The sequence below is a fragment of the Nostoc sp. FACHB-133 genome (genome assembly GCF_014698055.1).
In the GTDB taxonomy this organism is placed as follows: Bacteria; Cyanobacteriota; Cyanobacteriia; order Cyanobacteriales; family Nostocaceae; genus Nostoc.
Window position 1 is genome coordinate 1 of sequence record NZ_JACJSH010000058.1, and the last position, 40,698, is coordinate 40,698.

At 40.2% G+C, this 40,698-nt stretch carries 31 protein-coding genes and 6 pseudogenes; 16 read left to right on the forward strand and 21 right to left on the reverse strand.

Features of this window, described 5'->3' with window-relative positions:
- Positions 1–1,310: pseudogene (locus H6G86_RS30355) on the reverse strand (methylase); the annotation flags it as partial.
- A gap of 145 nt (positions 1,311–1,455) precedes the next feature.
- The gene (locus H6G86_RS30360; protein ID WP_190937425.1) at positions 1,456–1,896 is read right to left on the reverse strand and encodes a hypothetical protein; all 441 of its coding nucleotides are present in this window, start codon (positions 1,894–1,896) and stop codon (positions 1,456–1,458) included.
- A 347-nt stretch (positions 1,897–2,243) separates the two neighbouring features.
- Between H6G86_RS30360 and H6G86_RS40045 the strand changes: the two genes are divergently transcribed.
- From H6G86_RS40045 to H6G86_RS30385, 5 genes and pseudogenes are all read left to right on the forward strand, one after another.
- On the forward strand, positions 2,244–2,324 hold the full coding sequence (locus tag H6G86_RS40045) for a sigma-70 factor domain-containing protein (RefSeq protein ID WP_190937450.1): 81 nt from the start codon (positions 2,244–2,246) through the stop codon (positions 2,322–2,324).
- 255 nt (positions 2,325–2,579) lie between these two features.
- Positions 2,580–2,774 (forward strand): annotated as a pseudogene (locus H6G86_RS30370) (sigma-70 family RNA polymerase sigma factor); the annotation flags it as partial.
- Between the two features lie 205 nt (positions 2,775–2,979).
- Positions 2,980–8,946, forward strand: a complete 5,967-nt coding sequence (locus H6G86_RS30375) for a hybrid sensor histidine kinase/response regulator (RefSeq protein WP_190937426.1) — start codon at positions 2,980–2,982, stop codon at positions 8,944–8,946.
- Positions 8,946–10,520 (forward strand): hybrid sensor histidine kinase/response regulator, encoded by a 1,575-nt coding sequence (locus H6G86_RS30380; RefSeq protein WP_242065042.1) that lies wholly within the window; start codon positions 8,946–8,948, stop codon positions 10,518–10,520. The genes H6G86_RS30375 and H6G86_RS30380 overlap by 1 nt, the downstream gene beginning before the upstream one ends.
- Before the next feature lie 273 nt (positions 10,521–10,793).
- Positions 10,794–11,042, forward strand: coding sequence for a hypothetical protein (locus tag H6G86_RS30385; RefSeq protein ID WP_190937427.1), 249 nt, complete (start codon positions 10,794–10,796; stop codon positions 11,040–11,042).
- 98 nt (positions 11,043–11,140) lie between these two features.
- Here H6G86_RS30385 and H6G86_RS30390 read toward each other — a convergent pair whose 3' ends face one another.
- From H6G86_RS30390 to H6G86_RS30400, 3 genes are all read right to left on the reverse strand, one after another.
- Complete coding sequence (locus tag H6G86_RS30390; protein ID WP_069071784.1) at positions 11,141–11,407, reverse strand: hypothetical protein; 267 nt, start codon at positions 11,405–11,407, stop codon at positions 11,141–11,143.
- A 223-nt stretch (positions 11,408–11,630) separates the two neighbouring features.
- Positions 11,631–12,959 carry a guanitoxin biosynthesis MATE family efflux transporter GntT gene (gntT, locus tag H6G86_RS30395; RefSeq protein ID WP_242065043.1) on the reverse strand — a complete coding sequence of 443 codons (1,329 nt, stop codon included), beginning with the start codon at positions 12,957–12,959 and terminating at the stop codon, positions 11,631–11,633.
- A 222-nt stretch (positions 12,960–13,181) separates the two neighbouring features.
- Complete coding sequence (locus tag H6G86_RS30400) at positions 13,182–14,549, reverse strand: CoA transferase (RefSeq protein ID WP_199338482.1); 1,368 nt, start codon at positions 14,547–14,549, stop codon at positions 13,182–13,184.
- 405 nt (positions 14,550–14,954) lie between these two features.
- On the opposite strand from H6G86_RS30400, the gene H6G86_RS30405 reads away from it, so the two are divergent.
- Positions 14,955–15,299, forward strand: coding sequence for a hypothetical protein (locus tag H6G86_RS30405; protein ID WP_190937429.1), 345 nt, complete (start codon positions 14,955–14,957; stop codon positions 15,297–15,299).
- An 86-nt stretch (positions 15,300–15,385) separates the two neighbouring features.
- Here H6G86_RS30405 and H6G86_RS39025 read toward each other — a convergent pair.
- Positions 15,386–15,732: pseudogene (locus H6G86_RS39025) on the reverse strand (GNAT family N-acetyltransferase); the annotation flags it as partial.
- On the opposite strand from H6G86_RS39025, the pseudogene H6G86_RS30410 reads away from it, so the two are divergent.
- Together H6G86_RS30410 and msrA (H6G86_RS30415) are read left to right on the forward strand one after the other, a co-directional pair.
- A pseudogene (locus tag H6G86_RS30410) lies at positions 15,701–15,915 on the forward strand (hypothetical protein); the annotation flags it as partial. The pseudogenes H6G86_RS39025 and H6G86_RS30410 sit on opposite strands and share 32 nt — an antisense overlap.
- A gap of 100 nt (positions 15,916–16,015) precedes the next feature.
- Positions 16,016–16,693 (forward strand): peptide-methionine (S)-S-oxide reductase MsrA, encoded by a 678-nt coding sequence (gene msrA / locus H6G86_RS30415; protein ID WP_190937430.1) that lies wholly within the window; start codon positions 16,016–16,018, stop codon positions 16,691–16,693.
- A 49-nt stretch (positions 16,694–16,742) separates the two neighbouring features.
- On the opposite strand, the gene msrA (H6G86_RS30420) is transcribed toward msrA (H6G86_RS30415), so the two are convergent.
- The 4 genes from msrA (H6G86_RS30420) to H6G86_RS30435 all read right to left on the reverse strand — a co-directional run bounded on the left by msrA (H6G86_RS30420) (position 16,743) and on the right by H6G86_RS30435 (position 18,718).
- A complete protein-coding gene (gene msrA / locus H6G86_RS30420; protein WP_190937431.1) occupies positions 16,743–17,234 on the reverse strand; it encodes a peptide-methionine (S)-S-oxide reductase MsrA in 492 nt (163 codons plus the stop codon).
- Between the two features lie 273 nt (positions 17,235–17,507).
- A complete protein-coding gene (locus H6G86_RS30425) occupies positions 17,508–18,104 on the reverse strand; it encodes a peroxiredoxin-like family protein (protein WP_190937432.1) in 597 nt (198 codons plus the stop codon).
- Between the two features lie 256 nt (positions 18,105–18,360).
- The gene (locus tag H6G86_RS30430; protein ID WP_190937433.1) at positions 18,361–18,522 is read right to left on the reverse strand and encodes a hypothetical protein; all 162 of its coding nucleotides are present in this window, start codon (positions 18,520–18,522) and stop codon (positions 18,361–18,363) included.
- Between the two features lie 4 nt (positions 18,523–18,526).
- Positions 18,527–18,718, reverse strand: coding sequence for a hypothetical protein (locus H6G86_RS30435; protein WP_190937434.1), 192 nt, complete (start codon positions 18,716–18,718; stop codon positions 18,527–18,529).
- Between the two features lie 301 nt (positions 18,719–19,019).
- Between H6G86_RS30435 and H6G86_RS30440 the strand changes: the two genes are divergently transcribed.
- Complete coding sequence (locus H6G86_RS30440; protein ID WP_190937435.1) at positions 19,020–19,487, forward strand: AAC(3)-I family aminoglycoside N-acetyltransferase; 468 nt, start codon at positions 19,020–19,022, stop codon at positions 19,485–19,487.
- 323 nt (positions 19,488–19,810) lie between these two features.
- Entirely contained in the window at positions 19,811–20,065 is a 255-nt protein-coding gene (locus H6G86_RS30445) for a hypothetical protein (protein WP_242065044.1), read from the forward strand.
- Positions 20,066–20,136: 71 nt separating this feature from the next.
- Here the strand turns inward: H6G86_RS30445 and H6G86_RS30450 are convergent, their stop codons facing one another.
- The 3 genes from H6G86_RS30450 to H6G86_RS30460 form a co-directional block, all read right to left on the reverse strand.
- Entirely contained in the window at positions 20,137–20,310 is a 174-nt protein-coding gene (locus H6G86_RS30450) for a hypothetical protein (protein ID WP_190937436.1), read from the reverse strand.
- Between the two features lie 116 nt (positions 20,311–20,426).
- On the reverse strand, positions 20,427–20,615 hold the full coding sequence (locus H6G86_RS30455) for a hypothetical protein (protein ID WP_190937437.1): 189 nt from the start codon (positions 20,613–20,615) through the stop codon (positions 20,427–20,429).
- A gap of 132 nt (positions 20,616–20,747) precedes the next feature.
- Entirely contained in the window at positions 20,748–21,173 is a 426-nt protein-coding gene (locus H6G86_RS30460) for a GFA family protein (protein WP_190937438.1), read from the reverse strand.
- A 304-nt stretch (positions 21,174–21,477) separates the two neighbouring features.
- Between H6G86_RS30460 and H6G86_RS30465 the strand changes: the two genes are divergently transcribed.
- On the forward strand, positions 21,478–22,731 hold the full coding sequence (locus H6G86_RS30465; RefSeq protein ID WP_190937439.1) for an AIPR family protein: 1,254 nt from the start codon (positions 21,478–21,480) through the stop codon (positions 22,729–22,731).
- 51 nt (positions 22,732–22,782) lie between these two features.
- On the opposite strand, the gene H6G86_RS30470 is transcribed toward H6G86_RS30465, so the two are convergent.
- A complete protein-coding gene (locus H6G86_RS30470) occupies positions 22,783–22,920 on the reverse strand; it encodes a hypothetical protein (protein WP_190937440.1) in 138 nt (45 codons plus the stop codon).
- 394 nt (positions 22,921–23,314) lie between these two features.
- Here H6G86_RS30470 and H6G86_RS30475 point away from each other — a divergent pair, with 394 nt between their 5' ends.
- A complete protein-coding gene (locus H6G86_RS30475) occupies positions 23,315–26,461 on the forward strand; it encodes a sensor domain-containing protein (protein ID WP_242065045.1) in 3,147 nt (1,048 codons plus the stop codon).
- Between the two features lie 305 nt (positions 26,462–26,766).
- On the opposite strand, the gene H6G86_RS30480 is transcribed toward H6G86_RS30475, so the two are convergent.
- Positions 26,767–28,074: a sensor histidine kinase gene (locus H6G86_RS30480; protein WP_190937441.1), complete on the reverse strand. Its 1,308-nt coding sequence runs from the start codon at positions 28,072–28,074 to the stop codon at positions 26,767–26,769.
- A 272-nt stretch (positions 28,075–28,346) separates the two neighbouring features.
- Positions 28,347–28,652: pseudogene (locus H6G86_RS39030) on the reverse strand (GGDEF domain-containing protein).
- Between the two features lie 27 nt (positions 28,653–28,679).
- On the opposite strand from H6G86_RS39030, the gene H6G86_RS30495 reads away from it, so the two are divergent.
- Positions 28,680–28,907 (forward strand): hypothetical protein, encoded by a 228-nt coding sequence (locus tag H6G86_RS30495; RefSeq protein WP_190937443.1) that lies wholly within the window; start codon positions 28,680–28,682, stop codon positions 28,905–28,907.
- Between the two features lie 595 nt (positions 28,908–29,502).
- Entirely contained in the window at positions 29,503–29,805 is a 303-nt protein-coding gene (locus H6G86_RS30500; protein WP_190937444.1) for a hypothetical protein, read from the forward strand.
- On the opposite strand, the pseudogene H6G86_RS30505 reads toward H6G86_RS30500, so the two are convergent.
- The 4 genes and pseudogenes from H6G86_RS30505 to H6G86_RS38425 form a co-directional block, all read right to left on the reverse strand.
- A pseudogene (locus H6G86_RS30505) lies at positions 29,763–30,803 on the reverse strand (IS4 family transposase); the annotation flags it as partial. The gene H6G86_RS30500 and the pseudogene H6G86_RS30505 sit on opposite strands and share 43 nt — an antisense overlap.
- A gap of 234 nt (positions 30,804–31,037) precedes the next feature.
- Positions 31,038–35,108, reverse strand: coding sequence for a PAS domain S-box protein (locus tag H6G86_RS30510; protein ID WP_190937445.1), 4,071 nt, complete (start codon positions 35,106–35,108; stop codon positions 31,038–31,040).
- 446 nt (positions 35,109–35,554) lie between these two features.
- Positions 35,555–36,220: a hypothetical protein gene (locus H6G86_RS40225; protein ID WP_199338483.1), complete on the reverse strand. Its 666-nt coding sequence runs from the start codon at positions 36,218–36,220 to the stop codon at positions 35,555–35,557.
- Positions 36,221–36,392: 172 nt separating this feature from the next.
- On the reverse strand, positions 36,393–36,587 hold the full coding sequence (locus H6G86_RS38425) for a hypothetical protein (protein WP_206758454.1): 195 nt from the start codon (positions 36,585–36,587) through the stop codon (positions 36,393–36,395).
- Positions 36,588–36,668: 81 nt separating this feature from the next.
- Between H6G86_RS38425 and H6G86_RS30525 the strand changes: the two genes are divergently transcribed.
- On the forward strand, positions 36,669–37,307 hold the full coding sequence (locus H6G86_RS30525) for a TenA family protein (RefSeq protein WP_190937447.1): 639 nt from the start codon (positions 36,669–36,671) through the stop codon (positions 37,305–37,307).
- A gap of 139 nt (positions 37,308–37,446) precedes the next feature.
- Here the strand turns inward: H6G86_RS30525 and H6G86_RS30530 are convergent, their stop codons facing one another.
- On the reverse strand, positions 37,447–39,453 hold the full coding sequence (locus H6G86_RS30530; protein ID WP_190937448.1) for a DEAD/DEAH box helicase: 2,007 nt from the start codon (positions 39,451–39,453) through the stop codon (positions 37,447–37,449).
- Between the two features lie 252 nt (positions 39,454–39,705).
- On the opposite strand from H6G86_RS30530, the gene H6G86_RS30535 reads away from it, so the two are divergent.
- Positions 39,706–40,662, forward strand: a complete 957-nt coding sequence (locus H6G86_RS30535) for a HEAT repeat domain-containing protein (protein WP_190937449.1) — start codon at positions 39,706–39,708, stop codon at positions 40,660–40,662.
- The last annotated feature ends 36 nt before the right edge of the window (positions 40,663–40,698 follow it).

Sequence of the window (40,698 nt, forward strand, 5' to 3'; positions counted from 1 at the left end):
GAGACAATGTTTCGCGGGAGATGCGGTTTGTAAGTGGGTGGTGGTGGCGAGACAAGCGCTAGGGCTGCACTCTCACAGAGTAGCGAGGGATGAGGTAAAGCGTCCTTGATCCGGATTCTTTGTGGGCGATAGGTTTCATATAAAGTATCTTTTAGTCCATCTGTAGCAAACCATTCGACGACTTCGTATTCCAACACTACTATGTCGTCTGGAAGAGAGGAAACAGTTTCTGGTTGTGCAACTGTAGTACGTTTTGGCAATTGAACAACAATTGCCTTCGCAGCAGCTTTGATTTTTTCTGAGCGTTCCCACGAAGACCTCTGTGGCAACTGCTCAATTAATGCCAGTATTTCAGGCAAATCCAAGGTTTCAGAAATATAGGGGATTTGCCTGTGATTATCAGCCGGAACCTTGTCAATTACTGTGATTCTGGTGTCAATTTGCGTACCATGTTTTGAGTACACCTTGCCGTTAATCCCAACAGATAGTAGAACTCGCGCAAAATCCTGCCACTTAACAAAAGTCTCTCGCCAGCTTGGGTTAGCCGGAGAAAACCAGTTGGCTGTGATTGTTACCAGCCGTCCACCGTCAGCCAGTCTTTGCAATGCCGAGTTGATGTGGCTCTTAGTTGCGTCCGGGTTGCGACTGTTGATTTTGGGAGATGCGGAGAAAGGCGGATTCATCAGCACAACTGAGGGCTGAGTCTTGCCAACCAGATAGTCGTTGATCTGTTCCGCGTTTACTGAGAATAATGGTGTACCAGGGAATAATCGCCGCAGAATCTTACTTCTATCGGGTGCTAGCTCGTTTAGCATCAGACTTGCACTGTGCAATTTAGCCATTTGTGCTAACAAACCAGTCCCGGCTGATGGCTCCAGCACCAAATCAGTAGCTTGTATAAATCCTGCTTTGGCTACCAGATAAGCAAGCGGCAGAGGGGTCGAGAATTGCTGAAGCTGTACTGACTCTTCACTGCGGCGAGTATGCGTCGGGCAGAGAGCTACTAACTTCTCCAATTCCAATAATACTGTTAGCGGCGACTCTAATAAAAGCTTGTAACCTTTTTGACGCAGATATAATATTTGCGCTACTTCCACAGCTTCGTAAGCGTCTTTCCACTGCCACGCACCAGACGCGGCAGTGCCTAGAAAGTAGCGATTCATCTGGGAAGAAACAGTTTTCGTAGAGAGAGGGCGATTATCTATTAAAACTTTTGCAAGCTCTTGGGCAACATTAATAACTGACTGCCCATAATCGATTACTGTTTGCAAATCGAATAAAGAACCTTGAGTGAAAAGTTGCTGTACCATTGCATCACTCACAATATTATTTTTTCACTTTTGCTATGGCGAAGCCTTCCTCTTACTAATAAATGAGGCAAGTAATTGCCTCATTTAAACCTTTGAACGTTCAGATATTTATTCTTCGGTGATCAGCCGAGGCTTAAAAAGCGAATTAGCCAGCTTTACGCGGTCTGCCTAGCTTGCGCTTGCCTGAAGAATTTACATCAACCTTTTTAGTTTTCGGTAACTTGTTGGCAGCATTGTTAGCTTTATTTGAACGAGTAGTACGTTTTGGTTGCGGTGAAATCTCTTTAACTGAAGGCAGTAATCTCAATGTAGGGAATGAGAGACTAACTGCTTCGTTACTGGTACGATGAACAACTTCATCATCTAACGCCCAAGGATCTGGCAATTTTTCAAAAGTCATCGCTTGTGGTGTGATTACTTGTGATACTGATGGGATTGTAGAAGCCGCTATATTTAGATTGCTAACCAAAACCACATTACTAGCATAAGCAGCCGATACAAATAGTCCATTAATGAACTGGAATATAAGGAGAGTAACAAATGCCCAAAAGATAGCTACGATTGCCAAAGTGAGTAGAGATTGCATATCAATGATTTTTCCTCAACTAAGGATTTGTAATTTTCAACTAGTCTACGCAAAGCGTTCTTAAGCCTTGTTCAAATGTGAAGCGAATTTGAAAAGATTCTCTCTTCAAGAGAGGAATTCACTCTAAATTTAGCGTAGCCTCTCTCTGATTTAACTCAGCGAAACTTTTCCGTTATTTTAAAGCTTAGTTATAAAATGAAACAGCTTTTAGTATTTACCTATTTGAAGATTTCAAGTTTTATAGTTATAAACTTGTTTGACCAATATAAGCATTGGGTTAAGTCTATGGTTAAGATTTAATTTGTTAGCTAATTGTTGAGATAAAAGATTTTGTTCAAACGAAAAATATGCCCAGCCTAACTACCGACTTAGTTCGCTCCTACCTTAAAGAAATCGGACACTACCTTCTGCTAACTCCTGAGCAATAAATTATAAATGCAAGGGCGTTGCAGCAGATAATGGCGATTGAAGAACAACGCTTAAGCCTCGCACTTGAACTAAACCGACAACCAATAACAATTCGCAATTCGCAATTAATAATAGCCCAAGCATTTATACGAGGGCTTGAATATTGATGCTATATGTTTTGTTTTTTTCATAATTGAAATTACAGGCTTTGATTCCAAGATGAATCAATTATCAATTACGTCCGCAATTGCGAATTGCGAGTTGCGAACTGGAGACGGCTAGTGGTATCTGTTGCGAAAAAGTACCAGAATCACAATTTAGATTTTCTCGATTTGCTTCAAGAAGGGGCATTAGGTTTACAAAAGGGGATCGAAAAGTTTGATCCCAACTGAGGCTATAAATTATCGACCTACGTTTACTGGTGGATTACGCAGTCAATTACACGGGCGATCGGAGAAAAATCTTGCACAAACCTTGTTTTGAGGAAATGTTGTGCAATTTTTCTCACTAAGTGCAAACTTATATTTCCAAATGTTGAGCTTTATTTAGTCTTATAAAACTTTTGGACTGGCTGGGAATGCTAAATACAACACTTGAATGTCCTTTTATTTGACAGTGGTGAATAACGTTCATTAGCCTCATACCCAGTTCATCCTAATACTTAGGCTTAGAAAAATGATACCTGTTCTTCCCAGTTACAACTTTATTGAAGCTCTGTATGAAGGTGTCAATACCGTTATTTATCGCGCTTCCAAGCAGTCAGATCAAACTCTTGCGATCGTTAAAGCCCTGAAAGCTGAGTATCCCAGCCTCGAAGAAGTAACCCGACTCAGACATGAATATAAAATCTCACAGACGCTAGTAGATATAGAAGGAATTGTCAAGTCTCTAGCTTTAGAAAATCATCATAACGGTCTAGCCCTAATTTTGGCAGACTTTGGTGCAGAATCTCTGAAAAAGTATATTAGCGATCGCCAATTATCATTAACCGAATTTCTCACAATAGCCATTCAGTTAGCATCCACTCTCACTCAACTGCATCAAGCCAAGATTATTCATAAAGATATTAAACCTGACAATATTGTTATTAACCCAAAAACCGGACAAGTTAAAATTATCGACTTCAGTATTGCATCGCGGTTAGAAAAAGAAAATCAAAGCATCAGCAATCCCAATTTACTAGAAGGCACTCTCGCCTATATGTCACCGGAGCAAACCGGACGAATGAATCGGTCAATTGATTACCGTACCGACTTTTATTCTTTAGGCGTTACCTTTTATGAAATGCTGACAGGTTCGCTGCCCTTTAATGCCGCTGACTCTCTGGAATTTGTTCATTGCCATATTGCTAAAACCCCAATAACGCCTCAAGAGTTCAATCCAAAAATTCCTTCAGCAGTTTCTGATATTGTAATGAAATTGTTAGCTAAAACTGCTGAAGATAGATATCAAAGCTCTCTAGGACTAAAAGCCGATTTAGAAACCTGTCTGACTCAGTTGCAGACGAATGGCGAAATTTCCCACTTAATTGTCGGTCAACTAGATTCATACAGCCAATTTTCCATTCCCCAAAAACTCTACGGACGGGAAATAGAAGTTGCTACTTTGTTAGAAGCATTCGATCGCGTCAGTTCTGGTACTACGGAAATGATGCTAGTTTCTGGTTACTCAGGCATCGGTAAATCGTGCTTAGTTTCCGAAGTTCACAAACCGATTGTGCGCCAGCGGGGTTATTTTATCTCCGGTAAATTTGACCAGTTCAAGCGGAATATTCCTTTTGCTTCTCTAATTCAAGCATTCCAAGATTTGATGCGGCAATTGCTAACAGAAACCGATGAGCAAATAGCCGTTTGGAAATCAAAACTAATAGATGCCCTCGGCTCTAACGCTCAAGTGATTATAGACGTTATTCCCGAATTAGAAGGGATTATTAGCCCGCAGCTAGTAGTTCCTCAATTAGGGTCATCAGAATCACAAAACCGATTTAATCGGGTGTTTCAACAATTCATTCATGTATTTAGTCAACCCGAACATCCGCTAGTTTTGTTTCTGGATGACTTGCAGTGGGCAGATTCAGCTTCCCTCAAGCTTATCCAGTTAATTATGACCGACCCAGATAGCCAATATCTATTGCTAATTGGTGCATATCGAGATAACGAAGTAAGTCCAACTCATCCCTTGATTCAGACCTTGGAGGAGATTCAACAGACTGGTGCGATCGTAAATAACATTATCCTCCAGCTTTTGGATATCGCTCACGTCAATCAGTTAGTAGCCGATACTCTTCGTAGTGAAATTTTAAAGGTAAAACCGCTAGCTGAGTTAGTTTTTACAAAAACCCAAGGCAATCCATTTTTCTTAACTCAATTACTCAAATCTCTTTATCAAGACAACTTATTATCATTTGACTTTGAGCGCAGTTTTTGGCAATGGAATATTGAGTTTATTCAGGGAGTTAATATAACTGATAACGTCGTTGAATTGATGGTCAGTCAAATTCAAAAACTATCTGAAAAAACACAGAATGTGTTAAAGTTGTCCGCCTGCATTGGAGACAAGTTTACTTTAGATATGTTGGCGATTATTAATAAAACATCTCAGTCAGAAACAGCAGCAGATTTGTGGGAAGCTCTGCAATCAGGTTTGGTTCTGCCCCTCAACAATTCCTACAAAACACCGCTTGTTTTTGACTCAGAACAAATGGAGGCTGAGAACAGGCGATCGCACATTAACCAGCCCCCATTACCCATCACCTATAAGTTCTTACACGACCGGGTGCAGCAAGCATCTTATTCTCTCATTCCAGATGACCAGAAAAAACAGACTCACCTAAAAATCGGTGAATTGCTACTCAAACATACCTCGGAAACGGACATTGAAGAAAACATTTTTGAAATTGTCAACCAACTAAATGTTGGTGCTGAATTCATTACCATACAGCCTCAAAAAGATAGACTGGCTCAACTCAATCTTATAGCTGGGCAGAAAGCAAAAGCAGCAACAGCGTATGAATCATCTGTTAAATATTTAAATGTAGGTTTGGAACTTCTTGCAGCAGATAGTTGGAAGTGTCAGTATGACATGACACTCAATCTCTATGTAGAAACAGCAGCAGTAGAATTTCTCAACACTAACTTCGAGCGAGCAGAAATGCTTTCTGATGTAGTTTTATCACAGGCAAAAACCTTGCTCGAACGAGTCCAGGTGTACGAGACAAAAATGCAGTTTTATATTGCTAAAAACCAAATGCAAGCTGCGTTAAATACCGGAATGCAAGTGCTGAAAATGCTAGGGTTGCCTTTAGCAGCGAAATCCCCAACAAGACTAACTAGATTGAATTTAGGAGGGAAAAGGATTGAGGATTTAATAGAATTGCCAGAAATGACTGATGTTTATAAATTAGCTGCACTGCGAGTCTTGATCAATCTGATTCCTCCGGTTTATATTGCAGCACCCGAACTTTATCCCCAGGTCGTTTTTAAAATGACCAATCTATGTCTCAAAGATGGAAACTCTCCTCTGTCAGCTTATGCGTATGTACTTTATGGAATGTTCCTATGTGGCGCTTTTGAAGACATGGATTCTGGCTATCAATTTGGTCAACTAGGCTTAAAGCTGTTAAATCAATTCAATGCTAAAGAAATGACGGCGAAAATCTATGAAACATTTAATTATTTTATCAGGCATTGGAAAGAGCCAGCTATTAATACTATAGAACCGTTAATTGAGGGTGTCCAAAGAGGTCTAGAAACAGGAGATTTAGAATATGCTTCTTATTCGGCTTGTTTTTATTGTACGCATTTGTTTTTTATCGGTGAAAATCTAGAAATAGCTCTCCAAAGACAGGCGGATTATATTGCTTTGATGCAAAGAAACAAACAAGAGTTTCAAATTATCTATGCTCAGATAGTTCGACAAACAGGTTTGAATTTAATTAAGAAAACATCAGAACCAGATCGATTAATTGGCGAAAGTTTTGATGAAAATAAAATGTTGCCAATTCTGATAAATAGCAATAATTATATGGCTATTTATCCTATCTATGTTTCTAAACTGATTCTAGGTTATTTATTTAGAAATTACGATCGCGCTGCTGAGGATGCCTTGCTGGCAGAAAAATACGAACAAGGTGGACGAGCGTTGATGTACAAAGCTGAACACAAGTTCTACTCTTCTCTGACTCTCTTAGCTTTGTATCCCAGTGCATCAAAAAGCGATCGCCAACAATATTTCAGCCAAGTGATAGCGCAGCAGAAAAAAATGAAGCAATGGGCGTTGCATTCTCCTGCTAACTACCAGCATAAGTACGATTTAGTGGAAGCAGAAAAAGCACGAGTATTGCAACAAGATGCCAAAGCGATCGCGTTTTATGACCGAGCCATAACTGGAGCCAGAGAACATGGATATATTCAAGAAGAAGCCCTAGCCTCAGAACTAGCAGCAGAGTTCTATTTTGCTTGTGGCAGAGAAAAAGTTGCTAATACCTATCTCAACGATGCCTACTATGGATATGGTTGCTGGGGAGCGAAGGCAAAAGTCAAAGACTTGGAAAAAAGATATCCTCAACTATTTCGGATATCAAAGCGAGAAACCGTCAGTACGAACGCGACTCGGATGATAAGCTATACAGGTGAAAATGCTTCAGACTCGCTAGATTTAGCCACAGTTATGAAAGCATCTCAAGCCCTTTCTGGTGAAATAGTTTTGGGCAAGTTGTTGGCTAAATTAATGACAATTGTGCTAGAAAATGCTGGCGCTCAAACAGGCTACTTAATTTTAGAAAAATCAGGAGAACTGCTAATAGAAGCATCAGGAGCAGTAGACAAAAATGATGTAACTGTGCTACAAGGAATTTCAGTCTCAACCAGTCAGCAGCTACCAATTTCATTGATTAACTATGTAGCCCGAACTAAAGAAAATGTTGTCCTCATTAATGCAACTTGTGAAGGAACATTTACCACAGATACATACATCGCCACCCATCAACCCAAATCGGTTTTATGTACACCGCTCATCCATCAAGGAAAACTTAGTGGCATCCTTTATTTAGAAAATAATCTCACCATTGGTGCATTCACATCAGATCGCTTAGAAGTATTACAACTGTTATCCTCTCAAGCGGCAATTTCCATTGAAAATGCTCGTCTTTATAAAGACTTAAAATTAGCCAACACTAACTTAGAAGCCAAAGTACAAGAGCGAACTTTAGAGTTACAAGAAAAAAATGTGCATCTGCAAAAAGCAGAAGAAATCGCCCAATCAGCCAACCGTGCTAAAAGCGATTTCCTTGCCAACATGAGCCATGAACTGAGAACACCACTTAATGGCATTTTGGGTTACGCCCAAATCCTTAAACGAGACAAAAGTTTAACTAACTCACAAAAAGATAGTATAGGTACTATTCATCAGTGTGGCGACCATCTCTTAAACCTGATCAATGACATTTTAGACCTCTCTAAAATTGAAGCGAGAAAAATGGAACTCCACCTAACGGATTTTCATTTCCTAGATTTTCTCGAAGGCATTGCCGAAATCTGCCGTATCCGCGCCGAACAAAAAGGTATTTGCTTAATTTTTGAACAAATTACTCAACTTCCTATAGGTGTCAAAGCTGATGAAAAACGGTTGCGGCAAGCTTTGATTAACTTACTGGGTAATGCCGTTAAGTTTACTGAAACTGGAGGCGTGGCTTTCAAAGTCGGCTATCAGGAAGGTAAAATTCGGTTTCAGGTGGAAGATACAGGAATTGGCATGGCACCAGAGCAATTAGAAGAGATATTTTTGCCGTTCCAGCAGGTAGGAGATCACAATCGCAAAGCAGAAGGAACGGGATTAGGACTGGCAATTACCCGCCAATTAGTTCAGATGATGGGTGGCCAAATCCAGGTAAAGAGTAACTTAGGAAAAGGGAGCGTTTTCTTCTTTGATTTAGATTTACCCGAAGTTTCTAAATACGCTGATGTTATCAAAAAAGAGCAACGAAATATCCAAAGTTTTAAAGGTGAGAAGCGGAAAGTTATCGTGGCAGATGACAGACTAGAAAATCGGGCAATTTTAGTCAAGATGCTATCGCCTTTAGGATTTGAAATGATAGAAGCAGTAGATGGTCAAGATTGTCTCAATAAGGCATTTGAATTAAATCCAGATTGTATCTTAATGGACTTGATGATGCCTCAAATGAATGGCTTTGAAACTACTCGTCGCATTCGGCGATCGCCTGAACTAAAGAATGTGATCGTGATTGGCACTTCTGCCAGTGTTTTTGATTTCGATCTCAACAAAAGTAGAGAGGCGGGTTGCAATGATTTTTTACCTAAGCCCATCCGCATAACAGAGCTTTTAGAAAAGTTACGGCATCACTTAGAACTGGAATGGATTTATGATGATGGGGAAACTCAAGTATATAAAGGTAACAAAGAAGAAAATTCTCAGCAATCATTGGTAGCTCCCTCCGCAGACGAAATTGCGATTCTGTTGAATTTAGCAATGAAAGGCGATCTCAAACGGATTGTGGAGCGAGTTACTCACTTGGAAGAAGTGGATGTTAAATATACACCTTTTTCTTTAGAGTTGCGTCAATTAGCTAAAGGTTTTCAAGTTAAAAAAATTCGTGAAATTCTAAAAAATATAGGGGTAAATTAATGAGTATTTCCAACATTGAAAATAGCATTATCTTAATCGTTGATGATAACCCGACAAATTTAGGAGTATTATTTGATTTCTTGGCTGACTCTGGCTTCCAAGTGTTGGTGGCGCAGGATGGCGAAGATGCAATTGAACAAGTCGAATATGCTCTCCCCGATCTAATTTTGTTAGATGTACTCATGCCTGGTATGGACGGGTTTGAAACTTGTGAACACTTGAAAGCTCAAGAATCAACTAAAGACATCCCCGTAATTTTTATGACGGCGCTTTCTGAGACGGTTGATAAGGTCAGAGGGTTGAATCTTGGGGCGGTGGATTACATCACTAAGCCGCTTCAGCATGAAGAGGTTTTAGCTCGTGTCAAAATCCATTTAAGCATCCGAAATCTGACGAAGAGACTGCAAGAACAAAATGTGCATCTAGAGCAGGAGATTCAAGAGCGAACTAAGGCAGAGAACGCCCTCTTAAAACTGACATCTGAGTTAGAAGAACGGGTGGAACAAAGAACGGCTGCGCTTGGACAATCTAATCAGCTGCTGCAACAGGAAATTCAAGAGCGCATTTGTACAGAGCAAGCATTGCAGGAATCAGAAGCACGTTATCGAGAACAAGCCAATCGGCTAGAACTTGCCTTTCGCCAACTTCAAGAAACTCAAAGCCAACTGGTTCATAGTGAAAAAATGTCCAGTCTGGGACAATTGGTGGCAGGTGTCGCCCATGAAATTAACAATCCTGTCAACTTTATCTATGGAAATCTGACTCACGCCTATCAATATACCCAAGATTTACTTAACCTTCTGAATCTCTATGCCAAGTACACTCCCTCACCGCTACCTGAAATTCAACAACTGGCTGAAGCGATAGATTTAGAATTTCTGAGTGACGACCTACCCAAATTGCTGAGTTCGATGAAGGTTGGGGCTGACCGTATCCGCGAAATCATTCAGTCGTTACGGATTTTTTCTCGCGTGGATGAAGCCCAAATGAAGCTGGTGGATATTCATGCTGGGCTAGATAGCACGTTGCTGATTTTGCACAATCGGTTTAAAGCCAGTTCTAACCAAATAGGTATTCAACTCGTTAAAGATTATGGCGATCTACCGCTTGTGGAGTGTTATGCAGGACAACTCAACCAAGTGTTTATGAATCTACTGGCGAACGCAATTGATGCTTTGGAGGAGTATGATAAACAGCGATCGCCCCAAGAAATTTACTTTTGCCGCAGCACGATTAGGATTCGCACCGAAGTAACTGACAATGAGTTTGTGACTATTTGGATTGGCGATACTGGCCCCGGCATGACAGAGGAAGTACGCGATCGCTTATTCGACCCCTTCTTTACCACAAAACCCGTAGGTAGAGGCACGGGTTTAGGCTTGTCGATTAGCCAGGAAATTATTGTTTCTAAACATGGTGGTCAAATAACGTGCATTTCAGCACCTGGTCAGGGAACAGAGTTTATGATTAAAATTCCGATGCGATCACACCCTTTAGAATCAGTAAACCAAAAAGTTTTTTCCCAAGAGCGATGCCTGCGCCTGGCTACGCCTACACTAATTAAGTTTACGTAATCTAAAGTCCTATCTTTTACTAATTACAGAATTACTACTTGGGGTAAATATAGCGTAGGTGACACTGTAACCAGACCCAAAATTTGTCAGGTCTGAAAGCATAACTGAGTAATTCAATGTCACTTATCCTTTAAGTGACATTGAATTATAAGCATAAGCACGTAAAAACGTCAATATAATGGTTCCACCAACACAATAAGCATTTGAAGCTATTTTACCCCTGGTGTTAACTACGCTATATCTGCCCCAAATAAAACACGGATTACAGAACCGATGCCCAGCAAAACTATTGAAGTCCGAGAGTACACCGTCAGAGCGCACAAGCGGGAAATTCATACTCGCGTTTTCAACTTTGTGTGTAAGCAGTGTGAACAACCCACACAACGAGAAACCTTTGGTGTGCGACCGCTCTACTGTGAAAGATGTCGTCCGCCACAAGCACCCAAGAAATCAGTAGTCCCTCTTAGAAAACGGAAGCCCAGAGCTATGACTTATAGGAGTGATGAGAGTAAGCTAGGATAATTTTTTGTCAAAGATTGGTAGTCAGTGGTGGTGACTCAAAATCAAGCAAGAAAGTTGATTTCAGTCCCCACCTTTAACTTCGTATTCAACTCAAAAGCTTACTTTTCCACCCCAGCATCAATCATTTTGGCTAAAGACTCAGCGTTAAATCTCGTCAGCGATTCTGCTAACTGCTGAAAATATCGGTATTGCTCATCTGCATACTCCCCTGGTTCTAATTCTAAAAGCTCACAAAATTTGAAGTAATCAACTTTCCAATTAAATTCAGCAATGCCATTGGCGAACTTTTCGGCCATTTGACGTGATTGAATGCTAGCTGTTGATGGTTGACCATTATGGTTGTAAATGCTGCCTTGTTCTGTCATCTTATTCGTTTGATAGTATATTTATACTATCAAGTATTTTAGTTCTCTCCGAAGCTTAATGAAAGTAAGGCAGAGGAAGCGTTTGGCAACATTTAAAACATAGCTGGTCTTTCTTTAGTCTTGCAGTAAAGGTACGTAGCCTTCTTGAACCGTAGGCATCACTCAAGCGCAAAATAGATAATTGAAAATATACATTTCCCCTGAAGATAGATTTATTCTGTATTCATCCCTGTCTTGTAGAAAATGATTTTGGTACACACAATGCCAAAGTTATTGTTCTTGCTGCCATAAATAAAGACATTGATAGCCATAGTAAATGACTATTATGGAAATACATTGCTGTAATTGCTGATGGAATAAAACCGATTACAGTGGCTTTCAGCATAGCTTGGCGAAGTGTATGACCTTGAGTCAACCCTAGAAAATAACCGTCTAGCGCATAAGCAACTGAGCCAAAACCCAAAACTGGTAACAACCAAGGAATATAAGAACGTAAATTATTGATAATATCAGTATGATTGGTCAGCAATCTTAACAGTGATTCTGGGGCAAAAATAAATGCAGTAGCAAACATTAATCCGATAACCAAGCTACTGACTACAGAAGTTTGCAACAGTTGTTTTAAAGAAGTAATATTTCCACTACCTTGAAAAATTCCAGCCAAGCTCTCAGTAGCGAATGCCAAGCCATCAATGAAATATGCTGCCAAGCTCACCAATTGCATCAGTAGGGTATTTGCCGCCAGAATTTCAGTTCCTAACATAGAACTGAGATTGCTAAACATCGCCATTGTCGAAATTAAAGCGAAAGTCCGAATAATAATTTCTCCATTCAGCATGAAAGCTGATTTTAAAGCAGATAGGTTAAATACTTCCCCAATTGAAGCTTGTATTTGTTTAAATGAAATTGTTTGACAATATAGCAAAGTACCTACTATTAGCATGAGATACTGACTAGTGGCTGTCGCTAATCCAGCTCCTCTACTTGACCATCCCCACTGAACAATAAATAGATAATCAAGTAGTACATTTGCACAATTACTAATAGCTGAAAGCAACAACACTTTACTACTTTGGGCTTGTCCAAGAAACCAACCAATCAAGACAAAGTTAATCAATGTTGCTGGGGCACCCCATATTAAAGCATTATAGAAATCAACACCAGAAGTTTTAACTTCTGGTGTAGCACTTAGAATTGCAAAGCCTAATATTTGTAAAGGTTTTTGAAATATCAGGATGGCAAGTCCTAATATCAGCGCTAAAATTCCATGCTGTAAACTAATCAGTACTGCCGATTGGTTATCTTTACGCCCTATAGCCTGTGCAACCATTCCAGTTGTACCCATGCGTAAGAAACCGAATGTCCAATAAATATAATTGAATAAAATTGTTGCTATTGCCACACCTGCTAAATGACGAATCTCCGTTAAATGCCCTAAAAACATTACATCTATTAGTCCTGCCAACGGAACCATTAGATTTGAAAGAACATTTACAGATGCCAGTTTTAGAAAACTGCGGATGAATACTGAACGTTGAGCAAAGATAGACAAAATTAGTAAATCCCTTGACCACAACAATGACCTACATTGGAGTTATTTTTTCGGCTTAACCGAACAGTATTGTAACAAGTCCAAGTATCTCATCAGTCGTGAGCTTGTCTCAAAGCCCAGTATATACCCGATGGTCAAACTGAACTGGTCCTAAAAGCCGGAGTTCATACTATTTCTTGGTGCTGGAATCTGTTTGTTCTTGTGGCCAAAATTGAGAGCAAATCAAAGCCATTCAGGCAATGAGGAACCTAACGGCGATGACGGTAAATCCCAATACATCGGACAACCTTCTATAACTAAAGGTGGTTTCAGACGCTGTGCCGCCCCCCACGCGGTAGCTTCGATGGCTGGATCGAGATCATTGCTATTCTCCGCCTCAATCTTTGCAGCAAGACCATTTTCAACCGGATAACAAGCAAGTATTGCTGCTGTTCTGGCAAGCGAAGCCCGTACTTCCATACCTTGGCCGCTCGTCACACGCCTAATTAAGCCTCGTATCGCTGCTGCTGCAAGCAAATACCCCGTTGCATGATCAAGAGCCTGCACGGGCAACGGAAATGGGCAGTTTTTATTTGCTTTGACCATCCCGGTATGTGCAATACCGCTTGACATCTGTACCAGGCTATCAAATCCCCTACGCAATTTCCATGGCCCGTTCCAGCCATAAGCATTGAGTGAAATATCAACCAGCCCAGGACGCAACTTTTGTCTTTCTTCACTGTCAAGACCAAGATGTGCCAGTGCGCCAGTTCGATATCCATGTATAATTACATCAGCATCACCCAACAGTTTTTTCAGTGTGGCCATACCGTTGGCATTCTTTAGATCAAGCCGGGCACAGCGCTTGCCTAATACAACTTCCGGCACAGCACCTGGTTCTTCCCATCCTATCGGATCAATACGCAATACTTGCGCCCCATAACTGGCAAGAAACCGTGTGGCAACGGGGCCAGCAAGAACTCTGGTCAGGTCAAGTACACGTATGCCTTTTAAAGGCCGCCCTGCCGGAATTAGCCAGTTTGGCATCTGAGCGGAATCCGTAGCAGAAATGTGCATAAGCGGCTCAGTGGCTACCGCTCGCCCCTGAGCGTGCATGCTCCAATCTTCTGCTGATCTCATAACGGCGGCACAACCGTTTGCAGAAACTATTGCATCTTCAAGCTCATTTGCTTGCCAACTCGCAACAGCCTTCGTTACGGCTTCTCTATCTTCTGAACAACCAAGCACTTGCAGTGCAGCACGGCGATGGTGCGGTGCATTGGTGTGTAATCTTATCCAGTGGTCACTTGCCTTATAATCACCGGCCACTGCATCCCATTGCGGAGGCAACTGCCACCCTATTGGACGTAAGGATCTAGAAAACCACATGGATGTAAGCCGTCGATCCACCTGAATTAGCGGCATCTTGCCACTGCGTATGGCAATAAATTCGGCAACCGCCATTCCAGCAGATGCAAGGGATGCTATCGCCAAATCGGTAACAGCATAGACCGATGCCAGATCACCAACACCAGATACATTGAGAATATCCATTGGGGCAAGCGACCCGCCAAATGCTTCCTGGATTTCTGCTATGATGGCTTTATGCATGGCCATAATATACCATCAAGCCGGCGCTTCCGGTATGGCGATGTACTGTGATTTGAATCATAAAATAAACTTTTAGCTCAAGATATGTTTCAAAAAGAGTTAACCATATTTTAGTCATTTTGAACCATTTTTTGGTCGGAAAGTTGATGAAAGAGCTAATTGTTTTGTGCAATTTTAAAGTTTTCAGGCTAAAAAACTTCAGGCTTTATTATGATTCATTTTTTCAACACGCGGTCATGAATTAATACAAAATTTTATTTGTCTGTTGCCTGCAAGCTCTGTAATTTCGTTAACTTTTGGTCAAGTTATGGTTCATAATTTGGCCATTTTTTGGGTAAAACCATAGTGAGTCTTACGTATAAAGTTATGTTAAAGTGTGTGCGAGTCTGAAGTGCTTTTTTCTAAATGCGAATGCTATTAATAGCCAATACTGTTTTTGAAATAGGAATTGGTTGCGTATTTCTCTTCTTTCCAACTTTGCTTAATCTGGATAGCCAACTGTCTATTTCTTTAGTGCGGGTAATTGGATGCGGTGCTTTGTCTTTGGGGACTTTGAGTTTTTTAATGCTGGATTTGACTGATAAAAAAGAACTAAAACCGGGATTAATCGCTTTGTCTATTTTTCATAGTCTGGTATCGAGCGCCCAAATTTACAGTTTTCTTGGCAGCATGATTAATACACTTATAATCATTGTACATTCAGTATTTGCAGTGTTATTTACCAGTGTTTTATGGCAACTAATTAGATAAATTTAAAAGTGCTTCAGTTAATAACACATCCGTGCCTGGGCGATCGCTTTGCGACAACAATGACAGCAGTCGCATTAAGCGGGCGCTTACTGCGACTGAGCGGACAGCGCCTTGCGGTAAACGATTTTGTCAGCGCCCGCTTGATAGAAGTCGCGTATGCTTGCTTCTTCTTCATAACCGCACTTGCAGTAGAACGCTCGCGTGCGCTCGAAGTCCAGCGTACCTGACGTTTCCACCAATAGTACACGCCTAGCGCGTGTCATCAATGTTTGCTCAACCTAGCGTAGCAGGGTCGCACCACATCCTTGTTTTGGCGGTCGGGTCGGATAGCAATCAACTGTAGATTCCACGTCTGATCAGTCATTCGTTCTATCTCGCAGTAAGCGACCCCCACCGCCCCGTTGTCATCGTCGGTAATCCAAAAGCGTTCAGTCCATTGGCGCAGATGGGGTAATATTTAAGCGATCACCAATGGGGAAGGGTGCGCGAAGACTACAGCCCTAACGGTACTGCATGGGACTATTTCACCCATGACCAAACCCGTTCTCGCGCCTACCGTTGGGATGAAGATGGGATTTTTGGTATTTCTGATAATCATCAACGGCTTTGTTTTGCGTAGGCGTAGCCCGTCGTAGACATCGCTCTTTGGAATGGTGAAGATTCTATTCTCAAAGAAACCTTAGCTTGGTCTATTAAATAAAGGAATTCACAACCTCATGGCAATTCATAACTTTACTCTATCCCGCCAGTTATTACGCAACTTGTCCATGATTTCGCTGACTGTTTTACTCTTATATGGTGCATCTCGTGTGATACTTCCTGCTCCGGCCATTGATATCTCGACTGCCATACCGCAGGGAAAGCAAGTAGCAGTTTTCGGTGGTGGGTGCTACTGGGGAATGGAAGCAGTTTTTGAGCATCTATTAGGTGTTTCTGATGCCATTTCTGGCTTTTCTGGGGGTGATGCAAGAACCGCAGACTACGCGATTGTTAGTGCTGGATTAACCAATCATGCTGAATCAGTAAAAGTCACCTACGATCCATCACAAATATCATATAGCCAGCTTCTGAAGGTCTACTTTTTGGTAGCGCATGACCCAACAGAGTTGAATCGACAAGGCCCCGACTCAGGTAAGCAATATCGTTCGGTCATCTTTTTTGCTAACGATGAGCAGAAGCAAGTTGCACAAGAATATATCGCTCAACTCAACAAATCGCGAATCTTCGACAAGCAGATTGTGACAGAATTAGCTACCTTGAAAGGTTTTTATCAGGCTGCGGCATACCATCAGAATTATATCGCACGTCATCCGAGCGATCGCTATGTTGTAATGAATGACTTGCCGAAACTGGCTAAACTTCAAGCAAAGTTCCCTGATATGTATAGCAAGTAAGGGGATTTGCAGCATTCGACTTTTAATATCCCCTTAATCCAGTGAAAGATTAGCCTATCCTGTAAGACGCTCGTCGCTGCTTCTTTTGATATTGCTGATGATACTCTTCTGCTTTGTAAAATTGCGATGCAGGTACAATCTCCGTCACAATTGGATTTTTATGATAACGAGAACTATTTTCAAGCTGCTCCTTGGAGGCTCTTGCTAATAATTCCTGCTCTGGAGTGTGGAAAAATATCACTGACCGATATTGATAACCAACATCTAGCTCCTGATGGTTTGATGCTGTGGGGTTGTGCTTATTCCAAAACACATTTAGCAGTTCATTATAAGATACTATTGTTGGATTGTATTTCACTTCCACTGCTTCAGCATGTCCAGTTTTGCCTCTACAGACATCTTCGTAGGTTGGATTCTCAAAGTGCCCGCCAGTGTAACCAACTGCTGTAGAAGTTACTCCCTTTACTTGACGAAATGTTGCTTCAACTCCCCAGAAACAGCCTGCTCCAAATGTCGCTTTTTGTAGATTAGCATTTTGCATATCTTTGACAACTCTTTTATGATAATTTTAAGTGAAATTTATCGAATCAGACAAATACGTTATAAGGAAATATTGCCTCAATACTGCCTGATTTATTTTAATTATTAGAGTGACAGATTATTCTGAGATGAGTCTGATACAAAGCTGAATATTATCTAAAAATTGGAAAATTAGTTTAATTTAAAATTTATCTACTACTACAGTACGGCGTAAATAAAACACCCATTCCAAATCAATGAAAAGCTTGTAGTATCGGGATTACGCCAAGCTGTACTAGCTTTTGCTAACTATAGGAATATTTCTTAGAATACTCACTATTTCAATTGGGTCTAACCGTTTAGTATAATCTGCATCAACAAAAGCATAAACGATTTTTCCGTCTCGATCAACTACAAATGTAGCTGGAATAGGTAGTTCAAAAGACTCATCTCCATTGTATCTAGGTAACACATGACCCTTTGACTCTAATATAGGTCTTAGATACTCCGGGATTTGAAACACAATGCCAAATTGACGAGCAATCATATTGCTGCGATCGCTCAATACTTCATAAGTTAGTTCATGTTTTTCTACAGTTGACATGGTATGACGATTAGTTTGAGGTGAAATAGCAATTATTGATGCTCCTAATGTTTTAATTGCAGGTAATGCTTGTTGGAGTCCTGCTAGTTCCAAGTTACAGAAAGGACACCAAGAACCTCGATAAAAGGAAATAACTACAGGCCCACTAACTAGTAGTTTTTTTAATTCTACTGCTTGGCTGAAAGCATTAGGTAGAATGAAATTAGGAATAATATCTCCTACCTTTAAAGTTTGTTCAATTATACCTGAAGAAATTAGCTCATTTTTGAGAGACTCTGTAAAATTCATCGTAATTTTCCTGAAAGTTAACTTCTACTTTTATGTACCTTTATAGAGAAATACTGTTGCAGTAAATTTACTGAAATAAGAAAAGTAGACTTTTGGATTTGCATTACTGGGATAATTGCTTTAGATTATAAGGGATGATTATCATTTAATATTCCTGTTGTTTTTATACACGTTAAGCTATCCGTTCAAAATCCTGGTTCATAAAGCGTTACCACTTCTATTTTCCACCAAGGGTCGTAATTGGTTTATGATCCTTCTATACACCAAGAACTTTACCCAGATAGTCAGAGTAATTATGTGAGGAAAGCTTGTAGATACAAATTAGCGACAATATCAGCAGCAGCCCACTCAAGTTTTTTGGTGTGCCAACGAACCGGATTTGTTGAGACTTGAATAGAAAAATTGATAGATTCAACATAACTTTAATCCTCTTTTATTGTTACCCAATCACTCAAAACAGCTATACAGCAAGCGGTCAGTGCTGGCCTTCTTAAGGTCTTACTTTCATATTTAGCAATATCACCACCCTCTAATTCGTTTTGCTCAAAAGAAACTCCAATTACATCAAAAACCTTATTAGCAACATCAAGAGAAATAGATTTCGACCAAGACATATTTACTCCCATAAATCCAAGAGTTCAGCTAAATAATTAAAACCAATCTTCAACTACTTCAACTTATTCCCCTTTTTGAACCAATAATTTCCCAGACACTCCAGCCGTAAAACCCAACCCAATCGCCGCTACAGTAACACTAGGCTTGATAAATAACGTCGCAATTCCGATAACTGCACCCCAAAGACAGCCATAGCAGCAAAGGATAATCAACTGATTTTTGGGTTTAGCCCTTTCGTCTGATATTGTATGAACGAGCAGGATTTAGCCGTTCAGCAGGAATATAGCTTAGGAAATACCAATGAACTTAAGCATTCAACAGATTGTGCCGGAGGACGTTGCATTAATGGAAGCTCTATTAGCGACCTTTGGTGAGGCGTTCGATGAGGTGGAAACATATAGAAATCCCCCTAGCGCAGACTACCTGCGGCAACTGCTCGATAGTGACTACTTCATTGCGATCGCCGCATTGAAAGAAGGTGAGGTCGTTGGCGGTCTTACTGCCTACGAGCTTAAAAAGTTTGAGCAGGAGCGCAGTGAGATTTACATCTACGATCTAGCTGTTGCCTCTGCACACCGACGGCAGGGGATCGCAACGGCATTAATTCAAAAGCTGAAGGAAGTAGCAGCAGCTTATGGAGCTTATGTCATTTTCGTCCAGGCGGATATTGGTGATGATCCAGCCATTAAACTTTATACAAAGCTGGGTGAGCGCGAAGACGTGTTGCATTTCGACATATCAGTTAATAGCGGCAATGACAATGCCTAATGCTTATCTGAGTGTTTCATGATTGAGATTTGTGGTGAGCGATTGTCAGCCTTAGCATCAGCCGAAATTCAAGGCTTGGAGTTTAATGGCTTAGTGGTATTTGAAGATTTGTTAATGGCACTAGGGCAGCTTTTCTAAAAATCACAGCAACGCTTGCTAGGACGAGAATTTAAGAATAATTGAGAGATTTTAATCAAAATACGCTCGCTACGGCAATTGTGCGGATTTATAAAGTTAGCTGATTAATAAGTCCCGCACAAACACGGATTCATTCCTGCCGCCTTTCAGTAAAACTGCATTATACAAGTTTTGAAGGTGCATTTATGGCTGATACTGCAATGTTAGATAACCGTATAAATAAGCAAATAAAATTTGAACCATTAGAATCGACAGTAGCAGCAACAGAAGAAGAGTCAGTAATATTAGCCGAAAAGCTCACACAGGTGGCAATTCCTTTACAAGTATTGTTACAAGCACTGAGTATAGCAAAATACGATAAGTCAGCAGCTTTTCAATACGCTGACAAATACCTAAAGAATATCAAAAAGTCGAAATGGGTTATTATCAAAACGGCTTGAAAATTTCCCATGTAACGCTCGGTTGGATATTTTTCTCCTGATGTAAATTCTCAGTTTTGATTATTTCAGCATCATTTTTCGCCATCATGGTCAACAACTTTACAAGCCTTACCTTTGTATCCTGCGTCCTTGACAATATGATTCAGCTTTAAGGCAGATTCTAATGCTTCAGTTCTATCAGGCAAATTGGTTAACACATCCGCTTTTGTGCCAGAGTTAGATTCTATATGAACTGAGTAAGTCACTTTAATCCCTATTTGTCTTTATCTCCTATTGCTCTATAGTCAAATTCTATATCTTGCTTAAAAGCTATAGTTAATCTTCAATTTTATCTCCCACCCAATCCCGGAAAAAACTTACTCTAAACACTTTGCTCTTTTGATGCTGATTCTTGTGAGTCTAAAATATTCTGTACCCCTCGCTGATTACTCTGAATCTCCTGCATATTAAGAGCGTGAATAGTTTGGGCTAACACTGGATTGTCTTCTAACAATTCAGCCTCAAAGCTTAACTCCTGCTGCAACAATTGAGCATTTCGGCGCAAGAACATCTGCTGATTGTGTCGTTGTATGATTTGGGATTCAGTCAGGTGTAATTATTCTGCATAACCTAGAGCTTTACAAGCGTGCCGTTGGGCTATTCGCCTGCCTTGTATTTGCGTATTAGCCCTGATGTTTGGAAGTCATTCAGGAGGTGCAAACTGTGCAAATACCTCGGTCCCTGTCAGGTTTTTAGTTTCATTGGCAAAACAGTAATATTGGGGCTTTTCATCAATGAATACCTGATGATCGAAAACAAGACCTTCAGAACTATCGAATAGTCCAACGGGGATGAAATACTGGTTACTTTGTTTCAAATTGTAAAATAGATGGCTACCACACTGCTTACAGAATCCACGTTCTGCCCACTGTGACGATTGATAAACCCCAATATTTTCTTTACCAGAGAAGCTAACATCACTTTTACAATCAACAACGAACAGAGGCCCTCCGCCCCAATTGCGGCAGATACTACAATGACACGCTCCCACACTTTTACTCATGCTAGTTGTAGAAAGACTTACTGCTCCACACAGGCAACTACCTTTTGCAATGCTTACGTTAGACATATTATTTTCTCTGACTCCATGCAGGCGCTCCAATTACTCATATTTTCCCCTATTTCATACTGGAAATGCCAAGAATATTAAGTAGTTCGCTTTCGTGACTTTGCTCTTTTAAAGGTAAGAGCAAAGTTACGAAACAACTTTTACAATTTATTATCTAGAAAGCTTGCTGAGAGACTATTTATAAAGTAAATCTTTAGAGAACAAGACGACGCAACATAATTTTGTGCTTGGCATTAGCGAGAAACGGGATATCAGATACAGGTTTTGGTTAACATAGAAATTCCCCTGACATTGCAAATCAACTATGCCCAAGACCTGGAATATCAAGATAGATAACTATATTCAAGCCAACCCCAATTGCATCATCGCCACCGCCCATGTAGACTCATTCCCTATAGACCTGCCGCTAGAACCGAACATCCGCGAACCGAACCGCAAAAGCGCGACCTACAGACAAATCTTCGACTCACTGACCACCGAACCTGGAAAATTCTTCTCTCGCCACAGTGGAATCGTTCTGTCAGCGAATATTGCTAAACCTGTCAAGAACAAAACTGAACTAGAGCTAGAAGTCTTAGAAGCTAACGAGGGGGGTAGCGATGGCATTATCAACGGTGGGCATACAGTTTTAGCATTTGAGCAAGCGAAAAATTACAACTACAATTTAACCGAAGCCAGAGTAAAAGTTACGATTCACATCGGGCTGACTGAAGAATCAGCCAAAGATATAGCTCTAGCTTCAAATACCACAACGCCAGTAGATTCTCGCTCCAAAGTCAACGCCAGAGGTGATTACAAATTCATCAAGCAGTATTTAGCCCAGTTAGAGAGAGCAGAAGATAGGAAATTCCGCATTGCCTATTACCAAAACCAAAGCGGCGCTCCCAGAAATGCCCAATGCAATGTCACCCATTTGCTGAAGCTCCTTTACTGCCTCGACAGAAATAAATACAACCCCGACAGCAATAAACGAACCAAACATCCAGCAGGGATGAGTCTTCCAAGTAACATCACAGATGCAGAAAGGGAAAGATTAACCGCCTTACTGCCTCTCTTGACTCATGCTTTGTGGATAGAGCAAAGACTCTACGAAATAATCCAAGAATATATCAGCAACCCCAGAAGAAAGGGTGCTAACGACCTAGCATCAATTGATATACGTAAAACTACATTGTTGCCTGATAGCAAGTACTCTTTTGGGTTTGGTGCGCCAACTGACCTGGCACTGCCGATAATTGCGTCCTATCGGGTATTTCTAGACAAGGACTATAAATGGATTCTGCCGTTTAACGAATTTGCTGAAGATTTCCTGCAACACTTGTGGAATAACTATTTCCGTAAATACTTGGTGTCAGAGAAAACAGCAGGAAATACAGTCGGTACAAAAATCAGCCGCAATCAAGAGATTTGGGAAAGTCTTTATATCTCGGCGCAGAGTTATCTCAATTCTTCTTTGGTGAAAATGGTTAACTCCAATAAGTCAGAAGAACCGAAGGTTACAGAAGGTGCAAACAAGAGGACAAAAAGGAAAAGCAATGCGACTACTGTGCCTAAATAAATAGCTTTTTACTGTTCGATTTAGTTCATTAAGGTTAAACGTTGTAGGGGCTTAAGTGCCAGCCTGTAGCTCAAGTAGTACTGCAATGATCTCCATCGGCTCTACACGTTTTGTAAAGTCTAGATCAACAAAGGCATAAGCAACTCTACCATCTGGAGCAATTACCTTCTTAGCTTTGTCAGGAAACAAAGCAAAAAAGTTATATCAGCCTTAGCAAGAAACCCTTAGTAAAATTAAGAAATATTATGTTTAGGTAAAGATTCTGTAAAAAATGTAACTTCATCTATCTAAAGGGGTAAATTAAAAATAGTTAAAAAAAACTTTATAACCAATGCTTAAAAGTCTCAATTTCTGAATATTTTGACCTCAAAAACTATTTAGTGTTTAAGTAGCTGTAATAAATGCTAATAATTTATCTTTTGATAAATTATTAGATTTTTATAAAAAGTACCCAACTTTTATATTCAATAGTAAAAATAAAATCATCTGTTTTTTCCTATTTTATAGAGTTATATAATTTCTGTGTTATGGCTTTTTAGAAAGCTCAAATATAGGGTTGAATCTATTTGGTAATTTATCAAACTTGAAAAACTTTATTGACTTGAATGTGTACGAAAATCAGTATACGCCAAATACTCCTACTAAAAAGCTGATTTTATTAAATGAAGAATACATAAGGGGGTGTAGCTATACGAGTAAAGATTCGTTGCCAGAGGTGAAAGCTTCAGATAACCCGCTAAAAATAGACTGGGAGCAGATACTTTATTCGCTAACGGAACTTAGCCCGTTTCCGATTGGAATTGTATGTCTGCAAAACGAACAGATTCTTTTTCAAAACGGATTACTAGCGCCTTTTTTTGGAATTGATTCAAGCCAAAAATTCGACAAGATTATCCCTGAGTTTTATGCCCAGCCTGCTTTATGGACTCAATTAGTTAACAAGCTTAAAAGTGGCAACCTCATCAATAGTTATGCCGTAGAAGTCAAAAAAACCAACGGTGATACTTTTAAGGCACAAATTTCAGCTAAGGTTGTTAATTACGAAGACAAACTGGCGGCACTATTCATATTTACGAATAATACTGAGCATTTAAAAACCCAGCAGGAGAATTTATTATTAACAAATACTGTAGAACCGCTCAAAGATGTCATTGACTTCACGCACAGCCAACCAAACTTGGTAGATGTTAACTCTTCCATTGTAAGCACTACAGACGACAATCTGAGCATCCAAACAGTTGAAACTGTCTCCAGATTAGAAGAGCCACAAGTAGATTTGCATCTGATGGAACGTGCGATTGCTGCTAGTAGTAATGGGATTATTTTGACAGATCCCAATCAACCAGATAATCCGATCATTTATGTTAATCCAGCATTTGAGTCGATCACAGGCTACTGTGCCAGTGAAGTAATTGGGCGAAACTGCCGTTTTTTGCAAGGAAACGATCCAGAACAATTAGCCCTTCAGGAATTGCGTAATGCAATTCAAGAACGAAGAGAATGTCATGTCATTTTACGGAATTACCGTAAGGATAATCTACCGTTTTGGCATGAACTCTACTTAGCTCCAGTATTTGACAATTCTGGCTATTTGACTAATTTTATTGGTATCCAAACTGATATTACTCACCATCTAGAAGCTCTTGAAGCATTACGAAAGCAAGAAGAACAGTATCGCCGCATTGTACAAACAGCAACTGAAGGAATTTGGGTACTCGATAGAGACAATCGTACTACTTTTGTCAACCAACAGATGGCAACAATGTTGGGTTACACCATTGAAGAGATGATGGGTGCAACGCTGTTTTCTTTTATGGATTCAGAAGGGCTGGAAATTGCCAATGCTTGCCTTTTGCGTCGTCATCAAGGGATTCACGAAGCACATGATTTCAAATTTCGCTGTCAGGATGGTTCAGACCTCTGGGCAATTATTTCTTGTGCCCCGTTATTAGACGACCAGGGAAATTATGCTGGAGCCTTGGGGATGGTTACTAACATCACTGACCGGAAACGAGCAGAAGCTGCACTGCAAGAAAGCAAACAACGTTTGGATGGAATTTTATGTTCTCTTGAAGATGTGATTTGGTCAATTTCTGCTGATACTTTTGAAACCCTTTATCTCAACCCCTCTGCCCTGAAAGTTTATGGTTATTCTGTATCAGAATTTTTTGAGAACTCTAATCTTTGGTTTGAAGTCATTCACCCAGAAGATCAGCAACTAGTTTATGCTGCCATTCAACCATTGTTCTTAACTGACAAGCAAGAACTAGAATACCGAATTGTCAGACCTGATGGACAGGTACGCTGGCTGTTGAACCGAAGCCATTTAATTTATGACGCTTGTGGTCAGCCGATTCGTATTGATGGAATTGCAACAGATATCACTGAACGCAAACTTCTTGAAGAAAAGTTAGTTCACAATGCTTTTTATGATGCTCTGACTGGACTGCCCAATCGGATTTTATTTATAGACAAGCTAGAACAAGCCATTACAGAGATAAAAAGTAATCCAGATAATTTATTTGCTGTCCTATTCCTTGACCTGGATCGTTTCAAAGTCGTCAACGATAGTTTAGGACACTTAGTTGGCGACCAACTATTGGTGACACTTGCTCAACGTTTACAACAGTGCCTCCAGCCTGACGATACTGTTGCTCGCTTGGGTGGAGACGAGTTTACCATTTTACTTTCCCATATTCAAAGTATTGAAGATGCTACATGCATCGCAGAAAATATACATCAGGCATTAAAGTCGCCCTTCAACTTGTGCGGATACGAAGTATTTATGACTGCTAGCATTGGTATTGCTTTAGGTACAAACAAATACGCTCAACCTGCGGATTTACTTCGAGATGCTGATACTGCCCTTTACCGCGCTAAAGAGCAGAGTCAAGTTGGGTATATAGTATTTGATACTACTATGTATCATCGGGCAGTAACGCTGTTGCAGTTAGAAACTGACTTGCGCTGGGCAATTGAACGACAGGAGCTGTGCCTTTACTACCAGCCAATTATTTGTATGAAAACTGGAACAATTACTGGATTTGAAGCGCTCGTGCGCTGGCAACATCCAGAACGTGGACTTATTTCTCCAGGCGAGTTTATTCCTATAGCAGAAGAAACTGGACTAATTATCCCAATTGGTCAATGGGTATTAACTGAGTCTTGTCAGCAATTGCGGCAGTGGCAACTACAATTTCCTGCCATCAAATCTTTGACCATCAATGTTAACCTTTCTGGTAAACAGTTTTCTCAACCTGATCTAATTGAACAAATCAGCCAAATTCTCGAAGATACTAGTCTTAACCCTAGCAACTTAAAGCTAGAAATCACTGAAACTGCAATTATCGCCTCTCCTGAAAAGGCTACCTCCGTCCTTAAGCAACTTAAGGCTTTTGGTTTGCAATTATGTATTGATGATTTTGGGACAGGTTATTCATCTCTAGCTTATTTGCATCATTTTCCCATTGATGTTCTCAAGATTGACCGCTCCTTTATTAATCGCATTGATAGCGATACTGAACAATTCGCTATTGTTCGGGCTATTGTTACTTTAGCTGATAACTTAGGAATGAGTGTCGTTGCTGAAGGGGTAGAAACAATTGACCAATTAGTACAACTTAAATTGCTACAATGCCAACAAGCACAAGGTTACTTATTTTCAAAGCCCTTGGCTCAAGAACAAGCAAGAATTTTACTAGCTTCTGAGCAATCTTTTTTCAGCGCATAAAAGCATACATTAAAGAAGAATTCAGCTATTCACCAATTCTGGAGTCAGAATCAATCAGTGGAGGATTTTGATCTGCCACTGAATTGTTGCACCGCTAAATCTTCTCTTCCAGAGACGCTCTTGCGTTCGATTTAGCGGGGGTCTTAAACCCACTTATTCAGACGCTCGCGGACTCGCTAACGCTGCGCTATCCGCTAAATCGATTCAGAATTCGATTCTGTTAGCGGATAGCTAAGGTTTAGCCCATTCTGGCGACTGACGCATGTATTCTGTTTGATTAACTCAGAGTAAATAAATGCTAGTATTCAGAAGGAGGACTTGCTCCTGATTGGAATCTGGATCTGAAACTCTGTTCCCTGAAGTGGTTGTGTAATACAGTTTAACTGACCACCATGCTTGTCTACAATTTGATAACAAATTGACATTCCTAAACCTGTACCTGAACCAACAGGTTTAGTTGTAAAGAAAGGGTCAAAGATTTTTTGCCTGACTTTTTCTGTCATCCCACAACCATTGTCAATAACTCGAATCATTACTTGATTACTATCTAAAACTTCAGTAGCAATGCGGATTTGGGGATTGTGATTCGTTGATTGTTGATTTCCAGTCTTTATAATATTGCTTTCTGGTACTGGGCAACCGACAATTGACTCTCTCAAAGCATCAATGGCATTAGTCAGAAGGTTCATAAATACCTGATTAAGCTGTCCTGGATAGCAATCTACTTGAGGGAGTTCACCATATTCTTTAATAACTTCAATATCTGGATATTTTCCTTGACCTTTTAATTGATTCCCTAAAATTAAGAGAGTACTATTAATACCTTCGTGTAGATCAACTCTTTTTATCTCGGCTTCATCTAGCCTCGAAAAGTTCCGTAATGATAGAACAATCTTGCAGATGCGTTCAGCTCCTATTTTTATTGAAGATAATATTTTTGGTAAATCTTCTCTAACAAAGTCGAATTCTATTGTCTCAGCTAAAATTTTAATTTCTGATAGGGTTTGTGGGTAGCATTCTTGATAAAGTGAGATTAATTTAAACAAGTTTTCAGTATATTCATTGGCAATGGCGATATTACCATAAATGAAACTAACAGGGTTGTTAATTTCATGGGCAATGCCTGCAACTAACCGCCCTAAAGAAGACATTTTTTCAGTTTGAATAAGTTGAGTTTGTGTATCTGCAAGGTCTTTGAGAGTAAGTTTTAGTTGACTGTTAGCTGCTTCTAGTTGCGCTGGACTTGGCAAAGCTAGCGCCTGGGGAATTATCGGCACTAATGTGAAAGCTGTATAAACCGATATCAAAGCAGTCAAAGCTTTTATAAAACCAGATAGCCAATAAGTTGGATGCCAAAGCGTCCAAATTTCCATTATATGGGTTGTACCACAAAAGATAATGAAAGCTCCAAATAATAAAAGTATTGATTTAAAAGGCAAATCTTCACGCTTGCGGACAAAGTAAACAAGGGCGATGGGGATAGAGAAATAGGCAAGAGCAATTAAAGAATCTGATATAATATGTAGCCATACTAACCCTGTCTTCCAAAGGTAACAATGTCCATGTGGAATAAATAAGCTATCTGTAAAAACTTTTTGTAATAGTTCTAGCATCTTTTAATTTTATCTAATAAGTTTCCAAAAACATTAACAATAAATTATATATTCTAAATATAAAAATGTCTCTTGTAGTAAAAGAAAAAGCAGTAAATACTCTAATTATTGCTAGTCCCAAGTATTCCAAAATAATGGAGCTAGTTTTTTGCAATACTCCTAATGGCTTTTATATATAAATTAATCTGCTCTGTAAAACTTACATAGAGATGGTACTTTCTCTTGTTTTTTAACCTTAATCCCTGCAAGTAAATCTATTAGCATTGCCTATGCTAATTTGAGATAATGCAATTTCGACCTGCTGATTTTGCTTGGTAAAGCGCTTTATCTACCTTTATAATCAAATCTGAAGTTGAGGGCTTCCAAGTAGAAATAATATTTGCCACTCCCAGACTCATGGTGACATACTGATTGATGGCAGACCTGTCATGAATAATTTATAAATCTCTGACTTGAGCTTGCAGGCTATTGCCAACATGAACTGCATCAGCCCGATCAGTATTCGGTAAAATTAGAGAAAATTCTTCCCCGCCATAACGCGCTACTAAATCTTGAGCTTTTTTAAATTCAAGTAGTATCTAAAAGGCAATCGCCTGAAAGGGGTAATGGAATTTTGGACTGATTTAGCTCATGAATTGACGCGTTTGAAATCCAGTAAACTGCCCTATTTTCAGCTAAGTATCTGCAATAGGAGAATCAGCCCTGACTGGCGCTTACGTCAAATTAAGGTTTTGGGGTGGTTAGGCTATCTTCTTGACAAAAGCGATCGCCTCCGGCGGCCTTTGCCTGATACAAAGCTTTGTCCGCCGCGGCAATTATTTCTTCAAAACTAGAAACAGGCTCAGGAATTATTGTAGACTACCCAGCACTTACGGTGATCTGAGAACTAACTTGTGAATTTATATGGAGAATTGCCAGTTTCCAAAATGAGTTTTTCTTGATGCCGCTCGGAATTAGAGTAATTCATGGGGATGCGGGTGGCTCGTTATCAATTCTCAATACTTTTTTGCTGTGCTTTAACTGTTTTCAGAGTGACTTAATCTGCTTGTAAGCTTCTTCGGGAGAAAACAGCCGAATATTAGCGTTCGTAGAATCTAGAAAATTCTCAATTTATTCTTTGTTACTCGACTATAAGTAAGTGGCGATTTGACTTTATATATCCTCATCCTTTCGGCAGAGGATAGCTATCACAGTAATAGTCATGCTGTTTAATAGCATCGATTAGAACTTGGTGTTGGAAGCTGCGATCACGTTTGTTGTGGCGAGAAATATTTGACGCGATGGCTTGTTCTTCTGCTTCCTGAAGTGAGTTGGCATGTTATTTCGGATAAATCCCCAAAATAATTATGATGGAAATAAATCTAATCCAATTAGAAAAAAATTTAACTTATCTTAACTATCCACTCAGCAAACACGACTTGATTAAGTATGCTGAAGAAACGCACTGTTTTTATCACCGAGTTGGTCAGGCTAAAAACCATCCGAGAACAAAAAGAAACGACTTATCAAGACGCTAGCTTTCAAGCAGGCAATCGCTGGCAGCAATCCCTGGAACTTCGGGCAAGTAATAGTGAAGAATTAGTCAGCGTACCACTCCTCGCTCAAATTAAGATTAAGTACGGTCTAGAACGCCTAAAAAAGCTAATTGATAGTGATGCTTTAGCAATTTATGCCAACTGGTGTAACCAGCGTGGATGGACAGATTTATTTGTGTATGAAGGTCCAGCATAAGTTTCGATACCTAATTGTTTCATCCATTGACCGTGGATAGTAGCCAAACTATAAGCAATGACAATCAATAAAACTAAGGCTAAAAAACGAGTCTCATTCACTTTGGTATCCTCTAAATTATAGCCGCCAGTTTTACAATCCTTAAAGAATTGTTCAATTCCCCAACGACATCGATATAAGAATAAAGTTTGTTGAAGTGTTGGCAAGTTAGTCAAGATATACCAAGGTTCTTTCGGATCTTTGTTTCGATACTTTCTCTTCCAATGAACAGCGATATTAAATAAACCCAATTCTTCCCCTTTACCACATTTGACTCCTATGTAAAACTTCGAGATTCCCGGTCTAAATCCTTTGTTTTTGAGAATTTGATATTCAAGTCCTGCATATTCCTGGAAGTGAAGGTCTTTTTTCTGACGTCAGGCAAAGTATACTCTCTTACTCTCAAGCCATTGAGGCAGTTTTGGGCTATGAAATTCGCAATCTGCTAAAACCACAACTCGACACTTATTCAACAGTGAAAGCGCCGGATTTAAGAGGCGTTTTTGTGTTTTTAGATTACTGTTACCTACATGATTTAATGTTTCCCAATAAAGTAGTAAGGCATGAGTCCCCCACACCAATGTCACCATAAATATATTCCGTCCCTTCCACTGAGTTCGGTCGAGCGCAATCATCCAACAACCATATTTTTGATGTTTTTGTTTATGAACATAACGTCGCTGTTCTCGATTTAATCTATGTCCTGTTCTCTGTTGTCTAATCCAATATTTGACCAGGAGAAACCACAATAATTTCACGCAGAGATTACCAATTATTAAAAATATTTGTAGGTTCCGTTTCCGACTTTCATAGGTAATTGCTTGCGGAAATAAACTTGCCAATGTTGAGAGTTTCACTTGTCGATGCGCTTGTATCAATAATAACAATATCTCTAGTGTCAGATACTGCTGTTCACTCAAGTGCTTCCGGAAGATTGTTTGATATGCTTGTGGTAACATTTTATTTTTTTGTGGGGGTTCACTTCCCCCTATTTTTTTACCAATTTATTTTCTCAAATTCTTGCTACATCTCATCTTGACCTGTCTTGTCACCCGTTAAGTTTTTACAGAATTTTACAAGGTTGCCTCTGGTTGCACGAACCTTCTATTTACGCCAAGAAGCGGAGGCAGATAGAAAAATTGCTGGCTCAACTGGAGGCACTGACTTTTGTTGAGTGAGCTTATTTAATTTCATTAAGGCTCAATTGGGTTCCACATACAAAAACGATTACGCCCCTGTGCTTTGGCTTGATAAAGAGCTTGATCTGCTGCTTTAATCAAATCCAAAGGAACCATATTATAGGTAGGAATCACTGTAGCAATTCCGATACTCAGAGTAACGTGCTGCTTCACAGCCGATGCAGTATGGAGGATATTTAGCTGTTGGATAGCTTGATGAATTTCTTGAGCAACCTGAACAGCCCCATCACTAGCAGTGTTGGGTAAAATGACAACGAACTCTTCTCCCCCATAACGAGCAACTAAATCCCTAGAACGTTTGACAGCTTGTTTTAAAGCTTGGGCAATGAGTGTTAAACAAGTATCCCCGACGGCATGACCATAAGTATCGTTATATTGTTTGAAATAATCAATGTCACATAGGAGTAATGAAATAAAACCTTGTTCTCGTAAAAAATATTGCCAAATAGAATCAAGTTTACTATCAAAACATCGGCGATTGGCAATCTGAGTTAATTTATCAACCAGCGCTAGATTTTCTAACTGCTGATTGGCAAGCTGTAAGTGTTGATAAAGTTGTGATTGCTGAATAGCGATCGCCACTTGTGTTGCCAATTGCTGAAGCAGTTCGCTCTCCCAAGATTGCCACTGACGCGGGGCGCTGCAATGATGAGCAATTAACAGTCCCCAAAGGTGATCGCCTTGTAAAATTGGTACAATTAGCTTGGCTCTGATCTTCAACTGTTCCAATAATTCTAGATGACAAGCAGTTAATCCGGCGATGTAGATGTCTGGAGTAACTTTGAGCAGACCCTGTTGATAAGACTGTCGCCCCTGCGTCTCGACAAAGTAGGTGTCTTTAATTTCCATATTCAGGGTTGGCTTCCACCCGAATGCCACAGACTCCGTGACAACGGTACCACTCCAATCTGGGTTAAAACGGTAAATAATCACGCGCTCAGTTTGCAGAAATTGTCTAACTTCAGCAACAGTTGTGTTCAAGATTTCATCCAAGTCCAAGGACTCGCGGATGTGTTGAGCGATCGCATAGACCATGCGTTCCCGTTCTGTCTGCTGTTGCAGGGCAATTTGTGCTTGTTTGCGAACTGTGATATCTGTAAATGATGCGACTACCGCATAAGGTTTTGATTCATCATATTCAAACAGTGGTAGAGAATTAATTGAAATCCAAGTCAAAGTGTTATCAGGTTTGTAGACTCCCATAATTACATTAAATTGGGGTTGTCCGGTGCGTAAAGTGATAATGGCGGGGTGAGTTGACCCTGGAAAAGAAGTACCATCTTCATGAATAGCTCGCCACCGAGGATCGATGGAAGTTCGCCCCATCATTTGATCGGCTGTTAACCCTAAGATTCTTTCGGCACTGTTATTACAGGCGGTAATTCGCCCATCGGATTTCTGTAATACAATACCTTCTGCCATGACTGTAATTACGGAACGATAGCGTTGTTCACTCTCTCGCAGCGCTTCTTCCATACGCTTGCGTTCGCTAATATCAAACAAAGTTGAGCGGCTCATGACAAAGTCGCCTGCTTTATCTTTAATTGCTGTAGCATTCAAGCTTATCCATCGGGTTGTGCCATCTTTACTGACAATTTCAAACTCTAGATTATTAAGCCAACCTTGTTGTTTAAATTGAGGAAAGTTCTCCTGAAAAACCTGTTTACCGACAGAGGTGACAATATCTGAAAATTTCTTGTGAAGAATTTCATCACGGGTATATCCTAGCCAGTTGAGTTCTGTATTGTTAATCCGAATAAAATTACCCTCTCCATCCAGCGAGTGATAACCACAAGGTGCATTGTTGTAGAGATCCTCAACTTCATGTACATACTCCTGTAAAGCTGCTTCTGCAAGTTTCCGCTCGGTAATATCATTGTTGATTTGTAAAATTTTAATCGGTTGACCAGCATTGTCTTTTTGTAAAACCCAACGGCTAGCTACATTAACAGGTCGCTCATCCCAAGTGAAATGGATCAGTTCTCCTTCCCAATAACCCTTTTTTAACAGTTCTGCTTCAATTTCTGATAATGATTGAGGAAATTGGGTTTTCAATAAAATATGTGAGATTTGTCCCAAAGCCTCGGCTTTCGTCCAGCCATACATATACTCCGCTCCCTGATTCCAGAAGCCGATCGCTCCATTTAAGTCGTGGGTAATGATGGTGTCGTGTGCTAAATCCAGTAGTTGCGCCTGTTCTAAAAGGATGATTTGGGTTTGTTGCTGTTGTCTCACCGTTTCTAAAAGGCGATCATTGGCTGACCTCAGTTGTGCAGTGCGCTGGACTACCCGTTGCTCAAGTTCGGCATTCAGTTGTTCCAGGGCAATTTGCGCCTGTTTGCGTTCGGTAATTTCCTCGCAGACGGTACTGATGCCAATGATGCAATCGCCATCTTTTAAAGGCAAAAAGCTTTCTAACCAAGTTCGTTGCACACCTGGTTGAGCCGGGGTTTCTCCAGTGATTTCTACATTGAGAACAGGTTCCCCTGTTTCTAAGATGGAGCATAACAGTTGTTCGGCTGCGTCAGCTAGATCGGGTAGCAACTCACGCACTGTGCAACCAATATGCGCTTGCACTGAAAACCCATTCATTTCTGCCAAGCGCTGGTTAATGCGAACAAAGCGGAGGTTGGTGTCTAAAACGTTTAACCCAATGGGGGCTGACTGGTAAATGGCTTCGATTTCAGCCAATTGGCGCTGAAGCTGGATTTTACTTTCCCTTAACGCTATTTCTGCTTGTTTGCGTTCTGTAATGTCTTCAGAGAACAGAATGATGCCACCAATATCACCATTACTGCGATACCAAGGGTGAACTTCCCACCGGAACCATTGCTCTAACCCATCTGAGTGAACAAACAAATCTTCATCGCATTTGTCAATGAATCCCGCCAGAGCGCGTTGATGGCTTTGCTTCAAATGCTCTGGAAGATCGGGAAAAAGCTCGTAGTGCGATCGCCCAACGATCGGTTCCATTGAATTGGCACGAAATTGCTTGACCCATTGTTTGCTTGCCGCAATGTAGCGCATCTCGCGATCAAACATCACAATACTGGCAGGGGCATATTGGATGAACAATCGCAGTTTTTCTTCACTCTCCTGCAACGCCATCTCTGCTTCTTTACGCTCCCTTAATTCAGTCTGTACCTGTTCAAATAAAGCTGCTTGCTGGATAGCAATGCTCACCTGCTCTCCTAACTGCCGCAGCAGATCAATTTCTCTTGATTGCCATTCACGAGGAGCCGCGCAATGATGAGCAATCAGTAACCCCCATAATTCATTTCTATTCAAAATCGGAACAACCAGATTGGCTCTTACTTGGAAATTTGCCAGGAGTTCAACATGACAAGAGACGATGCCAGCATTATAAATATCAGTTTTGGTAGTAACTAGCCCTTGTTTAAAGGGTTCTACGTACTCTTCACCAAAGCAAGGATCGTAGATATTGGTAGATAAGATAGCTGTCCAATTTGCGTCAACAGACTCTACAACTACTGTTCCACTCCAGTCAGGAAAAAATTGGAAAATGATGACGCGATCGCATCCTAAAAGCTGCCTGACTTCATCGACAGTTGTTTGCAAGATATCTGTTAAATTCAGCGATCGCCGGATGCGCTGAGTTATTTCCATCACTAAGCGTTGTTGCTCAAATTGCTGTTGCAGTTGGCTACGTAGCCGCACTGTTTCAATCACCCCATTGACTGCTATTTGTAGCCGTTCTGGGGTAATTTGCCCTTTCACAAGATAATCTTGTGCGCCCGCTTTCATTACCTGAACTGCGATCGCTTCATTGCCCTGTCCCGTGACGACAATCACAGGTACACACAACTGTTGACTCAAGGGTTGCAATTGTGCCAGAAATTCCAGTGCGTCTAAATCGGGCAATCGATAATCAAGCAACACAACATCGGGTTGATGTTGCCGCCAAAGTTCTAGCCCAAGTTGTCCCAGAGATGTTTCTACAATAGTGTAGGAACATTCGCGATCGCGCAGCAAATACCGCCGATAGAGTTCTCGATCTTCTGGGGAATCATCGACAATTAAGATGGTGCGCTGTTGCTGAGACATCAGGAACTAATTGATCGAATAGAATTAAACCCACATTCTGCAATTTAGCATAGATAAATTAGTATTTAAAAAAAGCGCTAAAATTATCAAAATTATATCTTTCGGGATTTTGAAAATATCCTTTTAGCTTTTAAGTAATCACTTTTAATTTGGTAATTTGCTTGCTGCTTCAGTATTTTTACTGCAAAATAAGCAGGGCTTGTGAAAAATTCATTTAAAGGCAAGAGAAGAATTGATTAAATGATTAAGTAGTCAGACACGGAACAAAGATAAATTTTTGTTGTAAGTAATTGCTCGAAGATTATTTTAAATAATTGGAAATTTGAAAAAGACGTTGTTTTCAAAAATCTCCATAAAAAGACACCAAAAGACATAAAAAACCGTGACCTTCGGGTTATTCATTGTTTGTCGTCATACCTCATTTGCGTAGAATGCGGCGAATTAAGTCAATACCCACGGTAGGGCATTGTGACTGTAAATCCATCCGAAATTGAAAAATCAAATGGCATATTGCTATCACCAGTCCCAATCAAAAGACTCAAACCTTTTGGGGTTTTGGGCAGTGTAGCGGACTGTATGTTGAATATTTGTATGCCCCAGATACGCTTGAATATCCCTGGTTGGGCGTTGTTGGTCAGCCAAGTAATAGCCGTACTGTTACAGTCACGAAGAGGTTTTAGACGATGTTCACTTGCACCTATTGCATTGCCATCTAAAATTTTAAGCCGATAACCAGGTAGCCAATCTGGTAAGCTTCCGTTTAAATGCCGAATAATTGCTTCCATTGAAGTTCCTGTCTCCCTTATTAATTCAGCGCTTACATCAACCTCCATTGCATTTAGCTTGTTATAGACAGAAGTAACTGAAACATTCATTTGTGATGTTTTAGCTTGATATGTAGCATGAATTGAAGGTCTAATCCCACAAGTGACTGTATTCATCATCTCTACTACCGTAGAGAACAGTAATTCCTTTGTATACTGGGTTTTTGCATTTTTCTCAAATAACTCGTCAAGTTTCTGAGGACATAAAATTGTTTCGAGAAGTCCGCGAACCATGACCGAAACCGGACTTTCTTCTACAAAACGCTCAAACACTTGACCTATAATCATTCTAGCTATTCCCCGTTTACCAACTTTATTTTTTCAACTAACTATAATTTGGGGAAAATTACAAGACCTTGAAAGGGCTGATAGTTAGGCCCTTACCAGTAATAAAATGCTATGAGCCTAGCTTTCGCCTTGAGAGCGAAAGCGCCTAGATATCTCGGTCGTGCCAAAAATATTATTGATACAGTGAAGCAGCGCGGTCTTGGGGGTTTCCCCCATGAGCGACTGCTGAACCCCGTAGGGGCTGCATTTTATTTCTTGGATCTCCCTTAGAGCAACCGACGATGCAGGCTGCTGGTCTAAAAACTTGTTCGTCAAAATCGAAACCGAAATCCTCCGAGTAGTCTGTATGAATAGTGCTAGATGTCACCTCAGTAGGAGATAGAATCGTTAGGATCTTAACAGTCTACTCTTCTCTATTCCATCTCTCCGAAATACCTATTGAGCCAAAATGACTATTACCTGCAAACTTCTTTTAGAAAATCACGCTCAAGATTGGCAAGAAGCAACTGTGCATCCCTTTCTAGAACAGTGTCAATTAGGTATAATTCAACCCCAGCAATTCAATACATGGTTGATGCAAGATTATCTGTTTGTTGTGGAATTTACGCGGATGGTAGGGCGAGTATTAGCCAGCGCACCTCCAGAACATTTTGATGTGATACTTGGAGGACTGGCAGCTCTTAAAGACGAACTGAATTGGTTTAAAGAAAAAGCTACCCAACGACAACTGGATATTAATATTAAAAAACAACCAACCTGTAGAGAATATTGTGAATATATGCATAGTCTTGCAGACAAGCCTTATCCTGTGCAAGCAACAGCATTTTGGGCTATTGAATTAGCCTATAATCAAGGTTGGCAACTACCAGGTAAGATGCCTGCACCTTACGATGAATTTGCACAAAGATGGGGAAATACTGATTTTACAAAATATGTAAAACTTTTGTCACAGCAAGCTGATGAGGTTTTAGAAACGGCACAGGAAGATATTCAAAAACAAGCTGAAGAATCTTTTTTAATGGTTGCAAAATTTGAACATAATTTCTGGCAGATGGCTTTTCACACAGCACAGTGTGAATCAAAATAGTTTTCACCGGACGAGTGTGAAACGCCGGCAAATTCTTCTTAATTTCTTACAGCCGAACCTGCAACCCCACACCCAAAAACCAGTAATATCAAGGGTTAGCGCTTTTCAAGCGTGCCATTCTATGATCCAACATTGGGAATCAACTTAATCGGAACATGATTTTGGCAAGTTTCCCAAACCCTTGAGTAAAGGCATATTCAATCTCTGCGGGATCACAAATCTCTGTGAGTTTTGATTTCAGCCCAGGAAGTTCTCTAACCTCAATACAGATATTGACATATACATCTTTGGTTTCCACATGGAATAGTCCAGCATTTATGTTTAAAAAATCACCTGTTAGCATTGAACAGTAAGTTAAGGATTCTTTCCATTGTGATTTGTACTTCATTTTAAAATAGCTATCGCCTAAATTCTTTTTGAACTTAGATGACTTTTCCTGTGGTTTTGGTTCCCAGAATATACTATTCTCTAACTGCCCAAGGGCTTCTATTGTCGTTACATTAGTCGCCACATTGCTACTGCCTTGTTGTTTTAGCTTTTTCTGTTCAACAAAAGACATAGCCAGGATGCGGTTCTTATGCCGCTCAAAAGCTTCTTTATACAGTTCCCATGCTTTTTTGGTAATTGCTGATTGGGATGGCTCAACCATTTTAACGATTTCGCGCCAATCACCAAGAGTAAATTTAGTAATATTTTCAATAAAAGCGATGAAAATGGCGCTATAAATTTTAGTGGGACTCGCACCCCGTAAACCTTGCCTTCTGATGGTATCAGTAACTAAGTCTAATCTGTAAGTAGAAACAGAAAGGTCAATTTCAGCAAGCTCAAGGCTAAAACCCTGCCTAAGTCGAATTCTGCTAAAACTTGGCTTTGCAGAATTTTCTTTAGTAATAAAATCAATTGTTTCACCGCAGCTTGGACAAATAGCTTGGTGATGTTGAATCACCACTCCATCCTCGTCAACTTCGGCTTCAATTTTAGCTAATTCATCAGTTAGCGGTTTAAAAATATGGGTGCAATGGTCACATTGAATTAAGCCTTTGTTTTGTATTTCTGATATAGTTTTAGGCAATAAACTCCATTTGCGGGCTTCATCAGGAAGTCCATGTTTTTTCCAATTATCGGTAATATCAATGATCACCGCAGTGGGTTTTAAAGTGTAAGTTCTTAGAACCCGCCCCAGCATTTGCAGCCAAAGAGTAGAGCTTTCAGTCGGACGGACACAGTAAACGCACTCAATATTAGGGCAATCAAAGCCCTCAGTTAAGATTTCGTAATTAGTAATTACTTGGGTAGTGCCATTGCGAAAACACTGCAATATTTCTAATCTCTCTTGTAGAGGAGTCTTCCCATCCAAATGTTCGGCACTAATATAATTACGAGAAAATTCCGCAGCCAGGGCACGAGAATGTTCTAAGCTACAGGCGAAAATAACTGTACGAAGATTTCGTGCATATTTAAAGTAATTCTCAAGGATTTCACTAACCCCAATCTGGCTAGTGACGGCAACTGCTAGCTCTTTGGCTCTAAAATCCCCACGAGATTTTGCAACTCCAAGAGTCGAAATAGTTTGATTCGTTGCAAATAATCGAAAGTTACTTAAATACCCAGCCTGAATTAATTGAGCAGTGTCAATGCCAATAACCAAATCATCAAATAAATCAACAAAACCTTGACCGTCAATCCTCTGGGGAGTGGCAGTTACACCTAATATTTGGGCGCTTTCATAATGTTCAATTAATCGCCGATAAGATAAAGCAGTTGCATGATGCGCCTCATCTAATATCAAAAGTCCAATGTTCATTGGTAACTCTAATACCTCTCGTCTGCTCAACGTTTGAACGCTAGCAACTTGGATTCTCCGTTCGGGATTAGCCAGAACACCTGCTTTGATAATCCCAACTGGTTCACCGATAATTTGCTCTAGCTTTTCGGCAGCTTGAGATATCAACTCAATCCGATGGGCAATGACTAAAACTTGCTTTCCTTGGTCAAATAATTTATGGGAAATATGTGCAAAACACACCGTTTTCCCGGCGGCTGTCGGGAGTTGTGCAAGCACTCGCCTATTACCATTCTCCCAAGAATTCCAAATATCTTTTATCCACTGATGTTGATAATCTCTAAGTTCGTAGGTAACAGGCATTCAATCTACCTCAACAATGATTTTTCTCCCGTGGGAATATTGCTCATTATGCCACAAGCCCTTAAAGTTAAGATACCGACAATCCCAATTTTAAAAGTAGTAAAGATGTTGTGGGTTGAGTTGATGCGATGTTACTTCATAAAGAGCTTTTGCAGTTAAAAAGTGAGAAATGCACTTTGACAAATTCTAATTCCCTACTTTCATGGTAAATGCTTTAAGTTTAAAACAGAGCGCCTAGTTATGGGATAATATATGCCAAAATCGCAAAAACTAGAAGAAATTTTATCTATTCTTGCCAAAATTAGAGAGCATCCGACAAGTGAAGAAGGGATGATAATTTTACGCCAAGGTCTTAAGAGTAAATATTCTATAGCTGTTGCTCAAGCAGCCAAGATAGTCGGCGAATCCACTATTACTGAGTTAGTTGCTGATCTTGTAAAAGCTTTTGCTCGAATGATGGTCAAACCCGCACAAGTAGACCAAAATTGTCTTGCCAAGAAAGAGATAGCACAAACACTGTATCACTTAGAATACAGCGATGAAAACCTTTTTCTGCAAGGGATTCGACATATTCAGATGGAACCAGTATGGGGAGGAGTTGAAGATACTGCTGCCCATCTGCGGGGTATATGTGCTTTAGGTCTGGTGAGAATGAACTACTCAGATGTAATGAACGAATTAGCCGATCTACTAGCTGACCCCAAACCAGAAGCAAGAGTTGCTGCTGCAAAGGCGATCGCCTACACAGGAAATCCCCAAGGTGTACCTTTACTTCGTTTAAAAACCCGCATAGGCGATCAAGCACCACAGGTGATTTCGGAATGCTTCAGTGCTTTGTTACAACTAGCTCCGACTGATTCAGTTGCAATAGTTGCTAGTTTTCTTTTTGACCCAAAGGAGCAAATCTGTGAGTTAGCAGCATTGACGTTGGGTGAATCACGATTAGAGGAAGCATTTGATCTTCTCAGAAATTGCTGGCAGCAAACAAGAAATGTAGAACTTCGTCGCACATTGTTACTAGCAATAGGGATGTTGCGACAAGATAAAGCAATAGATTACCTGATTTCACTAGTGGCTCAAGGAAAAGATATTGATGCAAAAGATGCGATTGCAGCGTTGGTTATTTATCGAGAAGACCGTGAACGGGAGCAATGCGGTTTTGTCAGATCCAGTAAAAAACAAGCGATCGCAAAAATAAAATCTAAGTAAGAAGTAACTTTATTTACTAAATATGTGCTGGTAGCC

Excerpts from the sequence above, each read along its gene's own strand:
- H6G86_RS30460 (WP_190937438.1), bottom strand. The coding sequence starts at position 21,173 with ATGTCTAACGTAAGCATTGCAAAAGGTAGTTGCCTGTGTGGAGCAGTA.
- H6G86_RS30500 (WP_190937444.1), top strand. The coding sequence starts at position 29,503 with ATGCTGAAGAAACGCACTGTTTTTATCACCGAGTTGGTCAGGCTAAAA.
- H6G86_RS40225 (WP_199338483.1), bottom strand. The coding sequence starts at position 36,220 with ATGATTATAGGTCAAGTGTTTGAGCGTTTTGTAGAAGAAAGTCCGGTT.
- H6G86_RS30495 (WP_190937443.1), top strand. The coding sequence starts at position 28,680 with ATGGAATTTTGGACTGATTTAGCTCATGAATTGACGCGTTTGAAATCC.
- H6G86_RS30525 (WP_190937447.1), top strand. The coding sequence starts at position 36,669 with ATGACTATTACCTGCAAACTTCTTTTAGAAAATCACGCTCAAGATTGG.
- H6G86_RS40045 (WP_190937450.1), top strand. The coding sequence starts at position 2,244 with ATGCCCAGCCTAACTACCGACTTAGTTCGCTCCTACCTTAAAGAAATC.
- H6G86_RS30405 (WP_190937429.1), top strand. The coding sequence starts at position 14,955 with ATGCGAATGCTATTAATAGCCAATACTGTTTTTGAAATAGGAATTGGT.
- H6G86_RS30480 (WP_190937441.1), bottom strand. The coding sequence starts at position 28,074 with ATGCTAGAACTATTACAAAAAGTTTTTACAGATAGCTTATTTATTCCA.
- H6G86_RS30465 (WP_190937439.1), top strand. The coding sequence starts at position 21,478 with ATGCCCAAGACCTGGAATATCAAGATAGATAACTATATTCAAGCCAAC.
- H6G86_RS30535 (WP_190937449.1), top strand. The coding sequence starts at position 39,706 with ATGCCAAAATCGCAAAAACTAGAAGAAATTTTATCTATTCTTGCCAAA.
- H6G86_RS30425 (WP_190937432.1), bottom strand. The coding sequence starts at position 18,104 with ATGAATTTTACAGAGTCTCTCAAAAATGAGCTAATTTCTTCAGGTATA.
- H6G86_RS30435 (WP_190937434.1), bottom strand. The coding sequence starts at position 18,718 with ATGTCTTGGTCGAAATCTATTTCTCTTGATGTTGCTAATAAGGTTTTT.
- H6G86_RS30400 (WP_199338482.1), bottom strand. The coding sequence starts at position 14,549 with ATGCATAAAGCCATCATAGCAGAAATCCAGGAAGCATTTGGCGGGTCG.
- H6G86_RS30385 (WP_190937427.1), top strand. The coding sequence starts at position 10,794 with ATGCCCAGCAAAACTATTGAAGTCCGAGAGTACACCGTCAGAGCGCAC.
- H6G86_RS30360 (WP_190937425.1), bottom strand. The coding sequence starts at position 1,896 with ATGCAATCTCTACTCACTTTGGCAATCGTAGCTATCTTTTGGGCATTT.
- H6G86_RS30375 (WP_190937426.1), top strand. The coding sequence starts at position 2,980 with ATGATACCTGTTCTTCCCAGTTACAACTTTATTGAAGCTCTGTATGAA.
- H6G86_RS30510 (WP_190937445.1), bottom strand. The coding sequence starts at position 35,108 with ATGTCTCAGCAACAGCGCACCATCTTAATTGTCGATGATTCCCCAGAA.
- H6G86_RS30440 (WP_190937435.1), top strand. The coding sequence starts at position 19,020 with ATGAACTTAAGCATTCAACAGATTGTGCCGGAGGACGTTGCATTAATG.
- H6G86_RS30445 (WP_242065044.1), top strand. The coding sequence starts at position 19,811 with ATGGCTGATACTGCAATGTTAGATAACCGTATAAATAAGCAAATAAAA.
- H6G86_RS30380 (WP_242065042.1), top strand. The coding sequence starts at position 8,946 with ATGAGTATTTCCAACATTGAAAATAGCATTATCTTAATCGTTGATGAT.
- H6G86_RS30430 (WP_190937433.1), bottom strand. The coding sequence starts at position 18,522 with ATGTTGAATCTATCAATTTTTCTATTCAAGTCTCAACAAATCCGGTTC.
- H6G86_RS30390 (WP_069071784.1), bottom strand. The coding sequence starts at position 11,407 with ATGACAGAACAAGGCAGCATTTACAACCATAATGGTCAACCATCAACA.
- H6G86_RS30455 (WP_190937437.1), bottom strand. The coding sequence starts at position 20,615 with ATGTTCTTGCGCCGAAATGCTCAATTGTTGCAGCAGGAGTTAAGCTTT.
- msrA (WP_190937431.1), bottom strand. The coding sequence starts at position 17,234 with ATGCAAAATGCTAATCTACAAAAAGCGACATTTGGAGCAGGCTGTTTC.
- msrA (WP_190937430.1), top strand. The coding sequence starts at position 16,016 with ATGGCAATTCATAACTTTACTCTATCCCGCCAGTTATTACGCAACTTG.
- H6G86_RS30530 (WP_190937448.1), bottom strand. The coding sequence starts at position 39,453 with ATGCCTGTTACCTACGAACTTAGAGATTATCAACATCAGTGGATAAAA.